Raw genomic sequence first — 55,337 nt, 5'->3', positions numbered from 1 at the left:
CCGCGACGTGGTCGGCGTGCACGCGATGGGCGGCGGGCTCGCGCGGACCTTCGGAGCCGTGCGGGACCGGGTGCCCGGCAGCTCGAAGGCCGTGACGCGCGGCGTGAAGGCCGAGGTCGGCGAGGTGCAGACGGCCCTCGACCTGGAGATCGTCGTCGACTACGGCGTCTCGATCGCCGATGTCGCCCGGGACGTACGGGAGAACGTCGTCACCGCCGTCGAGCGGATGACGGGCCTGGAGGTCGTCGAGGTGAACATCGCGGTGAGCGATGTGAAGCTGCCGGACGACGAGGACGACGAGCAGTCGTCACGGCTTCAATAGAGGCCACGGCTTGCATCATCCGGCGTCGGGCACCCGTGGATGAGCGGTCCCGCCGCGCGGCCTGGGTATGCGAGAAGCACGGGGCGGACGCGGCGGCGGGCGCGGACGCCGGGGAGTACGAGGCGCGCAGGAGCGAAGGAGCGCACGATGAGCTTTGCCGTGATCGGCATGATCGCCGGAATGGCACTCGGATTCGCCGGGTACTTCGGCGGGTTCGGGGCCTTCCTGCTGGTGGCCGCCCTGGGCGCCATCGGGTTCGTGGCCGGGCGGTTCCTGGAAGGGGACCTGGAGCCCGGGGACTTCTTCCGTACCCGCGGCGACCGGCGGCGCTGAGCGGTGGCCGCCGACGTCGTGGGGCAGGTACCGCCCGGCGAGCGCGGCGCGACCCGGATCGCCGACCGCGTCGTCGCGAAGATCGCCGCGCGCGCGGCACGCGAGGCGCTGCCCGCGCTGCCCGACGAGGCGGCGCCGCCGCACGCCACCGTGAGCGTGCGGCCCCCGGCCGGCGGCTCCGCCCGGGCGGGCGAGGCCCCGCACGGCAGCGCGCGCGTCCGCGTCAGCGTCGAACTGGACTACCCCAGCGACATCGGCCGCCAGTGCGGCGCGGTGCGTCACCGGGTCGCCGAACGGGTAAGGGCGTTGGCGGGCATGGAAGTGCCCGAGGTGGCGGTCCAGGTGGAGCGGCTGCACTCGGCGCAGGCGCGGGCCGCGGCGCAGGGGAGGACCCGATGAGCGAACCCCGGCAGACCGGCGGAACCGACCTGACCAAACCCGGCAAGGCCGTGCCCGTCATCGAGCGCGCCGAACCCGAACTCGACCAGTCCGCGTCCGCGGCCGCCTACCAGCCCCTTCCCACCCTCAGCGACGAGGACGGCTCCCCCCCGCTTCTGGTCGGCCCGGCGTGTGCCCGCCGGGCTGCTCGCCCTGCTGATCCTCGGCGGGGCCGGGCTGCTCCTGTACGACATCGTCGCCGTACGCGCCGACCACCCCGCGATGCGGTGGCGCCGCGACCTCGCCCGTGAACTGGCCGAACGGCCCCTCGACAGCACCGCGGTGCTCGCCGGGGCCGCCGTGGCCGTCGCCGTCGGCCTGTGGCTGTTCGTCCTCGCCGTGACGCCCGGCCTTCGCTCCCTGCTGCCGATGCGGCGCGGCCACGCCGACGTGCGGGCCGGGCTCGACCGGGGCGCCGCCGCGACGGCGCTGCGGGACCGGGCCATGGACGTGGCAGGCGTACGGTCGGTCCGTGTCCGCATGAGCCGCTCCAAGGTGGACGTGCGGGCCGTCTCGCACTTCCGTGAACTCGACGACGTACGCGGCGACTTGGACGCCGCCCTCGCCGACGCCATCCACGACCTCGGGCTCGGCAGGCCGCCCGCGCTGTCCGTGCGGGTGGCGCGGCCGGGCCGGAAGGGGTGACCGCGCCATGCTGCGGACCGTGAACCGTGTGCTGCTCGGCCTGCTCGGCCTCGCGCTCCTCCTGCTCGGCGGGTCCGTCCTCGCCGTCGGGCTCGGCGTCGAGCCGCCCTCGTGGTGGGTGCACGACTCCCGCCACGACGTGCTCGTCAGCGACGCCGACCGGGCGCGGTGGCGGGACGACGGCTGGTGGTGGCCCACCGTCATCGGCGTGCTCGCCGTCGTGGTGCTGCTCGCCCTGTGGTGGTTCACCGCCCAACTGCGGCGGCGGCGCCTCGCGGAGGTGCTGGTCGAGACCGGGGACGGGGAGGGGGCGTTGCTGCGGGGACGGGCCATGGAGGGCGTCCTCGAGACGGAGGCCGCGGCCCTCGACGGCGTCGAGCGGGCCCGGGTACGGCTCACCGGGCGGCGCAACGCCCCCGAGGCGCGGGTCGGACTCGTCCTCGGTGCCGACGCCGTGCCCGCCGAGGCGCTGCATCGCACCTGCGAGGAGGCGTTGGCCCATGCGCGGGACTCCGCGGGCCTCGGGCGGTTGCCGGCCACGGTCCTTCTGCGCGCCGTGAAACACCGCGCCGAACGCGTGAGCTGACGCGGGTCCTGCCCTGGCCGTGGGCGGCGGCCGCCCCGCCGCTGCGCGGCGGCCTCTCCCACCCGCCCGCCCGATGCTGTGGGCCCCGGGTGGCCCCAGCCGACCGGGTCGGCCGAGTTGGCCCCCGACCGGTCTTGCCCTGGCCGTGGGCGGCAGCCGCCCCGCCGCTGCGCGGCGGCTCCTCCCACCCGCCCGCCCGAATCTGTGGGGCCCGTCTTGCCCCTCACCGGCCCTTGCCGACCGGGCCCTTGCCGACCGGGCCCTTGCCGCCCGGGCTTGGCCTGCCGCACGAGCGTGCCCTGCCGACCGGGCCTGCCCTGCCGCCCGACCCTTCCCCGCCCACCAGTCCTGCCCCACACCCGCTCGCCCACCCTGCGGCCAGCAGCAGTTGGGCCACGCGGCTGCCACTCCGGGCACCCGAGCACCTGGGCACCCGAGCACCTGGGCACCCGAGCACCTGGGCACCCGAGCACGCGGGCCCGCGAGCCCAGGCCGTACACCTCACCCCCCGGGGGCTCGCCCCGCGTCCCGCAGCGAACGGGTGGGCGGGTGGGCGGGTGGGAGAAGACCCGCCGCGGTAGCGGCGGGCACCACCCGCCCAGTCGCGTGCTAGAAGCCGTGGCGGGCCCCGCCGTCCACGGGGAGCATCACGCCGGTGAGGTAGGACGCCGCGGGGGAGAGGAGGAACGCGGCGGTGCGGCCGAACTCCTGGGGGGTGCCGTAGCGGCGCAGGGGGATGCGGGACTCGTGGGCCGCGCGGGTCGCCTCGGGGTCGGCGGAGAAGCCGTCGAGTTCGCGGACGCGGTCGGTGTCGATGCGGGCCGGGAGGAGGCCGACCACACGGATGCCGCGCGGCCCCAACTCGTCGGCGAGGGACTTCGCGAAGCCCGCGAGGCCGGGGCGCAGGCCGTTGGAGACGGTCAGGCCGGGGATCGGCTCGTGCACGGACGCGGAGAGGACGAAGCCGATGACACCGCCCTCGCCCAGCTCCGCCGCGGCGGTACGCGCGAGGCGTACCGCACCGAGGAAGACGGAGTCGAACGCGGCCTGCCACTGCTCGTCGGTGTTGTCGGCGACGAAGCCGGGCGGCGGCCCGCCGACGCTGACGAGGATGCCGTCGAAGCCGCCGAAGTGCTCACGCGCCGCCGCCACGAGGCGGTCCGCGACGCCCGGATCGGCGTTGTCCGCGCCGATGCCCACCGCGTTCGGGCCGAGCTCCGCGGCCGCCGCGGCGGCCGTCTTCTCGTCGCGGCCGGTGAGGACGACCTTCGCGCCGTCCGCGACCAGCTCACGGGCGGCGGCGTTGCCGAGTCCACGGGTGGCGCCGGTGACGACGTACACACGGTTGTTCAGTCCAAGATCCATGGCCCTATCCTGCCGCGTCCGGGCCGAAGAGGGCGAGGGCGGTGCCCACGAGCCCGACGTGGCTGAAGGCCTGCGGGAAGTTGCCCAACTGGCGCGCGGCCACGGGGTCGTACTCCTCCGCGAGCAGCCCCACGTCGTTGCGGAGCGCGAGCAGCCGCTCGAAGAGGTCGCGGGCCTCCTTGGTGCGGCCGGTCAGGTGCAGCGCGTCGGCGAGCCAGAAGGAACAGACGATGAAGGTCCCCTCGCCGCCGGGCAGGCCGTCCACGTTGTCCGCGTCCACGGGGGCGGCGGCGACCGGGGTGGGGCTGTCCCCGGCGGTGCCTTCGGCGGCGGTGGCGTCCCCGGCAGTGCCCGCGGCGGCGGTGGCATACCCGGTCGTGCCCCCGGGGGCGGTGGCGTCCACAGCCGTCTCCGCGACCGAGTAGCGCCTCAGCAACCCCTCCCGCGTGCTCAGCTCCTCCCGCACCGCCTCGATCGTGCCGATCACCCGCGGGTCGTCCGGTGGCAGGAACCCCACGCGCGGGATCAGCAGCAGCGCGGCGTCCAGCTCGCGCGAGCCGTACGACTGCGTGAAGGTGCGGCGTTCCGTGTCGTATCCGCGGGCGCAGACCTCCGCGTGGATGTCGTCGCGCAGCCGCCGCCAGCGCGTCACGTCGCCGGGCAGCGCGGGGTCGTCCTCCATCGCGCGCACGGTGCGGTCCGCGGCGACCCACGCCATCACCTTGGAGTGCACGAAGTGCCGGCGCGGGCCGCGCACCTCCCACAGGCCCTCGTCCTTCTCGCGCCAGCGGTGCCGCAGGAACTCCATGAGCGCGAGTTGCAGCCGCCAGCCGTGCGGGCGGGTGGTCAGGCCCGAGCGGCGGGCCAGCGTCAGCGAGTCGACGACCTCTCCGTAGACGTCGAGCTGGCGCTGGCTGACCGCCTGGTTGCCGATGCGCACGGGCGCGGAGCCCCCGTACCCGGGCAGCCACTCCGCCTCGTACTCGGGCAGCCGCCGCTCGCCCGCGAGGCCGTACATGATCTGGAGGTCGGCGGGGTCGCCCGCCACCGCGCGCAGCAGCCAGTCGCGCCACGCCTCGGCCTCCTCCAGATAGCCCGCGGCGAGCAGCGCGCCGAGCGTGAGGGTGGCGTCGCGCAGCCAGCAGTAGCGGTAGTCCCAGTTGCGGACGCCGCCGATCTCCTCGGGCAGCGAGGTGGTGGGGGCGGCGACGATGCCGCCGGTCGGGGCGTAGGTGAGGGCCTTGAGCGTGATGAGGGAGCGGACGACCGCGTCGCGGTGCGGACCGTCATAGCGGCAGCGGGCCGCCCAGGCCTGCCAGTCCTTGACGCTGTCGCGCAGCGCCTGTTCGGTGTCGAGCGGTTTCGGGGCCGGTTCGTGCGAGGGGTGCCAGGTGAGGACGAACGTCACGCGTTCCCCCTCGGCCACGGTGAACTCGGAGTACGTGGCCAAGTCGCGGCCCTCGGTGCGGACCTCCGGATCGGTGCGCAGCCATACGGAGTCGGGGCCCGCGACCGCCACCCGGTGGCTGTCGGTGCGGCGCATCCACGGCACGATCGAGCCGTGGTCGAAGCGCAGCCTGAGCGTGCTGCGCACCGTCACCTCGCCCTGGAGGCCCTCGACGACGCGGACGAGGTCGGGGGCGCGGTCGCGCTGCGGCATGAAGTCGGTCACGCGGACCGAGCCGTCCGGGGTGTCCCACTCGGTGTCGAGGACGAGGGTGTCGGGGCGGTAGGCGCGGCGGGCGCAGACGTCGGCGTCCTTCGGCGCGACGCGCCAGTGGCCGTGCTCGTCGTCGCCCAGGAGCGCGGCGAAACAGGCTCCCGAGTCGAAGCGGGGCAGACACAGCCAGTCCACCGATCCGGCGCGGGAGACCAGGGCGGCCGTCTGGTGGTCGCCGATCAGGGCGTAGTCCTCGATGGGGCGGCGCGGGCGTTGTGACACGGGTGACGGCTTCCCGGTTCGGCGCCGCGTCAACCGGAACCTGGGCGGATCACCGCCGCGCCGGGCGCGCCGCGCGCGGTGGGATCGGCGCGGCGGTGATCAGGCCGTCGCCCGGAACCTCCTAGGCCGTCGCCGGGGAAGCCGTCTCGGCCTCCTCGCCCCGCTCGCCCTCCTCGGCCTGCTCCGCCGCGGACCGCGCGGCCGCCTCCGCCCGGTCCTTGCGCTCGCGCCGGACCAGGACGATCCAGCCCGCGGGCACCCCCGCGGCGAACAGCCACCACTGCACGGCGTACGCCATGTGCGTGCCGATCCCGCTGTGGTCGGGCTCGGCCAGGAGCTGGGGGGAGTCGCCGTGGCGCGGCGCGGTCAGCTCGATGTAGCCGCCGAGCACCTTCTTGCCCAGGGCGTGCGCCTGCTGTCCGCTGCTGATCAGCATGATCTGGCGGTCGGGCAGTCCGCGTACGTCCTTGATGCCGCTGGCCGCGGACGTCTCGTCGCCCATGAGGCGGCCGGTGACGGTGATCTCGCCGCGGGGCGGGGCGGGGATCTTGGGGAAGGCGGTCTGGGGGCCGTCCGCGGGGATCCAGCCGCGGTTGACGAGCAGCACCTTGCCGTTGTCGAGGACGAACGGGGTCAGGACGTGGAAGCCGACCTCGTCGTCGGAGTTGGTGCGGCGGCGCACGACGACCTCGTCCTCGGGGTCGAAGGTGCCCTTGGCCGTCACCCGGCGGTACACCGCGGAGTCCGGTACGTCACGGCCGGGCGCGGTCAGCCGCTCGGCGGGGACCGGCGCGGCGTCCAGCGCCCTGCCGATTCTCGCGTTGTGCGCCACGCGGTTCTCGTGGCGGTGCAGCTGCCAGAAGCCCAGCTCGATCATCACGGGGATGAGGACGAGGCCGACGAGGGTGAGGATCACCCATTGGCGGGTCAGGAGGAAGCGGTACACGGCTTCGACGTTACCCCGCGCGTGAAAGCCCCCGACGGGAGGGGCCCGCTCACACCCTGTCGACGATCCCCACCCGCCCCTCCGCGCGGGCGCAGTGCGCCCCGCAGTACCAGTGGCCCTCGACCTCGACGCCCTGCCCGATGATGCGGCACCGGCAGTGCTCGCAGATGGGCGCCATGCGGTGGATGGCGCAGGCGAAGCAGTCGAAGACGTGCACCGCGCCCTGCGCGTGCACCTCGAAGGACATGCCGTAGTCGTTTCCGCAGACCTCACAACGTGCCATGCGCCACAGAGTGGGACGCGGCGGCGGCGCGGGGCGAGTGGTGGGCGGGCGAGTCGCCCGGCAATCACCCGTCTGACGCGGACCGTGTGGCTGTCATCTTTCGCCGGGAGGGGGTACGGCGGCGGCGCGCGGTGCGCCGTCGGCCGGGGCCACGTCCTGGAGGAGCTGGCCGAAGGCCGCCTCGTCGATGACCGGTGTGCCGTACGCCCGGGCCTTCGTCGTCTTCGACGTGCCCGAGTCCGGGTCGTTCGTGACCAGCAGGCTCGTCAGCCGCGACACGCTCGTCGCGATGTGCAGGCCCGCCTCGAACGCCCGGTCCTCCAGGAGCTCGCGGTCCACGGAGGTGTCCCCGGAGAAGGCGACGCGCATGCCCTGCTTGAGGGGCTTGCCGTCCTCCCACCGCCCGGGGTTCGGGAACGGGCAGGCGGGGCGCTTGCGCGAGGGGCGCCAACTGCCGGACTGGTACGAGGAGTACGCCGAGAACGACGACGAGGGCGCGTCCGCGGCGCCGGGGGAGTGCCCGCCCTGGCGGCCGATGCGGGCGCCGCCGTCGGACCACTCGGTCAGCGGGCGGCACTCCAGGAGCGGCAGCCGCACGCCGTCGCTCGCCGCCGCGCGCAGGCTCGGCCGGAACGCCTCGGCCAGGACCCGGGCGTCGTCGAGGGCGTGGTGGGCGTGGCGCTGGACGACGCCGAAGTGGGCCGCCAGGGACTCCAGCTTGTGGTTGGGCAGCGGCAGGCCGAGCTCCTTGGAGAGCGCGATGGTGCACAGGCGCTGGCGGACGGGGGCGGTGCGCTCCGCGCGGGCGTACTCCCTGGCGATCATCGACCAGTCGAAGACGGCGTTGTGCGCGACGAGGACGCGGTCCGCGAGGCGGGTCGCGAACTCCTCGGCGATGTCCGCGAAGAGCGGGGCGTCGGCCAGCTTGTCGCTCGTCAGGCCGTGGATCCAGACCGGGCCCGGGTCGCGCTGCGGGTTCACCAGCGTGTACCAGTGGTCCTCGACCTCGCCGCGGGCGTCCAGGCGGTAGACCGCGGCCGAGATGATCCGGTCGTCTCTGGACAGGCCGGTGGTCTCGACGTCGACGACCGCGTACCCGGAGGGGTAGGTGGTCGGCCAGGGGGCCTCGGACCCCGGCGCGGTCGCGTCGGTCGTCGCCGGAGTCGCCGATGTCGCGGTCGGCGCCGTCGGCGGTGCGGTCGTGCGGTCTTCGAGCATGGTCCATGAGGATACGGGCCGCGACTGACAGTCAGGTCCCAGGGCCGGGGGCAGGCACCTTCCGGGGGCGGGACAGGCACCTTCCAGAGGTGGCGGCAGCGGCTTTCGGCGGTGGGACCGTCAGTCTCCGGAGAGGGGTTCGAGCAACCCCGCCACCAGCGCCCGCACGGACAGGGTGAACAGCCGCTCCGTGTCCGGCGACCGGGCGAGGGCGCGGGCGAGCGCCGGGTCCTGCTCGGCGGCCCGCGCGTCCCACAGCTCCTGTTCACCGGGGCGCTGCACGGGCGCGCGCTCGCGGTTGCGCTCGACCAGGACGTGGCCGACGACATGGACCTGGACGGCGCGCACGGCGTCGGCGGCCCGGGCGCCGCGCAGTCCCGCCGCGTGCACCTCGTGCACCAGGGCCCGCTGCGCGGGCAGGAACATCCGCTCCGTCAGGCCGCGTTCGTGGACCATCGCGATGAGGTGCGGGTGGTCGCGAAGCAGCCGGCGCAGGGCGCGCGCCACGGACGCGATGCGCCGGGCGGGCGTGCCCCCTCGGGGCCGGATCTCCCCGAGGTCGGCGACGGTCCGCTCGACGAGGGCGTCGAGGAGCTGCTCGCGGTTGCCGACGTGCCAGTAGATCGAGGTGACGGCCGTGCCGAGCTCGGCGGCGAGCTTGCGCATGGTCAGGGCGGCGGGGCCGTGCTGCTTGACGAGGCCCGCGGCGGCGGCGAGGACCTGTTCCCGGTCGAGATGGGCACGCGTCTCTTTACCCTTCACGGCTCCTGTTGTAACTGTGTTACAGAACCCCCGCAAGTATCTGACAGTCCGTCGGCGAAGGGTGGTACGGCATGGCACGCGTACGCTACGGCGCGCGCACCGAGGCCGAAATGGCCGCGACGCGCACCGCGAACACCAAGCTCCCCGACATCTGGTCCACGGGTGTGGTGGCCGTGTGGGAGAGCGACCCGGACACGGTGGCGGCCGTCCTGCCACCGCCCCTGAAGCCCACGGACCGCCCCCTGGTGCGGGCCAACATCAGCAGGGTCGAGCTCGCCGGCTATCCGCTGGGCGCCGGTTCGGTGGCCGTCGCCGCGGAGCACGGCGGGGTGGCGGGCTGGTATCCGCTGGTGATGCCGATGACCCACGAGCGCGCCCTGATCGGTGGCCGTGAGGTCTTCGGTGAGCCGAAGAAGCTGGGCGAGGTCACCGTCGAGCGCGACGGCCTGGTGGTGCGGGCCGCCATGGCCCGGCACGGCATCGCGTTCGTGGAGGTGCGCGGCGCGGTGAGCGGGAGCCTGCCGCTGCCGGAGCCCGCGCGGAAGACCGACTTCTACTTCAAGTTCCTGCCCGCGGTGGACGGTTCGGGCTTCGACGCGGACCCGGTGCTCGTGCACTGCGTACGCGAGGAGCGGGTCCGCAAGCTGGAGAGCGTCACCGGGGACGTGGTGCTGCGCGAGTCGATGTACGACCCGGTGGCGGACCTGCCCGTGCGCCGCCTGGTGGAGCTCACCATCGGGGAGAAGACCAGCGACCAGCGGGGCCGGGTGGTGGAGCGCGTCGACGCGCAGGCGCTGCTGCCCTACGTCCACCAGCGCTACGACGACCCGCGGCAGATCCTGGACGGCCCGCCCGAGGGGAGCGTCTGACATGGAGCTGCGCCGGGGGCGGGTCGCCGTCGTCACGGGCGCGGCGAGCGGCGTCGGGCTCGCCCTCGCACGGCGGTTCGCGGCGGACGGCCTCACCGTCGTGCTCGCCGACGTCGAGGCGGACGCCCTGGAGAAGGCCGCGGCCGGGCTGCGCGCGGACGGGGCGACCGTGCACGCGCGCGTGGTCGACGTCGGCGTGCGCGAGCAGGTCGTCGCGCTCGCCGACGACACGTACGACCGGTTCGGCGCCGTGCACGTCCTGTGCAACAACGCCGGGGTGGGCTCCGGCGCCGAGGGCCGGATGTGGGAGCACGAGCCGAACGACTGGAAGTGGGCCTTCGAAGTCAACGTGTGGGGTGTCTTCCACGGCATCCAGGCGTTCGTGCCGCGGATGCTCGCGGGCGGCGAGGAGGGCCACGTCGTCAACACCTCCTCCGGGGACGGCGGTATCGCGCCGCTGCCGACGGCGTCCGTGTACGCGGTCACCAAGGCGGCCGTCGTGACGATGACGGAGTCCCTGTACGCGCACCTGAAGGCGGAGCACGCGCGCGTGGGCGCCTCCGTGCTCTTCCCCGGACCGCACATGCTGCGCACCGGCCTGTGGGAGTCGCACCGCAACCGGCCCGAGCGGTACGCCAAGTCCCGCCCCCGCAAGGCGCCCTACCGCAGCCTCGGCCAGTGGGAGGCGGCCATGCGCGATGCCGGGCAGAAGGTCGAGTTCACGCCCGTGGAGGACGTCGCGGACCTGGTGGCCGAGGGCGTCGCGGCGGGCCGCTTCTGGCTGCTGCCCGCGAGCGAGCACAGCGACCGGCAGATCCGGGCCCGGGCGCAGTCGATGCTCGGCCGGACCGAACCGTCGTATCTGGAGAGCTTCATCCTGGACTGAGGGAGCCGCCATGACGGACCCGCACGACACCCGAGAACCCCGACAGGGCTTCGCGGAGCCCTACTTGATCGTGTCCTCCGACTGCCACGCCGGGCTGCCCACCGAGGAGTACCGGCCCTACCTGGACGCCCGGTTCCACCGGGACTTCGACGAGTTCCTCGGCGGGCGCGAGCGGCGCCGCGAGGAGATGACCTGGCTCGGCATCCGCAACGAGGCCTTCGCCGACCGCTGGTTCAGCGACAACGAGGAAGGCCTGAGGGGCGGCTGGGACCCCGCGCGGCGGCTCAAGGAGCTGGACGGCGACGGGGTGGCCGCGGAGGTCGTCTTCCCGGACGCCGACGCCGTGGACAGCCGGACCGCCGCGCCCTTCGGGGTGGGCCTCGGCCTGTCCGGGGACCAGGACCCCGAACTCGGCATGGCGGGCGCCCAGGCGCACAACCGCTGGCTCGCCGACTTCGTGTCGGGCCATCCCGAACGGCACTGCGGCGTCGCCCTGTTGCCCGTCACCGGAGAGGTCGACCGGGTCGTCGCCGAGATCCACCGTGCCAAGGAGTCGGGGCTCGGCGCCCTGATGATCCCGTCCATGTGGGTCGACAAGGCGCCCTACCACGACCGGCGTTACGACCCCGTATGGGCCGCGGCGGCCGAGTGCGCGATGCCCGTGCTCACCCACTCCGGGGCGGCGCCCCGCGACGAGTACGGCGACCACCTCGGCATCTACGTCTCCGAAGTGACCTGGTGGCCCGCCCGCCCCCTGTGGTTCCTGCTCTGGTCCGGGGTCTTCGAGCGGCACCCGGGGCTCAGGTTCGGGGTCGCGGAGTCGGGCTGCTGGTGGCTGCCGAACCTGCTGTGGTTCATGGACCGGCTCTACCTGGGCGCGCACGGCGGCAAGAAGCTGTCGCCGTTCGCCGAGCTGAAGCGCCCGCCGCACGAGTACCTGGACCGGCAGATCTTCGTCTGCGCCACCAACACCAAACGCCGCGAGCTGGCCCAGCGCTACGAGATCGGCGTCGACAACATCCTCTGGGGCAGCGACTTCCCGCACCCCGAGGGCACCTGGCCCGACACGCGCGCGTGGCTCGCGAAGACCTTCCACGACATCCCCGTCGCCGAGACCCGCCGCATGCTGGGCCTGGCCGCCGCCGAGGTCTTCGGCTTCGACACCGCGAAGCTAGCCCCGCTGGCCCGCCGCATCGGCCCGACCCCCGCCGCACTCGGCCAGGACCCCGACCAGCGCGCCGTCGAGGTCTCCTGGGCCCGCTCGCGCGACGCGGGCCGCCACTGGCTGACCGGCCACGACTTCCCGACGCTCGGGGTGACCCCATGACAGACACCAGGACGTACGCCGACACCGACCGCTACACCGTCATCTCCGCCGACTGCCACGCCGGCGCCGACCTCCTCGACTACAAGCCCTACCTGGCCGCCCGCCACCACGACGCCTTCGACGCCTGGGCGGCCACCTACGTCAATCCGTACGAGGACCTGCTCGCCGACACCGCCGACCGGAACTGGAACTCCGACCGCCGCGTCGCGGAGCTGGAGGCCGACGGCATCGTCGCCGAGGTGGTGTTCCCGAACACCATCCCGCCGTTCTTCCCGTCGGCGTCCCTCATGGCCCCGGCGCCGACCCGGCAGGAGTACGAGCAGCGCTGGGCGGGCCTGCGCGCCCACAACCGCTGGCTCGCGGACTTCTGCGCGGCGGCACCCGGGCGCAGGGCGGGCGTCTTCCAGATCCTGCTCAACGACGTCGAGGAGGCGGTGCGGGAGGTCCGCTGGGCCGTCGGCGCGGGCCTCACCGGCGGGGTCCTCGTCCCCGGCACGCCGCCGGGGTCGGGCCTGCCCGAGCTGTACTCGCAGACGTACGACCCGCTGTGGGCGGTCTGCGCGGAGCTCGGCGTGCCCGTGAACCACCACGCGGGCTCGGCGTCGCCGCCGCTCGGTGACGAGCCCGCCGCGCGCGCGGTGTTCATGGTGGAGACGACGTGGTTCTCCCACCGGGCGCTGTGGCACCTGATGTTCGGCGGCGCGTTCCGGCGCCACCCCGAGCTGAAGCTGGTCCTCACCGAGCAGGGCTCCGGCTGGATCCCGGGCGTGCTCGCCATGCTGGACTACTACCACGGGCGGCTGGTCGCGGCCGTCGCGCGGCGGGACACCGCCGAGTCCAAGTTCGGCGCCGGGCTCTTCGAGGCCATGGGCAAGGGGCCCTCCGAGGTGTGGCGGGACAACTGCTTCGTGGGCGCCAGCTTCATGCGTCCGCACGAGGCCGCGGTGCGCGACCGGGTCGGCCTCGACAAGATCATGTGGGGCAGCGACTACCCGCACGACGAGGGCACCCACCCCTTCTCGCGCGAGGGCCTGCGCGCCGCCTACGCGGGCCTGCCACCGGCCGAGGTCGCGGCGATGGCGGGCGGCAACGCGGCCCGCGTGTACGGCTTCGACCTGGGGCGGCTGGAGGCGATCGCGGCGCGGGTCGGGCCCACCGTCCAGGAGCTTTCCGAACCCCTGAAGGAGCCCCCGGCCGGGGCGACGAGCCCGGTGTTCGCGCCCGGCGGGCAGACCAGGGTCTGGTGAGCCTCCCGGTGCGCCGCTGCTGTGCGGGCGGCGCACCGGGTGAGACCCTCCCCAGATGAGCGATCAGGCGCCCGCCCCCGACCACGACGAGGCCCACAGCGGGGCGCTCGGCACCCGCCTCAACTGGCTGCGCGCCGCGGTGCTCGGCGCCAACGACGGCATCGTGTCCACCGCGGGCCTCGTCGTCGGCGTCGCCGGCGCCACCAGTGAACGCGCCACGATCCTGACGGCGGGCCTCGCCGGACTGCTCGCCGGGTCGATGTCGATGGCCGCGGGCGAGTACGTCTCCGTGTCCACCCAGCGCGACTCCGAGAAGGCCGCCCTGGCCCTGGAGAGGCGCGAACTGCGCGAGCGGCCTGAGGCCGAACTCGCCGAGCTGACCGACCTCCTCGAAGGGCGCGGGCTCAGCCGTGACGTGGCCCGCGAGGCCGCCGTGCAGCTCACCGAACGGGACGCGCTGAGCGCCCACGCGCGCGTGGAGCTCGGCATCGACCCCGACGAGCTGACCAACCCCTGGCACGCCGCGTGGGCGAGCTTCCTCGCGTTCACCGCGGGCGCGCTGCTCCCGCTGCTCGCCATGGTGCTCCCGCCCGCCGACTGGCGCCTCGGCGTCACGGTCCTCTCGGTGCTCGGCGCGCTCGTCCTCACGGGCTTCAGCAGCGCCCGGCTCGGCTCTGCGGCGGTGCGGCCCGCCGTCGTGCGGAACGTGGCGGGCGGGGCGCTCGCGATGGCGGTGACGTACGGGACGGGGGCGCTGCTCGGCGCGGCCGGGGTGTGAGGCGGTGGTCCGGACCTGCGCCCCGCAGGGGTGCCGCATTGGTGGAGATCGCCAAAAACCAGGGCCGTACCCGCGGTAATACTTAGCAGTAACAACCCCTAGCGGCAGCCCAGAGGCCGTTCTACCGTGCACGCATGTCCCCGAACCTGCCCGATGTCGTGCTGTGGTCCATCCCCGCCTTCGTGGTGCTCACGGTCGTCGAGATCATCAGCCACCGGGTCCACCCCGACGAGGACGCCGCCGGGTACGAGACCAAGGACGCCGCCACCAGCATCACCATGGGGCTCGGCAGCCTGGCCTTCGACTTCCTCTGGAAGATCCCGATCGTCGCCGTCTACTCCGGGGTGTACGCGCTGACGCCGCTGCGCGTGCCCGTCCTGTGGTGGACGATCCCGCTGATGCTGCTCGCGCAGGACTTCTTCTACTACTGGTCGCACCGCGGCCACCACGTGATCCGCGTCCTGTGGGCCTGCCACGTGGTGCACCACTCCAGCGAGAAGTTCAACCTCACCACCGCGCTCCGCCAGCCCTGGACGAGCCTGACGGTGTGGCCGTTCTACCTGCCCCTGATCGCGCTCGGCGTGCACCCGGCCGCGCTCGCCTTCTGCTCCGCGACGAACCTCGTGTACCAGTTCTGGATCCACACCGAACGCATCGGCAAGCTGCCACGGCCGATCGAGTACGTCTTCAACACGCCGTCCCACCACCGCGTCCACCACGCGTCCCAGGGCGGCTACCTGGACCGCAACTTCGGCGGCATCCTGATCGTCTGGGACCGCCTGTTCCGCTCCTGGGTCCCCGAGACCGACCGCCCGGTCTACGGCCTCACGAAGAACATCACGACGTACAACCCGCTGCGCGTGGCCACCCACGAGTACGCGGCGATCGCCAGAGACCTGAAGCAGGCATCCTCCTGGAGCGACCGAGCAGGCCACGTCTTCCGGGGGCCGGGCTGGCGACCGCCCCAGCAGCCCGTCGCGGCCCCGGCGCCGACACACGAACGCACGACGGAGCCGGCGGCGTGACGCGGGCGGAGCCGGGCAGCGGTGTGGCCCGCGGTGAGCCGACGCTGTCGTCCCCCGTTGTGGGCCATCGTGCCGCGGGGCGGATCCCGCCCTCAGAGCAACTCCCGGCGCCGGGCACCCATGCACCTACGTCCAGGAGCCACAGCTACGGCACAGCGGCCCTGGCGGCCTTCGCCCTGGCCGCGGTCGGCGACCTCCTGGCCCTGGCCTTCGGGGCCGACACGGGCCACACCGTACTGAAGCCCCTCCTGATGCCCCTGCTCGCCGCCTACGCAGCCCTCCGCCAGGGCCCGCGCCTCCTGACCGCGGCCCTCCTCTTCGGCTGGGGCGGCGACGTCCTGCTCCTCGGTGACGCCGACCCCCTCTTCCTCGCGGGCATGGGCTCCTTCGCCGTCGGCCACCTCTGCTACCTGGCCCTGTTCCGCAGACACGGCGAACACCACGCCCCGGCCCGGGGCACCTTCGTCGTGGCCACCTACGCCTGCGCCCTGATCGTCACCGTGGCGCTCCTGTGGCCCGACCTGCCGTCGGACATGCGGATCCCGGTGGCGGGCTACAGCCTGCTCCTGACCGCCATGGCCTTCGGCGCGACCACCCTCGGACTGACCGCGGCGGCGGGTGGCGGCCTCTTCCTGCTGTCGGACACCCTCATTGCCACGGACGTCGCCGACTGGCCCCAGGCGCCCCGCCCCGACTTCTGGATCATGCTGACCTACCTGGCCGCCCAGGCCCTCCTGACCCGGGGCGTGCTCACCGGCACCCTCACCAGCGGATCGGCACCGGAACGACGGTGAGCAGCGCCGACACCGCGACCACGGCCCCGAGCGCCATCACCTCGGCGCGCGCGGGCGCGTACGTGCTGAGCGTGCGCTGAGGGGACCGCTTCAGACGGCGCCGGGAGAGCAGCGCGAGGACGGCGACGACGGCCACGAGCAGCACCTTGGCGAGCAGGGTGCGGCCGTACGCCGTGTCCGTCAACTGGTCGGCCACGGTGTCCGGCGGCATGCGGCGCAGCGTGCTGACGATTCCGCTCGCGGTGATCGCGGCGAACAGGACGGCGGCCACGCGCGCGTAGCGGCCGAGCACGGCAACGCCCGCCTCCGGTGCGGTCCTTCGCCAGCTCCGCAGCGTACGCAGCGCGTACAGCAGGCCGCCCGCCCACAGTGCCGCACACGTCAGATGCACCAGCGTGAGCCCGGAGCCGACGAGCGCGGCCTCCTCCGTCGGCGGGTGCGCGCGCAGCGCCTCCGCCACGATCACGGCGGCCAGCGGCAGGACCGCGCTGTCCGGGCGGCGCGAGCGGGCGCAGAGGGCGGCCACGACGAAGGCGTTGACCTCAAGAAGGGCGAGGCGGCCGTCCCGTGACTGGTAGAGGCCGCCGACGTCCAGGTCGGACGGCTGGTGCGGCACCAGGTTGCCGCTGGCGACGACCGAGGCGAGGCCGAGCGCGGCGACACAGCCCGCGACGGCCGCCCACCGCCCCCACCCCGGCGGCGCCGAGGCGAGCGGCGCCCCCGGCACCCGGCGCGCGAGCCGCCGTACGAACACCTCGCCCAGCTGCACGCACAGCGCGGCGAACAGCACCGTCCGCAGGAACGTGATCCCCGGCGTGCCCGGCGCCTCGGCCTCACCGGTGCCGTCAAGGACGGCGGCGGGCCCGAACAGCGGGACGACCGCGGCGACGGCCACGAGGACGAGCAGGGCGACGGCCCGGCCGGAGGAGGGGCGGCGGGGCGCGGTGGCGTGGGGGGCCGTGGGTGCGGCGGGCGGCGCAGGGGGGTACTCCGTGCGCCGTACGGTGAGGTGCAACGTGTCGGCCGGGTTCGGATACGTCGTGTCGGGCGCGGTCGGATACGCCGTGCCGGGGGCCGGATACGTCGTGTCGGGCGGAGCCGCGTGCGCGTCGGCCGGGCCCGCCTGCCCCGGATGGTGCGGCGCGGCCGAATACCCCGTGGGCGACGAGGCGGCGGCCGTCCCGGCCGTGGCCTCGCCGCCCGGGTCCCCTGGCGGTCGTATGGAGCTCACCACAAGATCTTCACCAGTGGTCGCACTCCCGGGCAAGTCCGGGCAAACAACTGGCGGAACGTCATTCCGCCCATCCGGCCCCGCTCACCGCCACACAGGGGCGTCCCCGCCCCAACCGCCCGGCGGCCGCTCCCAGTTCACGGGCCCGGCGTCGAAGGACACCGGCGGCAGGGCGTGCCGCAGCCGCCCCAGGGGACCGTCCGTCCCGGTGAGCCACGGATCCGCCGTGTACGTCGGCCAACCCGTGAGCCACGCCGCCGTCCGCGCGAGGGCGAGCCGCACCACCGGCGTGCCGCCCGCGCCGTCGGCGGCGTCCGTCAGCCGCTCGGAGAGCGCCCGCAGGACCGCAGCGGCCAGCAGATAGCCCGTGCCGTGGTCCAGCGCCTGCGCGGGCAGCGCGCCGGGCGCCTCCGGCGCGCCCTCGACGGCCGCGATGCCCGTGGCCACCTGCACCAGGCTGTCGAAGCCGCGGCGGCCGGACCACGGGCCGCTCGTGCCCCACGCCGAGAGCTGCGCCACGACGAGCCCCGGCCGCCGCTCGGCCAGCGCCTCGGGGGCGAGCCCGAACCGGTCGAGCGTCCCGGGCCGGTAGCCGGTCACGACCACGTCGGCCCCGGCGAGCAGGTCGTCGAAGGCGCGCCGGTCCGCGTGGTCGCCGAGGTCGAGGGTGGTGGAGCGTTTGCCGAAGCCGGTGTCGGCGTGCTGGTCGGGGAGTTCGGGCAGGTGCGGCGGGTCGACGCGCAGGACGTCGGCGCCGAGCAGGGCGAGGGTGCGGGTGGCGACCGGTCCGGCGATGACGCGGGTGAGGTCGAGGACGCGGAGCCCGGCGGCGGGCAGGAGCGGGTGCGCGTCGCCCGGTCCGCCCAGGCGCGTCGGCGGCGGCACCTCGGACGGCCCCCCGAGCCGCTCCCGGCTCACCAGGGGCAGCCCGGCCACCGCGGCCCCTTGCGGATGCGCCGCCCACTCCCGCGGCGTGCGCAGGGCGACGGCCAGACCCCCGGCGGCGTACACCGCCTCCTCGGCCTCGGCGGCGGGCAGCTCCGCGAGCCGGGCGGCGACGCGCTCCACGGACGCGTCGCCGTCGCCGAGACCCAGCGCGGCGAGGAGCCGGGCCCGGTGGTGCGGGTAGTTGGCGTGCGTGCGCACCCAGCCGTCGGCGGTCCGCCAGAACCGCGACAGGGGCGCGAACGACTCCGGCGCGCGCCCGTTCACGAGCAGGTGTCGTTCACTGGTGAACGCGGCGGCCACCGCACCGTCGTCCACGCGCGCGTGCGGCACGTCCCGCCCCGTGCGCAGGGCCGCCAACTCGGCGGCGGCGAGCGCGCAGACGCCCACACAGGACCGCGCGAGCGCACGCACGGGGAGCCGGGCGGGCAGGGTGTCCTCCCGTACGACGGGGGAGAGCCGGGACAGGAGCGCGGGGTCGCCCCCGAGCGCGTCCCAGGCGACCACGGCTCCGTCCAACGGCCCCGGGACCACGGCATCGGGGCCCTGGGCCACGGCTCCGTCCAACGGTCCCGGGACCGCGGCATCGGGCCCCTGGGCCACGGCTCCGTCCAACGGCCCCGGGACCCCGGCCCCGTTCAACGGCCCCCGCTCCCCACCAGCGCCCGCCAAGGGTGATTGCGTCATACAGCCACTATGCCGTGCCCGCGGGCGGGTACCCCGTCGCCCCCGGCCCCACGGCGCCCGGCCCCGTGGCCCCCGGCGCCGAAGCCGCCGACCACCACAGCCGGATCTCCTCCGCCGGGTCGGAGGGGCGCAGCTCCCAGCCGCGTCGCGCCGCCGCCTCGACGACGTACGCGCCGCCGACGCCCCGGTACTTGCGCCACGGCACCTCGCACTCCGTCGGGGGCGCGGGCTTCTTCGGGGCCCTGGGCTTCGACGCCCGCTTCGTCCATGTGTCCAGGTACGCGTCGACCCGCGCGCGGTAGAAGACGGTGTCGCCCTCGTGGCGCAGCTCGGGCCAGGTCACCGACCAGCGCGGCCAGAGGGAGATCTTGCCGATGACGGCGTCCATGGCGCGCTCGGCACCGCGCTCGAAGCCCGGGATGACGGTCAGGATCTCGGCGAACATCGCGACCACGATCGTGACGAGCGCGACGACCAGGAGCAGCAGCCACCACACCGGAAGGATCAGCACGGTGAGCACGAACCGGAGCCACAACTGCCATCTGGGGCGGTCGGGTTCGGCTCGCCACTCCTGCTGGCCCTCGTAGACGAACGTCGAGTCCTGGTACGCGTACATGTGCGGCATCCTCTCGCGAAGGGCCGGACGGCACGTACACCGCCCGGCCCCTCACCGCCCCGCTCACCGCGAGGCGTCATTCCAGCGGGGCGCGGCTCGCGCCCCGCGCCTTACTTCCGCACGGCGTCCAGCGCGTCGGACATGCCCACGCCGTAGAAGCCGTTCTTGTTCTTCCCGCCCGCGCACACCGCGTCGACCTTGCCGTCGCCGTCGATGTCGTACGGGTCGGTGCACGCCATCGCGTCGGCCTGGCGGTACAGCAGGGCCTTCACCCGGGCCGCGGAGGCCTTGGGGTGTGTCGACTTGATGAGCGCGGCGACGCCCGCGGTGTGCGGCGAGGCCATCGACGTACCGGCCTTGTAGCCGAACTTGCCGCCCGGCAGCGTCGACAGGATGAGACCGCTGGTGGCGGGCGGCTGCGGCTTCTGGAAGGCGGTGGAGTCGCCACCCGGCGCCGCGATGTCGATGACACCCTTGCCGTAGTTCGAGAACGACGACTTGATGCCCTTCGCGCCCGTCGACGACACGGTCACCACGCCCGGCAGCTGCGACGGTATGTCGAAGCAGTCCGCGGTCTTGATGGTCCGCTTGACGGGCGTCGTGTCGTCCGGGCTCGACTCGTCGACGATCTCGTCCTGGGCGAGGTCCGTCTCCGCGTTGCCGGCCGCGGCGACGTTCACCGCGCCCTTGCGCTCCGCGTACCTGGTCGCCCGCCCGACCGCGTCGACCAGTGCCTTCTGGTCGGCGTCGGTACGGCAGTTGAACAGCCACGGGTCGGTGTAGTAGCTGCTGTTGGTGACGTCCACGCCGTGGTCGGCCGCCCACATGAAGCCGCAGACGACGGCCTCCGTGTAGTACATGCCGGTCGCCGGCTCGGCCACCTTCAGGCTCGCGACCTTCACGCCCGGCGCGACACCGGTGACGCCGGTGCCGTTCTTCGCGGCGGCGATGGTGCCCGCCACGTGCATGCCGTGGTCGCTCTCCTTGGCCACCGGGCGCCACGCGTTGTCCTTCTGCGTGGGCACGCCGCCCAGACAGCTCGCGGACGCGCGCTTGTCGAAGTTCGGCGCGATGTCCGGGTGGGTGTCGTCGACGCCGGAGTCGAGAACGCCGACCGTCACCTTCGGGCTGCCGAGGGAGACCTTGTGGGCCTGGTCCGCCTTCATGGCGGGCAGGTCCCACTGCAGCGGCTCCAGCTCGTCCTGGTCGCCGGCGGCCTTGCCCGCGGCGGCCTCGGCCTCCTTCGCGGACAGCGGCCGCGCGGCGTCGATGTCGTCGCTGGACTGCGCCTGCAACGGCGCCGTGCGCGTGGCACCGGCCGACTGCACGCCCTTGACCTTGCGGATCGTCTTCGCGAAGTCGGGGTTCGCGGAGTGGACGACGATCACACCGATCTTGTCGTACGAGATCACGACCTTGCCGTCGGCCTTGGCGATGGCCTTCTTGACGTACTTGGCCACCCAACCACCCTGCCCGGTACGGACGTTGACGACATAGCTCATCGTCGAACCGTCCGCGGGCGCGGCGGCGGCGAGGACGCCGACCCCCGGGGCCGCGGGCGCCGCCGGAGCGTCGCTCTGCGCGGACGCGGTGCCCGGCAGGAAGGCGAGCGCGGACACCACCGCGACCCCGAGGGGAAGGGCGACGGCGCGGCGTCCGGCCCGGCCGGTCCTGCTGGTCTGCTTGCTGCTCAAGGTGCCGTTCCCCTTACTTCTTCACGGCGTCGAGCGCGTCGACGATCCCGTGGCCGTAGAAGCCGTTCTTGTTCTTGTCGCCCTTGCAGACGGCGTCGACCTTGCCGTCGCCGTCGGGGTCGTACGGCTTCGTGGGGCAGCCCGGGTTGTCGGCCTGCCGCTTGAGCAGCCGCTGCAACTCGGCCGGGCCCGCCTTCGGGTGCGTGGACTTCAGCAGCGCCGCGACACCGGCCGCGTGCGGGGACGCCATCGACGTGCCCTGCAGCCACGCGTACTGGCCGCCCGGCATCGTGGAGAGGATGCCGCCGTCCTTGGAGGGGGTGTCGGTCGGCTTCTGGTAGCGCCGGTCGCCGCCGGGGGCCGCCACGTCGATGACGCCGTTGCCGTACGTCGAGTAGTACGACTTGGCCTTGTACACGCCCGTCGCGCTGACCGTGACGACGCCAGGGAGCTGGGTCGGGATGTCGAGGCACTCGTGCGGGTCGATGGTGCGGGGGACCGGCGTGGAGTCGTCGGGGCTGGAGTCGTCGACGATCGCGTCCGCGTCCAGGTCGTGGTTGGAGTTGCCCGCGGAGGCGAGGTTCAGGGTGCCCTTCTTCTTGGCGTACAGCTGGGCGCGGTTGACCGCGTCGAGGATGGCCCGCTGGTCCGGGTCGTCCTTGCAGTTGTACAGCCACGGGTCCACGTAGTAGCTGTTGTTGGTGATCTCGATGCCGTTGTCGGCGGCGAACACGAAGGCGCAGACCACGCTCTCCGGGAAGAACAGCTCGCTGACCGGGTCGGCCACCTTGATGCCCGCGACCTTCACGCCGGGCGCGACACCCGCGACGCCGACGTCGTTGCGCGCGGCGGCCACCTCGCCCGCCACGTGCGTGCCGTGGTAGTGCTCGGGCTTCGCCGGGCGCCAGGCGCCGGGGGAGGTGTCGGCCTTGCCGCCGACGCAGCTCGCGGACTGCGAGGCCGAGAAGTTGGGCGCGAGGTCGGGGTGGGTGTCGTCCACACCGGTGTCGATGACGCCGACGGTGACCTTCTTGCTGCCCGGGTTGATCTGCGCCGCCTTGTCGGCGCCGATGGCCCGCAGGTCCCACTGGTCGGCTTCCAGCGGCTCCTGGGCGGCGGCACCGCCCTTGCCCGCCGCGGCCCGCTGCTTGAGCGCCTTGGCCTGCTCCTTCGACACGAAGGACGGCGCGCCCTCCTGCGTGGTGGCGGCCGGGGTGAGCGGCGAGGTGCGGGTGGCGCCCGCGGAGTGCACACCGCGCACGTCGCGCAGCGTCCTGCCGAAGTCCGGATTGGCCGAGTGAGCGACGATCACGCCTATTTTCGCGTACGTGACGACGACCGTGCCGTCGGCCTTGGCTATCTCCTTCTTCACACGCGCCAGGGTCTTGGCGTCGGACCTGGTGTTGACGACGTACGCCAGCTTGCCGGCCGCGTCGGTGTCCGCGGCTCGCGCCGTGCTGGAGCCGGGGGCGTCGAGCGGGGCGGCGGTCGCGGCGCCGGGCGCGAAGCCGACCGCTGCGGCGAGCGCGACACCGAGCGGCAGCGCGAGCGCCAGGCGTCTGGAGCGCGACGTGCGTGACGAGCGCAGATGAGCCATGGGATCTCCACATCATCCGGATACGGAACTGCCCGAACACTGCTGGTGCTCGGGCAGGTGCATGACGAGTGGTGCAGGGTGAAGTTATCCCCCGAACTCCCAGGCCAGCAATGGCTTCCCGAAGAAAGCGGGAAAAGCGTGAGTTCGACCGCTTCGGGCGTGCCGCCGCGACGTTGAACAGTGGACAGAAGCAACATCAACCCCCTGTCGGATCACGTCCCCGGGGCTTAGCATCACCATCCGCGGCCACGTGATCCGTGTCACTATCCGCGTCACGCACGACGGCCCCGAGAGCAGAGAACGCAGATCCCCATGCACCGCACCGCCTCCGGCTCCCCCCACCTCCCCACCACCCCCGTCCCACGAGGAGACTCCGTGGCCACCGACGCACCGCCACCATCGAAGGGCGGCTCCGAACCCACCCCCGTCACGCCCTCCACGGAGGAGTTCGTCGCGGTGCAGCAGAGCGCGGAGTTCGGTGAACTGCGCACCGCCCACCGCTCGTTCGCGTTCCCGCTGACCCTCGCGTTCATCGCCTGGTACCTCGTGTACGTCCTGTTGTCGAACTACGCGGGCGACTTCATGGGCACCAAGGTCATCGGCAACATCAACGTGGCCCTCGTCCTCGGCCTCGCCCAGTTCCTGACCACGTTCCTCATCGCCTGGTGGTACTCCCGCCACGCCGCCACCAAGCTCGACCCCAAGGCAGAGGCCATCAAGTCCCGGATGGAGGGCGGCGCGTGAGCACCCTTCAGCTCCACTCGGCGCAGAGCACCGTGCTGGCCGCGAACGAGGCCAGCGAGCACCGGCCGCTGATCATCACACTGTTCGCGGTCTTCGTCGTCGCCACCCTCGTCATCACCGTGTGGGCGGGCCGGCAGACCAAGAGCGCCGCCGACTTCTACGCGGGCGGACGGCAGTTCACCGGCTTCCAGAACGGCCTCGCCGTCTCCGGCGACTACATGTCCGCCGCGTCCTTCCTCGGCATCGCGGGCGCCATCGCCCTGTTCGGCTACGACGGCTTCCTGTACTCCATCGGCTTCCTGGTCGCCTGGCTCGTGGCGCTGCTCCTGGTCGCCGAGCCGCTGCGCAACTCCGGCCGCTACACCATGGGGGACGTCCTCGCGTACCGCATGCGCCAGCGCCCCGTGCGCACCGCCGCGGGCACCTCCACCATCGTCGTCTCGATCTTCTACCTGCTCGCGCAGATGGCGGGCGCGGGCGTCCTGGTCTCGCTGCTCCTCGGCATCACCAGCGACGGCGGCAAGGTCGCCATCGTCGCGCTCGTCGGCGTCCTGATGATCGTGTACGTCACCATCGGCGGCATGAAGGGCACCACCTGGGTGCAGATGGTCAAGGCCGTCCTGCTGATCGCGGGCGCGCTCCTGCTGACCTTCCTGGTGCTGCTCAAGTTCGACTTCAACATCTCCGACCTGCTCGGCAGCGCCGCCGAGAACAGCGGCAAGGGCGCGCCGTTCCTGGAGCCCGGCCTGAAGTACGGCGCGACGGCGACGTCCAAGCTGGACTTCATCTCGCTCGGCATCGCCCTGGTGCTCGGCACCGCGGGCCTGCCGCACATCCTCATCCGCTTCTACACGGTGCCGACGGCCAAGGCCGCCCGGAAGTCCGTGAACTGGGCCATCGGCATCATCGGCGCCTTCTACCTGATGACGATCGCCCTCGGGTTCGGCGCCGCCGCGCTGATCAGCCCCAAGGAGATCACCGACTCCAACCCGGCGGGCAACACGGCGGCTCCCCTGCTCGCGCTCCATCTGGGGGGAGTGGACTCCAACTGGGGCGCCATCCTGCTCGCCACGATCTCCGCCGTCGCGTTCGCCACGATCCTCGCGGTCGTCGCGGGCCTCACCCTCGCCTCGTCCTCCTCGTTCGCGCACGACATCTACGCCAACGTCATCAAGAAGGGCCAGGCCAGCGAGAAGCAGGAGGTCAAGGCCGCACGCTGGGCGACCGTCTTCATCGGCCTCGTCTCCATCGGCCTCGGCGCCCTCGCCCGCGATCTGAACGTGGCGGGCCTGGTGGCCCTCGCCTTCGCCGTGGCCGCGTCCGCGAACCTGCCGACGATCCTCTACAGCCTCTTCTGGAAGCGGTTCACCACCCAGGGCGCGCTGTGGTCGATCTACGGCGGCCTCACCACCGCCGTCGTCCTGGTCCTTTTCTCACCCGTCGTCTCCGGGAACGAGAAGACGTCCATGTTCAAGGGCGTCGACTTCCACTGGTTCCCGCTGGAGAACCCGGGCCTGATCTCCATCCCGGTCGGCTTCCTGCTCGGCTGGCTCGGCACCGTCCTGTCGAAGGAGGAGCCCGACAAGGAGAAGTACGCGGAGCTGGAGGTCCGGTCCCTGACCGGCACCGGCGCCCACTGAGCCCCTTTCTTGAGGCACCACTTCGCGGCCGCGCCGTCGAGATCGTCGTAGGTCTCTACGACGCGGCCGCGCCGCTCCTGTTGGATCATGCCCCTCTTCGATGTCAGCACCGTCACGTAGGCTCGTGGCCAAAGGGCGTAGCAACGCCGCATGCCGATCCGGACCGGGGAGGGGGCCCACGTGCTCATCGACACGTATGGCCGAGTGGCCACCGATCTGCGGGTTTCGCTGACCGACCGTTGCAATCTGCGGTGCACGTACTGCATGCCGGAAGAGGGCCTGCAGTGGCTGGCCAAGCCGGACCTGCTCACGGACGACGAGATCGTCCGCCTCATCCGCATAGCCGTCACGCGCCTCGGCATCGAGGAAGTCCGCTTCACCGGCGGCGAGCCGCTGCTGCGCCCCGGTCTCGTCGGCATCGTCGAGCGCTGCGCCGCCCTGGAGCCGCGCCCCAGGATGTCCCTCACGACGAACGGCATCGGCCTCAAGCGCACCGCCAAGGCCCTGAAGGAAGCGGGCCTGGACCGGGTCAACGTCTCCCTGGACACCCTGCGCCCGGACGTCTTCAAGACCCTCACCCGCCGCGACCGCCACCGCGACGTCCTCGACGGCCTCGAAGCCGCCCGCGACGCGGGCCTGACCCCGGTCAAGGTCAACACGGTCCTGATGCCGGGCCTGAACGACGACGAGGCCCCCGACCTCCTTGCCTGGGCCGTGGAGAACGACTACGAACTGCGCTTCATCGAGCAGATGCCCCTGGACGCCCAGCACGGCTGGAAGCGCGACGGCATGATCACGGCCGGTGACATCCTGACCTCGCTGCGCACCCGCTTCACCCTCACCGAGGAGGGCTCCGCGAAGCGCGGCTCCGCCCCGGCCGAGCGCTGGGTCGTCGACGGCGGCCCGCACCGCGTCGGCGTGATCGCCTCCGTCACGCGCCCGTTCTGCTCCGCCTGCGACCGCACCCGGCTCACGGCCGACGGCCAGGTGCGCACCTGCCTGTTCGCCAGCGAGGAGACCGACCTGCGGGCGGCGCTGCGGGCGGCGCCCGAGGGCGCGGAGGGCGACGGCGCCGACGACGGCGCGGACGAGGAGATCGCCCGCATCTGGCGGCTCGCGATGTGGGGCAAGAAGGCGGGCTCCGGCCTCGACGACCCGTCGTTCCTCCAGCCCGACCGCCCGATGTCCGCGATCGGCGGCTAGGGTCCGTCCGGCGGGTCGGTCAGCCGGTGGAGCCCTCCGGCTGCTCCCACTCGGCGAGCGGGACGACGTCCTTCAAGAAGCCTCGTACGCCCAGGAATTGGGACAGGTGCTCGCGGTGTCCGTCGCACGCGAGCCAGGTCTTGCGACGCTCCGGAGTGTGGATCTTCGGGTTGTTCCAGGCGAGCACCCAGACCGCGGCGACGCGGCAGCCCTTGGCGGAACAGATCGGTGTTTCGTCGCTCACGTACTCATCCCAAACAAGGCGACGCCGAGCAGCCACGGGGGGAGCTGCCCGGCGTCGGTCTGTCGCTCCGACGGGGGATGCGGAGCGCGTACGAAGTATGTCACGGGGAACCGGCCGCCTGGCACTGGAACTACATGATTGATCTGAGGTTTTCTTGAGCTTGGCGTAAGGTCGACGGTCAACTTTGTTCGCCCGACCGTGCCTTCGCGTCCTCGGTCGTGACCCGGGTCACATCTTCCGGGACGGGTTCCGCGGCCCGTTCGCGGGTCGCCGTCGGCGGCAGCATCGGCCGCGACGGTGCCGGTACGAAGGTTGACGGCAGCGACGGAGTGTTCTCACGGCCGGCGTTGGCGATCACCACGGCGACGTACGGAAGGAGCACTCCGAGTACCAGCGCGACCAGAGCGACATGGCGCTCGACGTTCCAGAGCACCGCGGCGGCAATGACTGAAACAGTACGGACCGACATCGAGATCACATACCGTCGCTGCCGGCCCCGGATGTCGTCCGCGAGGCCCTGTCGGGCCCCTGTGATCCGGAAGACCTGGGCGCTGCTCTGCTTCCGCATCACGTTCCACCGCCTGCCCGTCATGCCAGGCTCTCCCCGGCCTGGACGCTCCACCACGTTACGCCGCACCTGCGCCGACGCGTAGACCGGGGGGCGGCCCGGCTCCCGGTGGGGGCTGCGTCGCGCCACGTATGGAGGTGCCCGACATGCGCCGTATGGCGGATGGGCCGACACTGAGCGTAATGCTCATGTCGAGCCGTCTGAGGAGGCAGCTATGGGCTGGTTGTGGGCGATCATCGTGGGATTCGTGCTGGGCCTGATCGCCAAGGCGATCCTGCCGGGCAAGCAGCACAGTCCGCTCTGGCTGACGACCATCTTCGGCATCATCGGCGCCGTACTCGGCAACTGGATGGCCGCCGGGTTCGGTATCGACGAGACCAAGGGCATCGACTGGGGGCGGCACGCGCTCCAGTTGGTCGCCGCACTCGTGGTGGTGGGCCTGGGCGACGCCGCGTACAAGATGATCAAGGGCGGCAAACAGACGACCTAGTGGCGGGGAGAAGAGAGGGGCCGGTCCGTGTGGACCGGCCCCTCTCCCTTGCTGTGCCCGGCGGTCAGCCCGTGACCGCGGCCCTGACCTGGGCGGTCAGGCCGTGACCTCGACCGCCGCCAGGTTCTTCTTGCCGCGCCGCAGCACCAGCCAGCGCCCGTGCAGCAGGTCCGCGCGGTCCGCCACGGCGTCCTCGGCGGCGACCTTCGCGTTGTTCACGTACGCCCCGCCCTCCTTGACCGTGCGGCGCGCGGCCGACTTGCTCGCCACCAGGCCGACCTCCGCGAACAGGTCCACGACCGGGCCAAGCTCGCCGACCTGGATGTGCGGCAGCTCCGACAGCGCCGCCGCGAGCGTCGCCTCGTCGAGGTCGACAAGGTCGCCCTGGCCGAACAGCGCCTTCGACGCGGCGATCACGGCCGCGCACTGGTCGGCGCCGTGCACCAGCGTGGTCAGCTCCTCGGCGAGCGCGCGCTGCGCGGCGCGCGCCTGCGGACGCTCCTCGGTCTGCTTCTCCAGCTCCTCCAGCTCCTCGCGGGACTTGAAGCTGAGGATGCGCAGGTACTTCGAGATGTCCCGGTCGTCCACGTTCAGCCAGAACTGGTAGAACGCGTACGGCGTCGTCATCTCCGGGTCGAGCCAGACGGCGCCGCCCTCGGTCTTGCCGAACTTGGTGCCGTCCGCCTTGGTCATCAGGGGCGTCGCGAGCGCGTGCACGGTCGCGTCCGGCTCCAGGCGGTGGATCAGGTCGATGCCCGCCGTGAGGTTGCCCCACTGGTCGCTGCCGCCCTGCTGCAGGGTGCAGCCGTGGCGGCGGTACAGCTCCAGGAAGTCCATGCCCTGGAGCAGCTGGTAGCTGAACTCCGTGTAGCTGATGCCCTCCTGGGACTCCAGGCGGCGGGCGACCGAGTCCTTGGTGAGCATCTTGTTCACGCGGAAGTGCTTGCCGATGTCCCGCAGGAACTCGATCGCGGACATGCCCGCGGTCCAGTCCAGGTTGTTGACCATGACCGCGGCGTTCTCGCCCTCGAAGGACAGGAACGGCTCGATCTGCGAGCGCAGCCGGGACACCCAGTTCGCGACCGTCTCCGGGTCGTTCAGGGTGCGCTCCGCGGTCGGCCGCGGGTCGCCGATCTGACCCGTGGCGCCGCCCACCAGGGCGAGCGGGCGGTGGCCCGCCTGCTGCAGCCGGCGCACGGTCAGGACCTGCACCAGATGCCCGACGTGCAGGCTCGCCGCCGTCGGGTCGAAGCCGCAATAGAACGTGACGGGACCGTCCGCGAGCGCCTTGCGCAGTGCTTCTTCGTCGGTGGACTGCGAGAACAGCCCCCGCCACTTCAGCTCGTCGACGATGTCCGTCACGGGTCTCGTGTCTCCTTGGGTGTGCTGGAACCGCGCACCTCGAGGTGCGGTGTCCGAGGTGCGTGCACCCCGGCGTACCTCGGGTGCAGTCTCCGAGGTTATACGCCCTGGCTGACAGAGCTCATATTGAAATCGGGGACCCGCAGCGCGGGCATCGCGGCCCGGGTGAACCAGTCGCCCCACTCGCGCGGCAGCGTCTTCTCCGTACGGCCCGCCTCACTGGCCCGCGACAGCAGGCCCACCGGCGACTCGTTGAAGCGGAAGTTGTTCACCTCGCCGACCACCTCGCCGTTCTCCACCAGGTACACGCCGTCCCGGGTCAGGCCGGTGAGCAGCAGCGTCGCCGGCTCCACCTCGCGGATGTACCACAGGCAGGTCAGCAGCAGGCCGCGCTCGGTGGCCGCGACCATGTCGTCGAGGGAGCGGTCCGAGCCGCCGTCGAGGATGAGGTTGTCGATCACCGGGGCCACCGGCAGGCCCGTCAGCGCGGCGCTGTGCCGGGTCGTCGTGAGCTGCGCGAGCTCGCCCCCGCGCAGCCACTCGGTGGGCCGCAGCGGCAGTCCGTTGTCGAACACCGACGCGTCGTCGCCGGAGGCGTGCGCGAGGACGAACGGCGCCGACTCCAGACCCGGCTCGTTCGGGTCGCTGCGCAGCGTCAGCGGCAGCTCCGAGATCCGGTCGCCGACCCGGGTGCCGCCGCCCGGCTTGGAGAACACCGTGCGGCCCTCCGCGGCGTCCCGCCCCGCCGACGACCACAGCTGGTAGATCAGCAGGTCCGCGACGGCGGTCGGCGGAAGCAGCGTCTCGTACCGCCCGGCGGGCAGCTCCACCCGTCGCTCCGCCCAGGCCAGGCGCCGCGCCAGCTCCTCGTCCAGGGCGCCGGGGTCGACGTCCTTGAAGTCCCGGGTGGCCCGGCCCGCCCACGCCGAGCGGGTGCGGTCCGGGGACTTCGCGTTCAGCTCCAGGGTGCCGCTCGGCTGGTCGTGGCGCAGCCGCAGCCCCGTCGACGTACCCAGATAGGTGGAGGTCAGCTCGTGGTTGGCGAATCCGTACAGCTCCCGGCCGCCCGCCCGGGCGCGGGCGAACGCCTCGCCGAGCGCGGGCGCGAAGTCCACGAAGACCGCAGAGGACGTCTCGGCGGGCGCGTCCGTGAAGTCCGGCGAAGCCGGGGCGTCGGCCACCAGCGGCTGCGCGTCCTCCGCGGGCCCTCCCGTGCGCGCCGCGGCCTCGGCGGCCCGCACCAGCGGCTCCAGGTCGGCGGCGGTCACCGCGGACCGCGAGACGACACCGGAGGCGGTGCCCTCCTTGCCGTCGACCGTGGCGATGATGGTGAGGGTGCGGCCGCGGGTGACGCCGTTGGTGGTGAGCGCGTTGCCCGCCCAGCGCAGGTTCGCCGTCGACTCCTCGTCGGCGATCACCACGCAGCCGTCGGCGGTGGACAGCTCCAGGGCGCGCTCGACGATCTCGTGCGGCTTGGCGGTGCGGCTCATCGACCGGCCTCCTGCGTGGTGTTGAGGATGTTGACGCCCGAGAAGAGGGCGGAGGGGCAGCCGTGCGACACGGCCGCGACCTGGCCCGGCTGGGCCTTGCCGCAGTTGAAGGCGCCGCCGAGGACATACGTCTGGGGGCCGCCGATCGCCGTCATCGAGCCCCAGAAGTCGGTGGTCGTCGCCTGGTAGGCGACATCGCGCAGCTGCCCGGTGAGCCGCCCGTTCTCGATCTTGTAGAAGCGCTGTCCGGTGAACTGGAAGTTGTACCGCTGCATGTCGATGGACCAGGAGCGGTCGCCGACCACGTAGATGCCCCGGTCGACGCCGCTGATCAGGTCCTCCGTGGAGAGCCCGCCGGGGTCGGGCTGCAGCGAGACGTTCGCCATGCGCTGCACCGGGACGTGCCCGGGGGAGTCGGCGTACGCGCAGCCGTTGGACCGCTCGAAGCCGGTGAGCTTCGCGATCCGCCGGTCAAGCTGGTAGCCGACGAGGGTGCCGTCCTTGACCAGGTCCCAGGACTGCGCGGCCACGCCCTCGTCGTCGTACCCGATGGTCGCGAGCCCGTGCTCGGCCGTGCGGTCGCCCGTGACGTTCATCAGCGACGAGCCGTACGCGAGCTTGCCGAGCTGGTCGAAGGTCGCGAACGAGGTGCCCGCGTACGCCGCCTCGTAGCCGAGCGCGCGGTCCAGCTCCGTGGCGTGGCCGATGGACTCGTGGATCGTCAGCCACAGGTTCGAGGGGTCGACGACGAGGTCGTAGCGGCCCGCCTCGACGCTCGGCGCCCGCATCTTCTCCGCCAATTGCTCCGGAATCCGTTCGAGTTCCCCCGCCCAGTCCCAGGTGTTCCCGGTGAGGTACTCCCAGCCGCGGCCGACCGGCGGCGCGATGGTGCGCATCGAGTCGAACTCGCCGGTGGACTCGTCGACGGCGACGGCGGTCAGTTGCGGATGCAGACGCACCCGCTGCTGGGTGGTCACCGTGCCCGCCGTGTCCGCGTAGAACTTGTTCTCGTGCACGGTGAGCAGCGAGGCGTCCACGTGCGCGACCCCGTCGGCCGCGAGCAGCCGCGCGCTCCACTCCGCGAGCAGCCCCGCCTTCTCCTCGGCCGGTACGGAGAACGGATCGATCTCGTACGAGGAGATCCAGGTCCGGTCCGCGTGCACCGGCTCGTCCGCGAGCTGCACCCTCCCCCACTGCCCGAAAGGCGTGGGAGGTGCCCCCACGTCGGACCCCGCGGCCTTGATCACCTGCGCCGAGAGCTTCGCCATCGCGACGGCCTGCGAGGCGACCCGGGCCGCCGCGTCCATCGTCAGATCGACGCCCGAGGCGAACCCCCACGCCCCGTCGTGCACCACCCGCACCGCGTATCCCAGATCCGTGGTGTCGGACGACCCGGCAGGCTTGGCGTCCCGCAGCCGCCAGGCCGCGCTGCGCACCCGCTCGAACCGGAAGTCCGCGTGCTCGGCGCCAAGCGCACGCGCGCGGGCGAGCGCCGCGTCGGCGAGCGCCCGCAACGGCAACGCCGTGAAGGCTTCATCGATGGAATGAGGCACGGAATGTCTCCCTGCTGTCGCCTGTGGTGGGCCTGCTCGCCCCGGCACGGTCACGGCCGCCCCCCCCGGCACCGGCCACGTCCGATCATGGCGTGCGAACCGGACGGTGGCCACACTTTTCTGTAGGGATCCAACAGCGACTCATCTGCGCCACTGTCGGTCGCCGATTCTCCGTATCGCGCACGGTACCGATAGGTTTTCGGAAGACCACACAGCCAAGGAAAGGGTGATCCGTTGAGCCGCTCGGTTCTCGTCACTGGAGGAAACCGGGGCATCGGCCTCGCCATCGCCCGCGCGTTCGCCGACGCCGGCGACAAGGTCGCGATCACCTACCGCTCGGGTGAGCCGCCCAAGGACCTCACCGCGGCCGGCGTCCTCGCCGTCAAGTGCGACATCACCGACGCCGAGACGGTGGAGCAGGCCTACAAGGAGATCGAGGAGAAGCACGGAGCCGTCGAGGTCCTGGTCGCCAACGCGGGCATCACCAAGGACCAGCTCCTGATGCGCATGTCCGAGGAGGACTTCACGTCCGTCCTCGACACCAACCTCACCGGCACCTTCCGCGTCGTGAAGCGGGCCAACCGCGGCATGCTGCGCGCCAAGAAGGGCCGCGTCGTGCTGATCTCCTCCGTCGTCGGTCTCTACGGCTCCCCGGGTCAGGCGAACTACGCCGCCTCCAAGGCGGGCCTGGTCGGCTTCGCGCGCTCGCTCGCCCGGGAGCTCGGGTCGCGCAACCTCACCTTCAACGTCGTCGCGCCCGGTTTTGTCGACACGGACATGACCCAGGTGCTGACGGACGAGCAGCGCGCGAACATCGTGTCGCAGGTGCCGCTCGGCCGTTACGCCAAGCCCGAGGAGATCGCCGCGACGGTGAAGTTCCTCGCGTCGGACGACGCCTCGTACATCACTGGAGCCGTCATCCCGGTTGACGGCGGATTGGGCATGGGTCACTGATCACCATGAGCGGAATTCTCGACGGCAAGCGCATCCTCGTCACGGGCGTCCTCACGGAGGGCTCCATCGCCTTCCACGCGGCCAAGGTCGCCCAGGAGCAGGGCGCCGAGGTCGTCCTCACCGGCTTCGGCCGGGTCACGCTCGTGGAGCGCATCGCCAAGCGGCTGCCCAAGCCCACCACGGTCATCGAGATGGACGTGACCGACCAGGAGCACCTGGACTCGCTGGCCGCCAAGGTCAACGAGTACTTCGGCGACGACGAGGGCATCGACGGCGTCGTCCACTCGATCGCCTTCGGCCCGCAGGGCGCCTTCAACTTCCTGGAGGCGGACTGGGCGGACGTCTCGACGGCCCTCCAGGTCTCGGCGTACTCCCTGAAGTCGCTCACCATGGCGCTGCTCCCGCTGATGGAGAAGCGCGGCGGCGGCTCGGTCGTCGGCATCACCTTCGACGGCTCCATCGCCTGGCCGAAGTACGACTGGATGGGCGTCGCCAAGGCCGCCCTGGAGTCCACCGGGCGCTACCTGGCGCGTGACCTCGGCGGCCGCAACGTCCGCGTCAACATGGTCTCGGCCGGCCCGATCAAGTCCATGGCCGCCAAGTCCATCCCGGGCTTCGAGGAACTCGCGGACGTCTGGAACCACCGCGCCCCCATCGGCTGGGACCTCACCGACCCGGAGCCCGCGGGCCGCGGTGTCGTCGGTCTCCTGTCTGACTTCTTCCCGAAGACGACGGGCGAGGTCGTGCACGTCGACGGCGGCGTCCACATGATGGGTGCCTGAGCAGGTCCTCGTACGTTCTCGTACGTGCCCTTGTACGTGGCCGACGCCCCGTCTCCCGCAGCGCGCGGGAGGCGGGGCGTCGCCCGTTCGGCCGCCTGACCGGGCGGGGGCGGGCCCGGACCGCGCACCCTGAAGTGTGCGCTGGTCACCTGGTGCGGTGCTCGCCGCCCTCGCCCTGCTGGTCGCCCTGCCCTACGACGCCGCGTCCCACGGGGCCGGGGGAGCGGTGACCCGCGCGGCCGACGGCGGCGACCGGGCCGGGGCCGCGCGACCGGCCCGCGAGGACCGGCCGTTCGGCGCGGAGTGCCGCAGCAGCGTCCAGGGGTCGACGGCCGTCGCGTACTGCCACAACCCCTACCCCGAGACCGACCGGGTCCGGCTGCACATCGAGTGCGACCGGTGGTGGGACGTCGACAGCGACAGCGCCCCGGTCGCCGCCGGACCGGCGGGGACGGTGCGGCTCACCGGGCGGTGCTGGAAGGAGATCCGCTCGGTGTGGGTCAGCCACCAGCGGTGAGGCCGGGGAGCGGCGGGGCGGGCGGACGTCAGGCGTCGGCCGCGAAGCGCTCCGGGCGGCACAGGTAGGGATAGCTGGCCGCCTCCGCCGCGGCGGCCTCCGCGTCGCCCGCGCGGATCGCCTCGACGAGCCGCCCGTGGTCCATGTACGCCTCCGGGGTCAGCTCCCGGCCGATGTCCTCGCGCAGCCAGTCCCGCAGCACCTCGCCCAGGTCCGCGTACATGGCCGTCATGACGTCGTTGTGCGACGCGGCCACCACCGCAAGATGCAGCGTCGAGTCGGCCGTCACGAACGCCTCGGCGTCGCCCGACGCCCAGGCCTCCTCGCGGCGCGCGAGCAGCGTGTCCAGCTGCCGCAGGTCCCGCTCGGTGCGCCGCTCGGCGGCCAGCTTCGCCGCGCTCGACTCCAGCGTGGCCCGCAGCTCCGCGATGTGCCGGGGGCTCGCGTCGGCGAACCTGCGCTGCATCACGCCCGCCAGCTCGCTGGTAGCGACCACATAGGTGCCCGAGCCCTGGCGGATGTCGAGCAGGCCGTTGTGGGCGAGGGCGCGGACCGCCTCGCGCACCGTGTTCCTGGCCACGCCCAACTGCTCGACCAACTCGGGCTCGGTGGGGATGCGGGAGCCCACCGGCCACTCGCCGGACGAGATCTGGTTGCGCAGCTCGGAGATGACCTGCTCGGAGAGCGCCGAGCGGCGAGGCGTGGTCAGGGGCATGGCGTTCCTTCGGGCGAGCGGTCGGACGGAGGGCCGTGCGGTGGCCGGGCGGGTGCCCGGTGGTGCTTGCATCGTGAAACGGATTGGACAGCCAATCATCCCATGATTCTATGATGGCTCTCATGGCGAGTGAGGAAGCGAAGGCGACGAGTCCAGCGACGGGTACGGCGACGGCGGCACCGGAGGCGCCCACCGGACGCACGGGCGGCACCGGTACCACGGGCACGACCGGCGGGTCCGGACCCGCGCGGGCCGCGGCGGCCGCCGCGAAACCGTCGCCCACGCGCGCGTGGACGACGCGTCTCGTCATCGTCGGCATCGTCCTCGCGGCCCTGAACCTGCGGCCCGCCATCACCAGCCTCGGCGCCCTCCTCGAAGAGGTGCGCGACGGGCTCGGCATGAGCGGCACCCTCGCCGGCCTCCTCACCTCCGTGCCGCCGCTGTGCTTCGCGGCCTTCGGCAGCCTCGCGCCCCGCTTCGCCCGGCGCTTCGGCGCGGGCGCGGTGGTGTGCGGCGGGATGGTGGCCATCGCCACGGGCCTGCTGATACGCCCCTTCCTGGGCGGCACCGTCGGCTTCCTGGCCGCGAGCGCGCTCGCGCTGATGGGCATCGCCGTCAGCAACGTCCTGATGCCGGTGATCGTCAAGCGCTGGTTCCCGGACCGCGTCGGCTCGATGACCGGCCTGTACTCGATGGCTCTCGCGCTCGGCACCTCGCTCGCCGCCGCCGTCACCGTGCCGGTGACCGACGCGCTCGGCGGCAACTGGCGCGCGGGCCTCGCCATCTGGGCCGCGGTCGCGGTCGTCGCCATCGTGCCCTGGATCCCGCTGGTGCGTGAGCGCGGCACCGACGCCGCCGGATCCGAGCGGGTGTCCGCGGCCGTGCGGCGGCAGGACGAGGAACTGCGCATCACCCACAGTCGCACCGCCTGGGCGCTGGCCTGCTTCTTCGGCCTCCAGGCCACCGCCGCGTACATCACGATGGGCTGGCTGCCGCAGATCTTCCGGGACGCGGGGGTGCCCGCCGGTGAGGCCGGTGTGCTGCTCGCCGTCACGATGGCCATGGGCGTGCCCCTCGCCTTCGTCATCCCGCGCGTGGCGACGCGGCTGTCCCACCAGGGTCCCGTGGTGGTCGCCCTCGGCACCTGCGGGCTCGCCGGGTACGCGGGCCTGTACTTCGCCCCGGCGGGCGGCGCCTGGGCCTGGGCGCTGCTGTGCGGCATCTCCAACTGCGCCTTCCCGCTGGCCCTCACCATGGTCGGCATGCGGGCCAGGAGCAGCGCGGGCGTGGCCAAGCTGTCCGCCTTCGCGCAGAGCACCGGCTATCTGATCTCGATCCCCGGACCGCTGCTCGTCGGCGTCCTCTACCAGCACAGCGGCGGCTGGGGCCTGCCGATCGCCCTCATGGCGGGCCTGATGGTGCCGCAGATCGTCGTCGGCGTCCTCGCGGGCCGCGACCGCACCATCGAGGACGAGGTGGCGCGGCGGGCGGCGGCCGCGCGGGCGGGAGGCTGACCCCCCGGGGGCGCGGTCCGCCCGCGGGGTGCGAGACTTGCCCCATGCCAGTGCTCGACCCGAACCCCCAGAACGGCCAGAAGAAGCTGCTCCTCGTGCTCGGCGCGATGCTGGCCATCACCGTGATCATCGGAATCGTCGCGACGGTGGCCTCCCCCTGACGACCCCTCAGCAGGCGACGCGGAGCCTCCGCGTCGCCGGATGGTGGGGCTAGCACCACCATCCCCTAGGGGGCCAGTGTCAGGGTTAACTGGGTGGATCACCGGATGGGTTGAGGGCGCCGGACTCCGTACCTTCGAGATGTGGCCGCGACGACGCGGCACGGAGCGCTCGAAGACCATGGAGGCGGCATGTCGGCCCGTTCGCACACTCGACGCGACCCGGCGGACCAGGCGAAGCCGGCCGGCATCGAGATCCAGCTGCCCTGGTGGGCCATCGCCCTGCCCGCGATCGCCTTCGCGGCGCTGCTCCTGCTGATACTGAACCCGGCGGACGCCCACGCGGCGAGCAGCGAGCCCGCGGTCACGGACATCCTGGAGCGCCTGCGGGAGATGCTGAGCATCGCGGCGTGACGCCTTCCGCGATCCGCTACCGCTCTCCGTCTCTCTGCCTGTCTCCACCTGGTCCTCTCCCGAACCCTCTCCCCGAACCCTCTCCCGATCCGCCCTTGATCCCCTCCGGGCCCGCCTCGAAGATCGTGAGCGATTGCCCCCCGGGTGCCGGGAGCGGCCCCGGCACCGCCCCTGACCTCGTGGGTCACCTGGTGAAAGCCCTGTCACCCGTGCTGACGGAGCCCGTCAACTCCCTGCGCCCGACGGCGTGTTTCATGCGAAGCTGGGACGCATGAGCGTCGCAGAACCCCGCAGGATTGTCCTCTTCCGGCATGCGAAGGCCGACTGGCCCCAGGTGTCCGACCACGAGCGCCCGCTCGCCGACCGCGGCCGCAGGGACGCCCCCGTGGCAGGGCGCAGACTGGCCGAGAGCGGCATCGCCTTCGACCTCGCCCTCTGCTCGACCGCCGCCAGGACCCGCGAGACCTGGAAGCTCGCCGTCCAGGAGCTCTCGCAGCGGCCCCGGACGGTGTACGAGGATCGGGTGTACGAGGCGTCCCCCGGCGAGCTGATCGCCGTGCTCAACGAAACCCCGGACGACGTCCGGGATGTGATCCTGATCGGCCACAACCCCGGCGTCCACGGTCTCGCCGACGTCCTCAGCGGTGAGGCGGAGGGCGACGCCCAGGTGCGGATGAACCGCCGCGGCTTCCCGACGTCGGCGTTCGCCGTCCTGACGTACACCGGATCGTGGAAGGGGCTTGAGCCGGGGACGGCGACCCTGGTGGACTACTGGGCGCCGTCCGAGTAGCGGCACCCCTCCCCCCACTCCGACCTGTTCCGACCCACGAGAAGGGCCCGGCGTCGAGGGACGCCGGGCCCGTCGGCTCAGACGTGGAGGTGCGCGGCGCGCAGGAGCCCTGACGCGCTGGGTGCGCCGGTTCGCTCAGTCCTGGTCCAGATGCATGTCCGCGGCCTCGACCTCTTCGCGGGTGATGCCCAGGAGATACAGGACGGTGTCGAGGAAGGGGACGTTCACCGCGGTGTGGGCGGCCTCGCGGACCATCGGCTTGGCGTTGAAGGCGACGCCCAGACCGGCTGCGTTGAGCATGTCCAGGTCGTTGGCGCCGTCGCCGATCGCCACGGTCTGCTCCAGCGGGACGCCCGCCTCGGCGGCGAAGCGGCGCAGCAGTCGGGCCTTGCCCGCGCGGTCCACGATCTCGCCGGTCACCTTGCCGGTGAGCCTGCCGTCGACGATCTCCAGGGTGTTGGCGTGCGCGAAGTCCAGGCCGAGGCGCTCCTTCAGGTCGTCGGTGACCTGGGTGAAGCCGCCCGAGACGACGCCGACCTGATAGCCGAGGCGCTTGAGGGTGCGGATGAGCGTACGGGCGCCGGGGGTCAGGCGGACCTCGGTCCTGACCTTGTCCACGGCGGACACGTCCAGGTCCTTGAGCAGGGCGACCCGGGCGTGCAGCGACTCCTCGAAGTCCAGTTCGCCGCGCATGGCCGCAGTGGTCACGGCGGCGACCTCCTCCTCGCAGCCCGCGTGCGCGGCGAAGAGCTCGATCACCTCGTCCTGGATGAGGGTCGAGTCGACGTCCATCACGACCAGGCGCTGGGCGCGGCGGTGCAGACCCGCCGCCACGACCGCGATGTCCACGCCGAGGGCGTGCGCCTGTGTCGCGAGGGCGGTGCGCAGCGGCTCGGTCTCCGTGCCGGAGACGGCGAACTCCACCGCGGTGACCGGGTACTTGGCGAGGCGGAAGACGCGGTCGATGTTGCCGCCCGTACCCGTGATGCAGGCGGCGATCGCGGCCGTCGACTCCGCGGTGAGGGGGTGACCGAGCACCGTCACCAGGGAGCGGCCGAGGCCGCGCGGGCGGTTGTCGCCGTGGCCCGAGATGATCTCGGCCTGGAGCTTCACGGACTCCGCCCAGCTGTGGACGGTGGCCCGCAGGTCGCCCTCCATGCCGGGCGGCGGGGCGGTGACCAGGGCGCACAGCACTATCCGGCCACGGGTCACGACCTGCTCGATGTCGACGACGTCGACGGAGTACGCGGCGAGGGTGTCGAAGAGTCCGGCGGTGATGCCTGGGCGGTCCTTGCCGAAGATCTTGACCAGAAGGGTGGGGAGGTCGGCGGGGGCGCCGGGACCTGCTGCGGTGGGATCGCCGGAGGCCGGCGGGGGCGTCGAGGCACTCATGGTGATCCCCACGGTAGCTGGCCGGGACGGCCTGGTGACGGGGCTGTCCGGTCCTCGGACGGCGGCACCCCGGAGGCCGGGGGTCCCTTTACCTGGGGGGCTTGGGCGGGCTGTCGCTTGTTCATCTGTGGGCGGGGAGGGGCGGGGCGGAGGGTGGTGGGGGCTTTCGGGCCCGTCGCTTCACGGCGGAGTGGGCCTGCGGCGCCCTACGTCGGCTCCCGCCCTGCGGCATGCGATGTCGGCCCTCGCCTCGCGGCACGCGACGGCAGCGTTCGCCTGGCGGCACGCGATGCCAGCCCTCAACCCCGCAGCCCCGCACGCCAGCCCTCACCCCCCGGCCCTACCGCTTCCTCGGCCCCCCACCCGACGGCGGAGGCGGTGGAGGCGGGGGTGGAGGCGGAGGCGGAGGCCACTCCTTCTCGTCCCGGCGGCCGCGCCGCGGCCCCTCACCCCGTGGGGGCACCACCGGCCCCGCCACCGTGGGCGCCCCGCTCACCTGCGGAGGCACCCCGCCGGCCCGGGGCGGAGGCCCCCCGGCCCGCGGCGGACGTCCACCCGCCGACGGCGACCTTCGGCCCGCCGAGGGAGGCACCCCGCCCCCGGCAGGAGCCCCGCCACCACCAGCGCCAGGACCCGGCCTCGGCCCGGAACCTGCCCCCCGGTCCCAGCCCGGCCCCCGGTCCCGCAACTCCTCCGGCACCTGCAAATACGGATTGGTCTCAGCCCGAGGCGGCCGGTAGGGCGTGCTCTCCCGGTAGGGCCCCGCCCCGTGGGCCCCGGGCACCAGCTGCTGCTCCCGCCCGGCCCCGGGCGGGAGCCCCTCCGCCTCGCCGCCGGCGAGCGCGAGCGGCGCCGCACGGCCCCCGGCCGCCCCGGTCGCCCGGGCGAGGAGCGCCCCGGCGGCCCCTGCGGCCACACCCCACACGGCCCCGAGGAGCAGCGCCATGCCCAGCCTGCCGTGCAGTTCGAGCCCGGCGCCGAAGCCGTCGAAGCCGAGCACCGACACCGAGGCGTCGGCGGACACGCCCGTCAGCCAGGCCATCAGGGGCAGCGCGACCGCGGTGACGAGCCCGAGCCACAGGGCGCAGCGGGCGGCGAAGCCGACGGCGCCGACGTCCCGTGCCGAGGTGACGCCGGGACCCAGCGGGGTGCGTACGGCAGTGAGGACCCCGGCGAACAGCATCATGACGATCGCCGCGACCGCGAGCAGCCACACCCGGTTGTCCAGCTCGGCGAGCCGCGCCACGGTCAGGGGCTTGTCCGTGTCGCCGCGCAGCAGGTCGTCCACCGGGTCCGGCAGGAACCGCGCCAGGGGGCCCTTCGCCTCGCCGTCGTAGGGGACGAAGAGCCCCACGGGCAGGCCGAGGAACACACCGTTCGGCGTGCCGAGCAGCGCGCCGCCGGCGACCCGCTTCGGGTGGTCGTCGCCGATCATCGCGTACGCCGCCGCCGTGAGCCCGGCGACCACTGCCATCAGGATCACGCTGACCAGCGCGGACGCGGCGGGCCGCAGCAGCCGGTGGAGGGCGCCGAGGCCGGGCGGCAGGGGAGTGCGGCGGGAGGCGAGGAGGGCGATGAGCAGCACGGCGACGACCCAGAGCCCACCGCCGAGCAGCGTGGCCCCGGTGTCGACCGTGAAGCCCACCGCGGCCTTCGCCTCGACGAGATCGCCGAGCCGGTCGGGCAGCAGCCCGCCGATGTCCCCGATGCCGCCGATGTCCTTGAGGCCGTCGGGAATCCGGTCGGCGATACCGTCGGGAAGATTGTCCAGACCTTTGTCGAGCCCTTTGTCGATTCCCTTGTCGATACCGAGCTGTTTGCCGTCGATCGTGATGACATCGTGTCCCGCCCAGGCGAGACCGCCGAGCATGCCGAGAAAAAGCACGATCACCGCGCCCGCGCGGGCCACGAGTTCGGCGGGCGAGATCACAACTCCCGCGCCGCGCAGGGAACGTAAGAAGAAGTAGGAGAGCAGCACCGCGCCCACAAGGCTCACTCCCAGCGGGGTGACCTCGATGGCCGTGGTCGCCTCCGCCCCCTTGAGGCCGAAGGCCGACACGTCACCGGACGGGGTGACGGAACCGCCGACGCCCAGGGCGATCGCCGCGGCCGTCATCGGCCCGAGCGACCCCGCGGAGTCCGCGCCGAGCAGATGCAGGCCGAGCGCCGCCGTGCCCGCCATGCCGATCAGCGCCCAACTGACCGCGGCGAGCGCGGAGAGCAGGACATCACCCCAGGGCACACCCCGCCGTACGTCCTTGTGTCCGCCGGTCTCCATGGGACCCCCCGAGCTCGCAGCGCGTCGCCCTCCTGGTGACGGAAGCGCGCCGGGGAACCCGTGAGGCGCATGACGGGCATGGCACGGACGGCAGTGGGCGCCGGGGGACGGGCATCGAGCGCATACCCGTCATTCCAGGCATCACTGACATGAGTGGCATGCGCGATATGCACGCGATCCGCACTCGCTGAGAGCCCTTACTACTTTCCGGGGCGGTATCTGCCCCGTCAACGGGGCAGTCATAGTGGCTCGTACGCAGTCTTCACAAGGCCCGACTTTCGGTCAGAGGCCTCCGCCTGAAATAGTTCCTCCCGATGTTCGACATCCCTAGACTCCCCATGATGGGGGCAACTCGGGGGACAACTCAGTGGGGCATGGAGTGCCGGAACTCGTACTGGAATTGAATGGCAGGACCTGGACGCTCGATTCGTCCAGGCCGTACACCCTTGGACGCGATCCACAGGGTGACATCGCGCTGGATGACGCCAGGGTCTCCTGGCGGCACGCGACGATCAGCTGGGGCGGCCGCAGTTGGGTCATTGAGGACCACGGCTCCACCAATGGCACATTCGTGCAGGGGCAGCGGATCCATCAGATGGAGATCGGCCCCGGTTCGGCCGTCCATCTGGGCAACGCGACCGACGGCCCGCAGCTGATCCTCTCCGGTGGCGCCGCGGGCGCCGCCGCTGCCGTGTCCGCGCCGGGAGCGCAGCAGGCGCAGTACGCGCCACCGCAGCACGGCGCGGGTCAGCCGGGGCAGCAGGAGGCACCTGGCTGGGCCGCACAGCAGCAACCGCAGCACCAGGCGCCGCAGCAGTATCAGGCGCCTCACCAGCAGCAGATGCAGCAGCAGGCCTGGCCGCAGCAGGGTCAGGCACCGGCGCAGCAGCAGGCGCCGCACCAGGTGCCGCAGCAGCAGGGCCCGGGCGCGGGCATCGGATCCGGCGGTGCGGCGGGGGCCCCACCGGTCTACGGCGACCGCAGCCCGACGACGTACCACCAGTTCTCGCTTGGCCGAAAGATGACCATCGGTCGTGCCCTGGAGAACGAGCTGGTGGTCTCCGACCTCCAGGTGTCACGGCAGCACGCGGAGTTCACGTCGACGCCCGACGGCCGCTTCGAGCTGCGCGACCTCGGCTCGCACAACGGCACGTACGTCAACGGCATGCCGATCGCGAAGTCGTCCACGGTCCTCATCGGCCCGAACGACATCGTCGGCGTCGGCCACTCGACGTTCCGTGTCGTCGGCGACCGCCTCGAGGAGTTCGTCGACACCGGTGACGTCTCCTTCTCCGCGCGCCACCTGACCGTCACGGTCGACGGCGGCAAGCAGATCCTCAAGGACGTCTCCTTCGGCGTCCCGGAGAAGTCGCTGATCGCGGTCATCGGCCCCTCGGGCTCCGGCAAGTCGACCCTCCTCAAGGCGCTCACCGGCTACCGGCCCGCCAACGAGGGCGACGTCCTCTACGACAACCGGAACCTGTACAAGCAGTTCGCCGAGCTGCGCCAGCGCATCGGTCTGGTCCCGCAGGACGACATCCTGCACAAGGAGCTGACCGTCAAGAAGGCGCTGAAGTACGCGGCCAAGCTCCGCTTCCCCGCCGACACCAGCGAGCAGGAGCGCGCGCAGCGCATAGACGAGGTGCTGCGCGAGCTGAAGCTGGACATCCACAAGGAGAAGAAGGTCACTTCTCTCTCCGGTGGCCAGCGCAAGCGCGTGTCGGTGGCCCTGGAGCTGCTCACCAAGCCGTCGCTGATCTTCCTGGACGAGCCGACCTCCGGCCTCGACCCGGGCATGGACCGCGACGTGATGCAGCTCCTGCGCGGCCTCGCCGACGACGGCCGCACGGTCCTCGTCGTCACGCACTCGGTGGCCGAGCTGGCCATCTGCGACAAGCTCCTGGTGATGGCGCCGGGCGGCTCGGTGGCGTACTTCGGCCCGCCCGAGGAGGCCCTGAACTTCTTCGGCTACAGCACCTGGGCCGACGTCTTCTCCGCCTTCGAGAACTACCGCGACTACGACTGGGCGGGCCGCTGGAAGGGCTCGCAGCACTACCAGATGTACGCCGCGGACATCGACGCCGTCGCCGCGCAGTCCGTACACATGCCGCCGCCGCAGGCGATCGCGCCGCCCAAGCCGCAGGGCTGGGGCTCGCAGCTGCTCACCCTGATCCGCCGCTATGTGTCCGTGATCGCCTCCGACCGGGGCTTCCTGGCGCTGATGGTGATCCTGCCCGCGGTGCTCGGCGCGGTGAGCCTGCTCATCGACCCGGACAAGGGCCTGCTGCCGGTCGTGAACCCGAGAACCGGCAAGATCATCCCGAACGGCACGGCCACCACGGTCCTGCTGATCCTCGCGGTCGGCGCCTGCTTCGCGGGCGCCGCCAACTCGGTCCGTGAGCTGATCAAGGAACGGGTGATCTACGAACGGGAGCGCGCGACCGGCCTGTCCCGGTCCGCGTACCTGATGTCCAAGGTCATCGTCCTCGGCGCGATCACCGTGCTGCAGGGCGGGCTCGTCGGCGTGATCGGCTTCTCCACCCGTGAGATCCCGGAGAAGGGCCTGGTCCTGGGCAGCCAGGTGCTCCTTGAGCTCTCCCTGCCGATCATGGCTCTCGGCTTCACCTCGATGATGTTCGGCCTGATCATCTCCGCCCTGGTGAAGACCGCGGAGAAGACCATGCCGCTGCTGGTCATGTTCGCGATCATCCAGGTCGTGTTCACCGGGTGCCTGTTCATCCTGCACGGCACGGTCGGCGTCAACCAGTTCTCGTTCCTGATGCCGTCGCGCTGGGCGGTCGCGGCCGCCGGTACCACGCTGGACTTCAACAGGATCAGCCCCAACCCGGACGACCCGGGCGCCACCGACCCGCTGTGGGACCACGAGGCGGGCGCCTACATGATGGACATGGCCGCCCTGCTCGCCCTCGGCGCGTTCTGTGGCTTCCTCGTGGCCCGCTTCCTGCGCCGCCACGAGCCGGAGGTCATGCGCAAGTAGTCACCCGGCGCGAGCCGGACGCGAAGAAGGGCGGCACCCCGTGCGGGGTGCCGCCCTTCGGCGTCTGCGAGCCTCGGCTGAAGAGGTCCGGGGGTATGACTCAGTAGGCGCCGTTCACGTTGTCGATCGAGCCGTAGCGGTCGGCGGCGTAGTTGGCCGCGGCCGTGATGTTGGCGACCGGGTCGTAGATGTTCGTCGAGGTGCCGTCCACGTGGTACGCGTTGAACGTCGGCTGGATGACCTGGAGCAGGCCGATCGACGGGGTGCCGTTCTGGGCGTTGATGTCCCAGCCGTTCTTGGCGTTCGGGTTGCCCGTGGACTCCCGCATGATGTTGCGGTGCAGGCCCTCGTACGAGCCGGGGATGCCCTTGGACTTCATGATGTCCAGGGACTGGCGGATCCAGCCGTCGAGGTTGTTGGCGTAGACGGGCTTGCGGGCAGCGGAGCGGCTCGCGGCCTGCTTGACCTTGCGCTCGTCCTCGGCCTTCTTCTTCGCCGCGGCCTCGTCGGCCGCCTTCTTGTCGGCCGCGGCCTTCGCGGCGGCGTCCTTGGCCCGCTTGCTGGCGTTGGCCTGCTGCTTGCTGACGCTCGCGTGGGCGTCGGCCGGCGCGGCCCAGGCGGCCGAGCGGGCACCGAGGGCCTCGGTCTGCGCGGAACGGGCGTCGTCGGAGCTGCCCGGCACGATCGAGAAGGCGAGGGCGGCGGCACCGAGGGTGGCGACACCGGCGATCGAGAACTTCTGGTTCTTGGTCAGAGTGGAGCGACTATGACCAGAGGGGGCGTGCTGGGACATGGCAGGTGGACCTCTTCGTAAATCGGGAGGCCGCTCTGAACCGGTGGGGACAGGTTGCTTCCGGCAAAACGCCGCGGTGCGAGGACCGCGGCGCCGAGCGACGGGAGCAATTCTTAGCGGGCGCAAAATTCTGTGGCAAAGGAGTGACGTACGAAGCCGGATAGTGGATCAGGGGGTGCGCCGACGGCCCCAATGTCCGCACTTAGCCCTCCTTTACGGGGCCCGGACGTCCACTAGGGGGCTTCGTACGTGATGTGCGTCCTATGCGCGGGCTCACATCGAGCACGTAACAGTCTCACCATCAGTTGCGAGAGCAATGCGGTCAGTGAGCAAACTCCTCCGCAGGTATGACGCCCGCGCCACGGCCCTCATGCCACAGGCAGAGAGGACATACGGCCCGGGCCCCCTCCCCATTCCCCCCACCCCCCACTCCCTCCCTCTCCTTATAACTCCCGCGTGCCCGCCCGCCCGCGCGCGTGTAATAACGCCTCCGCCCGGATCCCGCAGCTCGGGGCCCACCGGCCGCTGGGCCTAGGGCCCAGGTCCTAGAGCCCGGCCGCCACAGGTCGGATACGCACCGTCACACCCCGCCGGTACGGTTGTCCCATGAGTCAAGGACCCCGATCCGGGCTGTACGCGGTCAGCTCGGCGTTGCTCGCGATGAGCAGCCAGCTGGAGGTGCGCGACGTCCTCAAGACGATCGTCGCCTCCGCCCGCGAGCTGCTCGACGCGGAGTACGCGGCGCTCGGGGTCCCCGACGACCACGGCGGCTTCGCCCAGTTCGTCGTCGACGGAGTCAGCGACGAGCAGTGGAAGGCCATCGGCCCGCTCCCGCGCCAGCACGGAATCCTCGCCGCGATGCTCTGCAAGGCCGAGCCGGAGCGCCTCGCGGACGTGCGCGAGGACCCCCGCTTCGAGGGCTGGCCGCCCGCCCACCCGGACATGTCCGACTTCCTCGGCCTGCCGATCCGGTACGGCGACGAGACCCTCGGCGCCCTGTTCCTGGCGAACAAGAAGTGCCCCAAGCCCACCGGCGGCTGCGGCTTCGACGCGGACGACGAGGAACTCCTGTCGATCCTCGCCCAGCACGCCGCCATCGCCCTGACGAACGCCAGGCTGTACGAGCGCAGCCGCGAGCTGACCATCGCCGAGGAGCGCTCCCGCCTCGCCCACGAGCTGCACGACGCCGTCAGCCAGAAGCTGTTCTCCCTGCGCCTGACCGCCCAGGCCGCGGCCGCCCTGGTGGACCGCGACCCGACGCGCGCGAAGGACGAGCTCCAGCAGGTGGCCGCGCTCGCCGCGGAGGCCGCCGACGAGCTGCGCGCCGCCGTCGTCGAGCTGCGCCCCGCCGCCCTCGACGAGGACGGCCTGGTGGCGACCCTGCGGACCCACACCCAGGTCCTCGACCGCGCCCACTCCGCCACCGTCACCTTCGAGAGCGGCGGCGTGCGCGCCCTGCCCGCCTCCCAGGAGGAGGCCATGCTCCGGGTCGCCCAGGAGGCCCTGCACAACGCCCTGCGGCACGCGGAGGCGGAGCACGTGGCCGTCGCCCTGGAGAAGCGCGGCCCCGGCGCGGTGCTGCGGGTCACGGACGACGGCAAGGGATTCGACCCGCGAGCCATCCGGCGCGCCGGGCGGCACTTGGGTCTGGTCTCCATGCGGGACCGGGCGGGCGGGGTCGGCGGACGGCTGACCGTGGAGTCGGAGCCCGGCAAGGGCACGACGATCGAGATGGAGGTCCCCGGTGGCTGACGCCGCGCTCAACTCGAAGACAGGGATCCGGGTGCTGCTGGTCGACGACCACCAGGTGGTCCGCCGCGGTCTGCGCACGTTCCTGGAGATCCAGGAGGACATCGAGGTCGTCGGTGAGGCCTCCGACGGCGCCGAGGGCGTCGCGGCGGCGCAGGAGCTGAAACCGGACGTCGTCCTGATGGACGTCAAGATGCCCGGCATGGACGGCGTCGAGGCGCTCCGCAAGCTGCGCGAGCTGGACAACCCCGCGCGCGTCCTGATCGTCACGAGCTTCACCGAGCAGCGCACGGTCGTCCCGGCCCTGCGCGCGGGCGCGGCGGGCTATGTGTACAAGGACGTGGACCCAGACGCCCTCGCCGGAGCCATCCGCTCCGTGCACGCGGGACATGTGCTGCTGCAGCCGGAGGTCGCGGGCGCGCTGCTGTCCCAGGAAGAGGCGAACAACTCGCAGGGGAGGGGCGGCTCCCTCACCGAGCGGGAGCGGGAGGTGCTCGGACTGATCGCGGACGGCCGTTCGAACCGCGAGATCGCACGCGCGCTCGTCCTGTCCGAGAAGACCGTCAAGACACATGTCTCGAACATCCTCATGAAGCTGGACCTCGCCGACCGCACCCAGGCCGCCCTCTGGGCCGTGCGCCACGGCGTCGCGGGCTGATCTCCGCAGGTCCTCGGGACGGACGCCGAGTCAGCACGGATCGTCGCGTTCCGGACTGAGATTCATACCGTCGTGTGGATGTCCCCCGTTCGGCGCATCCCGATCGGCGCCCCGGCGTTCTCCAGTGCGTGCTGCGGCGGCTGGCCGCAGCTTCCGCTCAGGAGGAACGTAGAAGTGAAGAACCTGAAGAAGGCCGCCGCTGTCACGATGGTGGCCGGTGGCCTGCTCGCGGCCGGTGCCGGCATGGCCTCCGCCCACGGTGGCGCCGACGCCAACGGCGAGGCCAAGAACTCCCCGGGCATCGTCTCCGGCAACCTGGTCCAGGCCCCGGTCCACATCCCGGTGAACGCCTGCGGCAACAGCGTCTCCGTCGTCGGCATCCTGAACCCGACGTTCGGCAACGTCTGCGAGAACGTCTGATCGCACCCACGCGATCCGGCGACCGCCGTCAGGTGATCGCCGCCGCGGCCGACCGGCCCCGCACGCACCCCGCACGCAGGGCCGGTCGCGTTCTCGCCGTCCCGGCGCCCTTCGCGTCCCCGGGATCCCAGATCTCCACCGGATCCCCGGCACCCCCGCTGCCACGACGCACACCCTCCGACCCCACAGCCGGGGTCACCCTGCCACCAGAAGGAACACACCCATGAACATCGCCAAGAAGGCCGCCCTGGCCGTCGCCGTCGCCGGTATCGCCGCGGGCGCCTCCGCCGGAGCAGCCGTCGCCACCGACGCGCACGCGGACGGCAAGGCCACGAGCTCCCCGGGCATCGGCTCCGGCAACCTCGTCCAGGCCCCGGTCCACGTTCCGGTCAACGTCACCGGCAACAGCGTGAACGTCGTCGGCATCCTGAACCCGGCCTTCGCCAACGAGACGGTCAACAAGTGACACGCCGCCCCCTGGGCTAGCCGCCCCCGGGGCCGGGCGCACGCCACCCCACGGGCAGAGGGCCCCGCGGACCACCCGGTCCGCGGGGCCCTCCGCCACACCGGAGCCCAAGGCCAGGGCCTACCGCCCTTCGCCCCGCTCCCGCTCCTCCACATAGGCGTTGTACGCGGCCACCTGCGCCCGCCGCGCCACTCGCTCCACCGGCCGCAGCGCCTCGGCCCGCGCCCCCATCTGCGACGCGCTCACCGCGCCGCCGTGCCCGTTCTCGTACGCCACCGAAATCAGCAGCCCGACCCGCTGCGCCAGCTCCAACACCCGCACCGCACGCGGCGGATACCCCGGGGCCAGCGCCTCGCGCCCCCGCTCCGCCCGCGCCCGGTACGCGTCGATCGCGGCCTCGGCGACCGGCCCCGACGCCGCCACGTCAAGGCGCGCGAGCACCTCCGTGGCCTCCCGCAGCGCGTCCGCGAGCTCCCGCTCCGCCTCACCCAGCGACGGCACGTCCGCGGGCGGCGCCTCGCGCACCGGCAGACAGTGCCACACGACCTCCACATGGACGTCCGCGGCGCCGACGGCACCTTCCGGCCCCGCCTCGGACACCTCCGGCACCAAGCCGTACGGCGCGCCCGTCGCGATCACCGCCTCCTCGGCCTCCAGGGCACGCTCGTTGAAGGCGGGCGGCCCGCTCAGGCCGAGCGGATGTCCCGGCGCGGGCAGCGCCACCCGAAGCCCCGTCACACCGAGCGCGCGCAACCGGCCGAGCGCGAGCGTCCATCCGACCGGAGCCGACTCGCCGGGCAGGCCGTCGACCCGGTGCACCGCGTCGTCGCCCACGATCGCGTGCACCGCGTCATCGGGTGAAACAAGTCCGGCCAAAAGGGCGTTCCCCCATGCGGCCAAGCGTCCTGAGCGTGGTTCCGAGAGCATGCACACAGCCTAAGGACCGGCCTCGGCACGGGAACGGTCGGCCGGTGGCGTAGGTTTTATCCGGGGGCCGCGTCCACAGACGCGGGCACACGCGAGCGACACCGAGACTGCAATGGGAGACAACGCGCTCATGAGCGATGTACTGGAGCTTAAGGACGCATCTGTGGTCCGAGAGGGCCGGGCTCTGGTGGACCAGGTCTCCTGGTCGGTCAAGGAGGGGGAGCGCTGGGTCATCCTCGGCCCGAACGGCGCCGGCAAGACCACCCTCCTCAATGTCGCGTCCAGCTACCTCTTCCCGAGCAAGGGCACCGCCACCATCCTCGGCGAGCAGCTCGGCAAGGTCGACGTCTTCGAGCTGCGCCCGCGCATCGGCATGGCCGGCATCGCCATGGCCGACAAGCTCCCCAAGAGCCAGACCGTCCTGCAGACGGTCCTCACGGCGGCGTACGGCATGACGGCCGGCTGGCACGAGGACTACGAGGAGATCGACGAGCAGCGCGCCCGCGCCTTCCTCGACCGCCTCGGCATGAGCGACTACCTGGACCGCCGCTTCGGCACCCTCTCCGAGGGCGAGCGCAAGCGCACCCTGATCGCCCGCGCCCTGATGACCGACCCCGAGCTGCTGCTCCTCGACGAGCCCGCCGCGGGCCTCGACCTCGGCGGCCGCGAGGACCTCGTCCGCCGCCTCGGCCGCCTCGCCCGCGACCCCATCGCCCCCTCGATGATCATGGTCACGCACCACGTCGAGGAGATCGCCCCGGGCTTCACGCACGTCCTGATGATCCGCCAGGGCAAGGTCATGGCCGCGGGGCCGCTGGAGCTCGAGCTCACCTCGCGCAACCTCTCCCTCTGCTTCGGCCTGCCGCTGGTCGTCGAGCAGCGCGGCGACCGCTGGTCCGCCCAGGGCCTGCCGCTCAGCTGATCGCACATGCCCTGTCGGTAGGGGGACCCGCGGTCCTACCATGAACGTGTGGACATGGACGCATGGGTGTGGTGGCTGATCGGCGCGGTCGCCCTCGGAATCCCGCTGGTAATGACCGCGATGCCGGAGTTCGGCATGCTCGCCGTCGGCGCGGTCGCCGCCGCCGTGACCGCGGGCCTCGGCGGTGGCGTGGCGATGCAGGCGGTGGTCTTCGCCGTCGTGTCGGTCGCGCTCATCGCGGTGGTACGCCCGATCGCCGCCAGGCACCGGTCCCAGCGACCCGAACTCGTCAGCGGGGTCGAGGCGTTGAAGGGCAGATCGGCCGTCGTCATGGAGCGCGTCGACGCCTCCGGCGGGCGCATCAAGCTGGCGGGGGAGATCTGGTCGGCGCGGCCGCTCGACAACGACCAGAGCTTCGAGGCGGGCCAGGAGGTGGACGTGGTCGAGATCGACGGAGCGACGGCCGTGGTCATCTGACCACCGGTCAGCTGCGCGCGGTCGGAACGCCGGGCTCCGGGGCTCAACTGCCCTTGAGGTGGCGGCTCGTGACGGCAGGTGATCCGAACGACCCACGGGCCGCGCGCCGTTCTGACAGACTCGACCGGCGAGATCCCAAGATCTTCCGGGACACCGCAGCAATCCGCGAACACCGAAGCAAGAAGGGTACGGGGAACCACGATGGAACCAATCATCATCGTCCTGATCATTCTGGTGGTGCTGGTCTTCATCGCCCTGATCAAGACGATCCAGGTCATCCCGCAGGCCAGCGCCGCCATCGTGGAGCGCTTCGGCCGCTACACACGCACCCTGAACGCGGGCCTGAACATCGTCGTCCCGTTCATCGACTCCATCCGCAACCGCATCGACCTGCGTGAACAGGTCGTCCCCTTCCCGCCCCAGCCGGTGATCACCCAGGACAACCTGGTCGTGAACATCGACACGGTCATCTACTACCAGGTCACCGACGCCCGCGCCGCGACGTACGAGGTCGCCAGCTACATCCAGGCGATCGAGCAGCTCACCGTCACCACTCTGCGCAACATCATCGGTGGCATGGACCTGGAGCGGACCCTGACCTCCCGCGAGGAGATCAACGCGGCCCTGCGCGGCGTTCTCGACGAGGCCACGGGCAAGTGGGGCATCCGCGTCAACCGCGTCGAGCTGAAGGCGATCGAGCCGCCCACCTCCATCCAGGACTCGATGGAGAAGCAGATGCGCGCCGACCGTGACAAGCGCGCCGCGATCCTCCAGGCCGAGGGTGTCCGGCAGTCCGAGATCCTGCGCGCCGAGGGCGAGAAGCAGTCCGCGATCCTGCGCGCCGAAGGTGAGGCACGGGCCGCCGCCCTGCGCGCCGAGGGCGAGGCCCAGGCGATCCGCACGGTCTTCGAGTCCATCCACGCGGGCGACCCGGACCAGAAGCTCCTCTCCTACCAGTACCTCCAGATGCTCCCGAAGATCGCCGAGGGCGATGCCAACAAGCTCTGGATCGTGCCCAGCGAGATCGGCGACGCCCTCAAGGGCCTCGGCGGCGCGCTCGGCAACTTCGGCCCGCTCTCGGGCGGCGGCTCCGGCGGGGGAGCCGGGAAGAGCCCCGGTGGCGTGGAGCGCCGCGAACAGCCGCCGATCGACTGACAGCGACTGCGTATACGCGTACGACTGTGGGGCCACCCTCCCCCGGGGGAGGGTGGCCCCACAGTCGTACGTACGGGACACGTCAGCGGCGCACGCTCACGCGGCAGGCTGCGCCAGCCAGTCCGGCAGGGCCTCGTACCCGTCCCGCCCGAGGGCGAGCAGCATCGCGTCCGCCGGGGTCGGCTCGAAGGGCTGCCGGAGCAGCGGCATCCCGGCCTGCTCCGGGGTGCGGTCCGCCTTGCGGTGGTTGTCCACCGCGCACGACGCCACCGTGTTCATCCAGGAGTCCGCACCGCCCTGGGAACGCGGCACCACGTGGTCCACGGTCGTCGCGCGTCTGCCGCAGTACGCGCACCGGTGCTGGTCCCGCACCAGGACTCCGCGCCGCGACCAGGGAGCCCGTCTTCGGAAGGGCACCCGTACATACCTGCACAACCTGATCACCCGCGGCACCGGAAGCTCGACGGCGGCGGCACGCACGCGCAGCGCGGGGTGGGCCTGCTCGACAACGGCCTTGTCCTGCAGCACCAGCACGACGGCGCGGTTCAGCGTCACCGTCGACAGCGGTTCGAAGCTCGCGTTCAGCACCAGCGTGTCCCGCATCTCGCCCACCTCCCGTGTGCACCGGCCCACCCCCTGGCGGGCTTGGATCAACTCTGGCCGGGCACGCCGGGTAGGACAACGCAATAAAAGATGCCCGCCCCTGATCACTTCCAAGACCAGAGGCGGGCAAACGTTCAGTGAACGCTGAGCTGATGCGAGCGCGGACGGTTCACGCTGGGCAACGATTAACCATCGGCGACCGTCGGTGACTAACTGTCGGCGACCGCCGCGTACTCCGCGACGACAGAAGCGCGGGCCAGCGTGTGGAACCGCAGGTTGAAGCCGACGACCGCGGGGGACGCGTCCGAGTCCGGGCCGAGCTTCTCCTGGTCGACCGCGTACACGGTGAACACATAGCGGTGCGCCGGGTCACCGGGCGGCGGGGCGGCGCCACCGAAGTCCTTCGTCCCGTAGTCGTTGCGCACCTGCACCGCGCTCTGCGGGAGGCCCTCGAACTTGCCGCTGCCCGCGCCGACGGGCAGCTCCGTCACCGAGGCCGGGATGTCGAACACCGACCAGTGCCAGAACCCGCTCCCCGTCGGGGCGTCCGGGTCGAAGCAGGTGACGGCGAAGCTCTTCGTCTCCGGCGGGAAGCCCTCCCACCGCAGGTGCGGCGAGGTGTTCCCGGCGGCATACACCTGGTCGTCCTTGAGCACCGCGCCCGGCTCGAAGTCCGCGCTCACGACCGTGAACGACGGCACGGGCGGGTGGAAGTCATGGGGCAGCGGCGGCCTCTTGACCTCGGTCACGTAGGCACCTCCTGATCGGTTCCGGTTCGGCTCCAGTACGGCGATCACTCGCCTTCGACGAGCCTAGAACCAGTTGCGCTTGCTGCCGACGTGGGACAGCCACTCGTTGAGGTACGCCGCCCAGTCCGTGCCCTGGAAGTCGTGCAGGCCGACCTTGAACGACTTGTACGAGTCGCTGCCCTCGCTGAACAGGCCCGGCTTCTTGTCCATCTCCAGGACGACGTCCATCTCGCGGTCGTCCGAGACGAAGGTCAGCTCGACCTGGTTCAGGCCGTGGTACTTCTCCGGCGGGAAGAACTCGATCTCCTGGTAGAACGGCAGCTTCTGCCGGGTGCCGCGGATGTGGCCGCGCTCCATGTCGGCGCTCTTGAAGCGGAAGCCGAGCTGGCCGAAGGCGTCGAGGATCGCCTGCTGCGCCGGCAGCGGGTGCACGTTCACCGGGTCCAGGTCACCGGAGTCGACGGCGCGGGCGATCTCCAGCTCCGTGGTCACACCGATGTTCATGCCGTGCAGCTGGCGCCCCGCGAAGTGGGTGATGGGCGTCTCCCAGGGGATGTCGAGCCCGAACGGCACCGCGTGCACCGCGTTCGCCTTCAGCTCGAAGGCACCGCCCAGCCGCTGCTTGGTGAACTCGATGTCCTGCTTGACCTCCTGGTCGTTGCCCTCGACCTCGACGCGCGCCTGAAGGCCCACCGACAGCGCCTCGATCTGCTGGTCGACGTTCCCGCCCTGGATGCGCACCTCGCCCTGGACGACACCGCCCGGCACGACGTTGGCCTCGGTCAGCACCGTCTCGACGGAGGCCCCACCGGCACCCAGACTCGCCAGCAGCTTCTTGAACCCCATGACTCTCCTCCCCAGGCCCCGCCTGTGGTGTTGACTGGATCGATTGATCGCCGACCTTCTGATCGTCGACCTCCGACTACGTACCAACGCAAACGGCCCGCGCGCGGTTCCGCGCCGATGGCTCGCGCCACACCCTTCCTGCGCGACGGCTCCAGAGCCACCCTCCACGCCAAACCCGTACACGTTCGGTGCACTACGCTCCTACGGCATGATCGCGGCCCCCGACCGTACGCCCCTGCCCCGAGACTTCTTCGACCGCCCCGTCCTGGAGGTGGCGCCCGACCTGCTCGGCCGGGTCCTGGTGCGCGACACCCCGGACGGCCCGATCGAGCTGCGCCTCACGGAGGTGGAGGCCTACGCGGGCGAGGCGGACCCCGGCTCCCACGCCTATCGCGGCCGCACGGCCCGCAACGGCGTGATGTTCGGCCCGCCCGGGCATGCGTATGTCTACTTCACCTACGGCATGTGGCACTGCCTCAACCTGGTGTGCGGTCCGGAGGGGATGGCGAGCGGAGTCCTGCTGAGGGCCGGCGAGATCACCGAGGGCGCGGAACTTGCTCGTGTACGTCGACTCTCGGCCCGAAACGACAAGGAACTGGCCAAAGGCCCCGCCCGCCTGGCCACCGCCCTCGACGTGGACCGCCGCCTCGACGGCACCGACGTCTGCGCGGGCCCCGGCGCGCCCCTCGGCGTCCTCACCGGTACCCCTATAGACCCCGACCAGGTCAGGAACGGCCCGCGCACGGGAGTCGGCGGCGAGGGGAGCGTGCACCCCTGGCGCTTCTGGACGGCCAACGACCCTACGGTGAGCCCATATCGGGCGCATACACCTCGACACCCCAGAACTTGACGTGGCGTTGGTGGTTCCGTAACGTAGCCCGAGCCGCTTGACCCGGGTACGGCATTCAGCCTGCAGCCGGAAGCGGCCAACCACTACCTACGACTTCCCTTCAGCGGGGTCCTGTTTCGCATGTCCGCATGCCGAAATTCGAATCCGCGAAGCTCGATTATGAGTTACCAGGGAAATCCGCTAACGTAGTGAACACGCCGAAAGGCAAGGCCCTCCAACGGCCACCGGAAATGAAATCCGAACCGGGAACGGAACGGAAAGCGGATCTGGTAAGGTTGGAAACACGAAATACCGAAGGGAAGCGCCCGGAGGAAAGCCCCAGAGAATGTTCTGCGGGTGAGTACAAAGGAAGCGTCCGTTCCTTGAGAACTCAACAGCGT

General features: G+C 72.1%; 55 protein-coding genes and 2 pseudogenes (1 of these 57 running past the window's edge). 33 read left to right on the top strand and 24 right to left on the bottom strand.

The features are described 5' to 3' along the window. From ACZ6BG_RS00285 to amaP, 5 genes and pseudogenes are all read left to right on the top strand, one after another. Positions 1-322: the 3' portion of an Asp23/Gls24 family envelope stress response protein gene (locus ACZ6BG_RS00285; protein WP_468994589.1), read on the top strand. The gene continues 164 nt to the left of window position 1, outside the view; the window shows 322 of its 486 coding nt (coding positions 165-486); its start codon lies off the left edge, out of view; its stop codon occupies positions 320-322. A 147-nt stretch (positions 323-469) separates the two neighbouring features. Continuing rightward, positions 470-655 (top strand): hypothetical protein, encoded by a 186-nt coding sequence (locus ACZ6BG_RS00280; RefSeq protein WP_289952572.1) that lies wholly within the window; start codon positions 470-472, stop codon positions 653-655. Positions 656-658: 3 nt separating this feature from the next. Next, the gene (locus ACZ6BG_RS00275; RefSeq protein ID WP_468994587.1) at positions 659-1,054 is read left to right on the top strand and encodes an Asp23/Gls24 family envelope stress response protein; all 396 of its coding nucleotides are present in this window, start codon (positions 659-661) and stop codon (positions 1,052-1,054) included. Continuing rightward, a pseudogene (locus tag ACZ6BG_RS00270) lies at positions 1,051-1,738 on the top strand (DUF6286 domain-containing protein). The gene ACZ6BG_RS00275 and the pseudogene ACZ6BG_RS00270 overlap by 4 nt, the downstream one beginning before the upstream one ends. A 7-nt stretch (positions 1,739-1,745) precedes the next feature. Next, entirely contained in the window at positions 1,746-2,324 is a 579-nt protein-coding gene (gene amaP, locus ACZ6BG_RS00265; RefSeq protein ID WP_468994584.1) for an alkaline shock response membrane anchor protein AmaP, read from the top strand. A 609-nt stretch (positions 2,325-2,933) separates the two neighbouring features. Here the strand turns inward: amaP and ACZ6BG_RS00260 are convergent. From ACZ6BG_RS00260 to ACZ6BG_RS00235, 6 genes are all read right to left on the bottom strand, one after another. Then, a complete protein-coding gene (locus ACZ6BG_RS00260) occupies positions 2,934-3,689 on the bottom strand; it encodes an SDR family oxidoreductase (protein WP_030361345.1) in 756 nt (251 codons plus the stop codon). A 4-nt stretch (positions 3,690-3,693) separates the two neighbouring features. After that, positions 3,694-5,631, bottom strand: coding sequence for a glycoside hydrolase family 15 protein (locus ACZ6BG_RS00255; RefSeq protein WP_468994581.1), 1,938 nt, complete (start codon positions 5,629-5,631; stop codon positions 3,694-3,696). 121 nt (positions 5,632-5,752) lie between these two features. Continuing rightward, positions 5,753-6,577: an SURF1 family cytochrome oxidase biogenesis protein gene (locus tag ACZ6BG_RS00250; protein ID WP_468994578.1), complete on the bottom strand. Its 825-nt coding sequence runs from the start codon at positions 6,575-6,577 to the stop codon at positions 5,753-5,755. A gap of 49 nt (positions 6,578-6,626) precedes the next feature. After that, positions 6,627-6,860, bottom strand: a complete 234-nt coding sequence (locus ACZ6BG_RS00245; protein ID WP_087883543.1) for a hypothetical protein — start codon at positions 6,858-6,860, stop codon at positions 6,627-6,629. 93 nt (positions 6,861-6,953) lie between these two features. Then, positions 6,954-8,078 (bottom strand): DEDDh family exonuclease, encoded by a 1,125-nt coding sequence (locus ACZ6BG_RS00240; protein ID WP_468994574.1) that lies wholly within the window; start codon positions 8,076-8,078, stop codon positions 6,954-6,956. Positions 8,079-8,198: 120 nt separating this feature from the next. Continuing rightward, complete coding sequence (locus tag ACZ6BG_RS00235; RefSeq protein ID WP_468994571.1) at positions 8,199-8,840, bottom strand: TetR/AcrR family transcriptional regulator; 642 nt, start codon at positions 8,838-8,840, stop codon at positions 8,199-8,201. 71 nt (positions 8,841-8,911) lie between these two features. On the opposite strand from ACZ6BG_RS00235, the gene ACZ6BG_RS00230 reads away from it, so the two are divergent. The 7 genes from ACZ6BG_RS00230 to ACZ6BG_RS00200 all read left to right on the top strand — a co-directional run bounded on the left by ACZ6BG_RS00230 (position 8,912) and on the right by ACZ6BG_RS00200 (position 15,766). Beyond that, positions 8,912-9,709, top strand: coding sequence for an acetoacetate decarboxylase family protein (locus ACZ6BG_RS00230; RefSeq protein ID WP_468994568.1), 798 nt, complete (start codon positions 8,912-8,914; stop codon positions 9,707-9,709). A gap of 1 nt (position 9,710) precedes the next feature. Further along, positions 9,711-10,595: an SDR family NAD(P)-dependent oxidoreductase gene (locus ACZ6BG_RS00225; protein WP_468994565.1), complete on the top strand. Its 885-nt coding sequence runs from the start codon at positions 9,711-9,713 to the stop codon at positions 10,593-10,595. 10 nt (positions 10,596-10,605) lie between these two features. Then, on the top strand, positions 10,606-11,922 hold the full coding sequence (locus ACZ6BG_RS00220; RefSeq protein ID WP_468994563.1) for an amidohydrolase family protein: 1,317 nt from the start codon (positions 10,606-10,608) through the stop codon (positions 11,920-11,922). Next, positions 11,919-13,169 (top strand): amidohydrolase family protein, encoded by a 1,251-nt coding sequence (locus ACZ6BG_RS00215; RefSeq protein WP_468994560.1) that lies wholly within the window; start codon positions 11,919-11,921, stop codon positions 13,167-13,169. Before ACZ6BG_RS00220 ends, ACZ6BG_RS00215 begins: the two co-directional genes overlap by 4 nt. A 55-nt stretch (positions 13,170-13,224) precedes the next feature. Next, complete coding sequence (locus ACZ6BG_RS00210) at positions 13,225-13,947, top strand: VIT1/CCC1 transporter family protein (RefSeq protein WP_468994557.1); 723 nt, start codon at positions 13,225-13,227, stop codon at positions 13,945-13,947. Between the two features lie 134 nt (positions 13,948-14,081). Further along, positions 14,082-14,972 (top strand): sterol desaturase family protein, encoded by an 891-nt coding sequence (locus ACZ6BG_RS00205; RefSeq protein WP_468994554.1) that lies wholly within the window; start codon positions 14,082-14,084, stop codon positions 14,970-14,972. 161 nt (positions 14,973-15,133) lie between these two features. Next, positions 15,134-15,766: a lysoplasmalogenase gene (locus ACZ6BG_RS00200; protein WP_468997793.1), complete on the top strand. Its 633-nt coding sequence runs from the start codon at positions 15,134-15,136 to the stop codon at positions 15,764-15,766. Here the strand turns inward: ACZ6BG_RS00200 and ACZ6BG_RS00195 are convergent. The 5 genes from ACZ6BG_RS00195 to ACZ6BG_RS00175 all read right to left on the bottom strand — a co-directional run bounded on the left by ACZ6BG_RS00195 (position 15,735) and on the right by ACZ6BG_RS00175 (position 22,536). Beyond that, the gene (locus tag ACZ6BG_RS00195) at positions 15,735-16,781 is read right to left on the bottom strand and encodes a CopD family protein (protein ID WP_468997791.1); all 1,047 of its coding nucleotides are present in this window, start codon (positions 16,779-16,781) and stop codon (positions 15,735-15,737) included. The two genes, ACZ6BG_RS00200 and ACZ6BG_RS00195, sit on opposite strands and share 32 nt — an antisense overlap. Before the next feature lie 300 nt (positions 16,782-17,081). Continuing rightward, complete coding sequence (locus ACZ6BG_RS00190; protein ID WP_468997789.1) at positions 17,082-18,461, bottom strand: CoA transferase; 1,380 nt, start codon at positions 18,459-18,461, stop codon at positions 17,082-17,084. Between the two features lie 175 nt (positions 18,462-18,636). After that, positions 18,637-19,245, bottom strand: a complete 609-nt coding sequence (locus tag ACZ6BG_RS00185) for a hypothetical protein (RefSeq protein WP_468994552.1) — start codon at positions 19,243-19,245, stop codon at positions 18,637-18,639. Positions 19,246-19,355: 110 nt separating this feature from the next. Further along, entirely contained in the window at positions 19,356-20,939 is a 1,584-nt protein-coding gene (locus ACZ6BG_RS00180; protein ID WP_468994549.1) for a S8 family serine peptidase, read from the bottom strand. A gap of 13 nt (positions 20,940-20,952) precedes the next feature. Then, on the bottom strand, positions 20,953-22,536 hold the full coding sequence (locus ACZ6BG_RS00175; protein ID WP_468994547.1) for a S8 family peptidase: 1,584 nt from the start codon (positions 22,534-22,536) through the stop codon (positions 20,953-20,955). A gap of 375 nt (positions 22,537-22,911) precedes the next feature. On the opposite strand from ACZ6BG_RS00175, the gene ACZ6BG_RS00170 reads away from it, so the two are divergent. From ACZ6BG_RS00170 to moaA, 3 genes are all read left to right on the top strand, one after another. Beyond that, a complete protein-coding gene (locus tag ACZ6BG_RS00170; protein ID WP_468994544.1) occupies positions 22,912-23,280 on the top strand; it encodes a DUF485 domain-containing protein in 369 nt (122 codons plus the stop codon). After that, positions 23,277-24,920 carry a solute symporter family protein gene (locus ACZ6BG_RS00165; protein WP_468994541.1) on the top strand — a complete coding sequence of 548 codons (1,644 nt, stop codon included), beginning with the start codon at positions 23,277-23,279 and terminating at the stop codon, positions 24,918-24,920. Before ACZ6BG_RS00170 ends, ACZ6BG_RS00165 begins: the two co-directional genes overlap by 4 nt. A gap of 180 nt (positions 24,921-25,100) precedes the next feature. Beyond that, on the top strand, positions 25,101-26,123 hold the full coding sequence (moaA, locus tag ACZ6BG_RS00160; RefSeq protein WP_468997786.1) for a GTP 3',8-cyclase MoaA: 1,023 nt from the start codon (positions 25,101-25,103) through the stop codon (positions 26,121-26,123). Positions 26,124-26,142: 19 nt separating this feature from the next. Here the strand turns inward: moaA and ACZ6BG_RS00155 are convergent, their stop codons facing one another. Beyond that, complete coding sequence (locus tag ACZ6BG_RS00155) at positions 26,143-26,367, bottom strand: hypothetical protein (RefSeq protein WP_468994539.1); 225 nt, start codon at positions 26,365-26,367, stop codon at positions 26,143-26,145. Between the two features lie 178 nt (positions 26,368-26,545). Continuing rightward, positions 26,546-26,935, bottom strand: coding sequence for a DUF3099 domain-containing protein (locus tag ACZ6BG_RS00150; protein ID WP_468997784.1), 390 nt, complete (start codon positions 26,933-26,935; stop codon positions 26,546-26,548). Between the two features lie 214 nt (positions 26,936-27,149). On the opposite strand from ACZ6BG_RS00150, the gene ACZ6BG_RS00145 reads away from it, so the two are divergent. Beyond that, positions 27,150-27,425: a GlsB/YeaQ/YmgE family stress response membrane protein gene (locus ACZ6BG_RS00145; protein ID WP_468460346.1), complete on the top strand. Its 276-nt coding sequence runs from the start codon at positions 27,150-27,152 to the stop codon at positions 27,423-27,425. A gap of 96 nt (positions 27,426-27,521) precedes the next feature. Here ACZ6BG_RS00145 and tyrS read toward each other — a convergent pair whose 3' ends face one another. The 3 genes from tyrS to ACZ6BG_RS00130 all read right to left on the bottom strand — a co-directional run bounded on the left by tyrS (position 27,522) and on the right by ACZ6BG_RS00130 (position 31,830). Then, positions 27,522-28,787 (bottom strand): tyrosine--tRNA ligase, encoded by a 1,266-nt coding sequence (gene tyrS, locus ACZ6BG_RS00140; RefSeq protein WP_468994536.1) that lies wholly within the window; start codon positions 28,785-28,787, stop codon positions 27,522-27,524. A gap of 98 nt (positions 28,788-28,885) precedes the next feature. Beyond that, positions 28,886-30,277: a metallopeptidase TldD-related protein gene (locus ACZ6BG_RS00135; RefSeq protein ID WP_468994534.1), complete on the bottom strand. Its 1,392-nt coding sequence runs from the start codon at positions 30,275-30,277 to the stop codon at positions 28,886-28,888. Further along, positions 30,274-31,830: a TldD/PmbA family protein gene (locus ACZ6BG_RS00130; RefSeq protein ID WP_468994531.1), complete on the bottom strand. Its 1,557-nt coding sequence runs from the start codon at positions 31,828-31,830 to the stop codon at positions 30,274-30,276. Before ACZ6BG_RS00130 ends, ACZ6BG_RS00135 begins: the two co-directional genes overlap by 4 nt. 234 nt (positions 31,831-32,064) lie before the next feature. Here ACZ6BG_RS00130 and fabG point away from each other — a divergent pair, with 234 nt between their 5' ends. The 3 genes from fabG to ACZ6BG_RS00115 all read left to right on the top strand — a co-directional run bounded on the left by fabG (position 32,065) and on the right by ACZ6BG_RS00115 (position 34,083). Beyond that, positions 32,065-32,784: a 3-oxoacyl-[acyl-carrier-protein] reductase gene (gene fabG, locus ACZ6BG_RS00125; RefSeq protein WP_468994528.1), complete on the top strand. Its 720-nt coding sequence runs from the start codon at positions 32,065-32,067 to the stop codon at positions 32,782-32,784. A gap of 5 nt (positions 32,785-32,789) precedes the next feature. Next, positions 32,790-33,566 (top strand): enoyl-ACP reductase FabI, encoded by a 777-nt coding sequence (gene fabI / locus ACZ6BG_RS00120; RefSeq protein WP_030361373.1) that lies wholly within the window; start codon positions 32,790-32,792, stop codon positions 33,564-33,566. A 157-nt stretch (positions 33,567-33,723) separates the two neighbouring features. Beyond that, positions 33,724-34,083 carry a hypothetical protein gene (locus ACZ6BG_RS00115; protein ID WP_468994525.1) on the top strand — a complete coding sequence of 120 codons (360 nt, stop codon included), beginning with the start codon at positions 33,724-33,726 and terminating at the stop codon, positions 34,081-34,083. A 28-nt stretch (positions 34,084-34,111) separates the two neighbouring features. Here ACZ6BG_RS00115 and ACZ6BG_RS00110 read toward each other — a convergent pair whose 3' ends face one another. Beyond that, complete coding sequence (locus tag ACZ6BG_RS00110; RefSeq protein WP_468460333.1) at positions 34,112-34,798, bottom strand: FadR/GntR family transcriptional regulator; 687 nt, start codon at positions 34,796-34,798, stop codon at positions 34,112-34,114. Between the two features lie 122 nt (positions 34,799-34,920). Here ACZ6BG_RS00110 and ACZ6BG_RS00105 point away from each other — a divergent pair, with 122 nt between their 5' ends. The 4 genes from ACZ6BG_RS00105 to ACZ6BG_RS00090 all read left to right on the top strand — a co-directional run bounded on the left by ACZ6BG_RS00105 (position 34,921) and on the right by ACZ6BG_RS00090 (position 37,674). Further along, the gene (locus tag ACZ6BG_RS00105; RefSeq protein WP_468994523.1) at positions 34,921-36,312 is read left to right on the top strand and encodes a CynX/NimT family MFS transporter; all 1,392 of its coding nucleotides are present in this window, start codon (positions 34,921-34,923) and stop codon (positions 36,310-36,312) included. Between the two features lie 44 nt (positions 36,313-36,356). After that, positions 36,357-36,473 carry an SGM_5486 family transporter-associated protein gene (locus ACZ6BG_RS00100; RefSeq protein ID WP_087883525.1) on the top strand — a complete coding sequence of 39 codons (117 nt, stop codon included), beginning with the start codon at positions 36,357-36,359 and terminating at the stop codon, positions 36,471-36,473. 189 nt (positions 36,474-36,662) lie between these two features. Continuing rightward, complete coding sequence (locus ACZ6BG_RS00095; protein ID WP_468994521.1) at positions 36,663-36,884, top strand: hypothetical protein; 222 nt, start codon at positions 36,663-36,665, stop codon at positions 36,882-36,884. 271 nt (positions 36,885-37,155) lie between these two features. Next, a complete protein-coding gene (locus ACZ6BG_RS00090) occupies positions 37,156-37,674 on the top strand; it encodes a SixA phosphatase family protein (protein ID WP_468994519.1) in 519 nt (172 codons plus the stop codon). A 135-nt stretch (positions 37,675-37,809) separates the two neighbouring features. Here the strand turns inward: ACZ6BG_RS00090 and serB are convergent, their stop codons facing one another. Together serB and ACZ6BG_RS00080 are read right to left on the bottom strand one after the other, a co-directional pair. Continuing rightward, on the bottom strand, positions 37,810-39,066 hold the full coding sequence (serB, locus tag ACZ6BG_RS00085; RefSeq protein ID WP_468994516.1) for a phosphoserine phosphatase SerB: 1,257 nt from the start codon (positions 39,064-39,066) through the stop codon (positions 37,810-37,812). Positions 39,067-39,406: 340 nt separating this feature from the next. Continuing rightward, on the bottom strand, positions 39,407-41,344 hold the full coding sequence (locus ACZ6BG_RS00080; RefSeq protein ID WP_468994514.1) for a streptophobe family protein: 1,938 nt from the start codon (positions 41,342-41,344) through the stop codon (positions 39,407-39,409). 379 nt (positions 41,345-41,723) lie between these two features. On the opposite strand from ACZ6BG_RS00080, the gene ACZ6BG_RS00075 reads away from it, so the two are divergent. After that, entirely contained in the window at positions 41,724-44,342 is a 2,619-nt protein-coding gene (locus tag ACZ6BG_RS00075) for an ABC transporter ATP-binding protein/permease (RefSeq protein WP_468994512.1), read from the top strand. A 100-nt stretch (positions 44,343-44,442) separates the two neighbouring features. Here the strand turns inward: ACZ6BG_RS00075 and ACZ6BG_RS00070 are convergent, their stop codons facing one another. Continuing rightward, positions 44,443-45,135, bottom strand: a complete 693-nt coding sequence (locus tag ACZ6BG_RS00070) for a transglycosylase SLT domain-containing protein (RefSeq protein ID WP_468994507.1) — start codon at positions 45,133-45,135, stop codon at positions 44,443-44,445. Positions 45,136-45,741: 606 nt separating this feature from the next. On the opposite strand from ACZ6BG_RS00070, the gene ACZ6BG_RS00065 reads away from it, so the two are divergent. From ACZ6BG_RS00065 to ACZ6BG_RS00050, 4 genes are all read left to right on the top strand, one after another. Further along, positions 45,742-46,887, top strand: a complete 1,146-nt coding sequence (locus tag ACZ6BG_RS00065; protein ID WP_468460317.1) for a GAF domain-containing sensor histidine kinase — start codon at positions 45,742-45,744, stop codon at positions 46,885-46,887. Continuing rightward, the gene (locus ACZ6BG_RS00060) at positions 46,880-47,542 is read left to right on the top strand and encodes a response regulator (protein ID WP_468994498.1); all 663 of its coding nucleotides are present in this window, start codon (positions 46,880-46,882) and stop codon (positions 47,540-47,542) included. The genes ACZ6BG_RS00065 and ACZ6BG_RS00060 overlap by 8 nt, the downstream gene beginning before the upstream one ends. A 174-nt stretch (positions 47,543-47,716) precedes the next feature. Continuing rightward, positions 47,717-47,962, top strand: a complete 246-nt coding sequence (locus ACZ6BG_RS00055; protein WP_468997782.1) for a chaplin — start codon at positions 47,717-47,719, stop codon at positions 47,960-47,962. Positions 47,963-48,185: 223 nt separating this feature from the next. Then, positions 48,186-48,428: a chaplin gene (locus ACZ6BG_RS00050; protein WP_468484064.1), complete on the top strand. Its 243-nt coding sequence runs from the start codon at positions 48,186-48,188 to the stop codon at positions 48,426-48,428. 120 nt (positions 48,429-48,548) lie between these two features. On the opposite strand, the gene ACZ6BG_RS00045 is transcribed toward ACZ6BG_RS00050, so the two are convergent. Continuing rightward, positions 48,549-49,355, bottom strand: coding sequence for a hypothetical protein (locus ACZ6BG_RS00045; protein ID WP_468994488.1), 807 nt, complete (start codon positions 49,353-49,355; stop codon positions 48,549-48,551). A gap of 112 nt (positions 49,356-49,467) precedes the next feature. On the opposite strand from ACZ6BG_RS00045, the pseudogene ACZ6BG_RS00040 reads away from it, so the two are divergent. From ACZ6BG_RS00040 to ACZ6BG_RS00030, 3 genes and pseudogenes are all read left to right on the top strand, one after another. After that, positions 49,468-50,010, top strand: a pseudogene (locus ACZ6BG_RS00040) (ABC transporter ATP-binding protein); the annotation flags it as partial. 315 nt (positions 50,011-50,325) lie between these two features. Further along, entirely contained in the window at positions 50,326-50,754 is a 429-nt protein-coding gene (locus ACZ6BG_RS00035) for an NfeD family protein (RefSeq protein WP_468994482.1), read from the top strand. A gap of 201 nt (positions 50,755-50,955) precedes the next feature. After that, positions 50,956-51,909 (top strand): SPFH domain-containing protein, encoded by a 954-nt coding sequence (locus ACZ6BG_RS00030; protein WP_468994479.1) that lies wholly within the window; start codon positions 50,956-50,958, stop codon positions 51,907-51,909. A 96-nt stretch (positions 51,910-52,005) separates the two neighbouring features. Here ACZ6BG_RS00030 and ACZ6BG_RS00025 read toward each other — a convergent pair whose 3' ends face one another. From ACZ6BG_RS00025 to ACZ6BG_RS00015, 3 genes are all read right to left on the bottom strand, one after another. Further along, a complete protein-coding gene (locus tag ACZ6BG_RS00025) occupies positions 52,006-52,512 on the bottom strand; it encodes an HNH endonuclease (protein ID WP_289952677.1) in 507 nt (168 codons plus the stop codon). A gap of 209 nt (positions 52,513-52,721) precedes the next feature. Beyond that, complete coding sequence (locus ACZ6BG_RS00020; protein WP_468994471.1) at positions 52,722-53,261, bottom strand: YbhB/YbcL family Raf kinase inhibitor-like protein; 540 nt, start codon at positions 53,259-53,261, stop codon at positions 52,722-52,724. Between the two features lie 63 nt (positions 53,262-53,324). Then, positions 53,325-54,107: a sporulation protein gene (locus ACZ6BG_RS00015; RefSeq protein ID WP_468994466.1), complete on the bottom strand. Its 783-nt coding sequence runs from the start codon at positions 54,105-54,107 to the stop codon at positions 53,325-53,327. Between the two features lie 208 nt (positions 54,108-54,315). On the opposite strand from ACZ6BG_RS00015, the gene ACZ6BG_RS00010 reads away from it, so the two are divergent. Together ACZ6BG_RS00010 and ACZ6BG_RS00005 are read left to right on the top strand one after the other, a co-directional pair. Continuing rightward, entirely contained in the window at positions 54,316-54,957 is a 642-nt protein-coding gene (locus ACZ6BG_RS00010) for a DNA-3-methyladenine glycosylase (protein WP_468994462.1), read from the top strand. Between the two features lie 128 nt (positions 54,958-55,085). After that, positions 55,086-55,337, top strand: a 252-nt coding sequence (locus ACZ6BG_RS00005; protein WP_468994457.1) for a hypothetical protein, incomplete at its 3' end; no start/stop codon positions are given.

The organism is Streptomyces sp. NPDC041205 (genome assembly GCF_055591765.1).
Note: the sequence above shows the minus strand (reverse complement) of the source record. Positions and strands in the feature narration are given on the sequence as shown.

Excerpts from the sequence above, each read along its gene's own strand:
- ACZ6BG_RS00280 (WP_289952572.1), top strand. The coding sequence starts at position 470 with ATGAGCTTTGCCGTGATCGGCATGATCGCCGGAATGGCACTCGGATTC.
- amaP (WP_468994584.1), top strand. The coding sequence starts at position 1,746 with ATGCTGCGGACCGTGAACCGTGTGCTGCTCGGCCTGCTCGGCCTCGCG.
- ACZ6BG_RS00260 (WP_030361345.1), bottom strand. The coding sequence starts at position 3,689 with ATGGATCTTGGACTGAACAACCGTGTGTACGTCGTCACCGGCGCCACC.
- ACZ6BG_RS00245 (WP_087883543.1), bottom strand. The coding sequence starts at position 6,860 with ATGGCACGTTGTGAGGTCTGCGGAAACGACTACGGCATGTCCTTCGAG.
- ACZ6BG_RS00240 (WP_468994574.1), bottom strand. The coding sequence starts at position 8,078 with ATGCTCGAAGACCGCACGACCGCACCGCCGACGGCGCCGACCGCGACA.
- ACZ6BG_RS00230 (WP_468994568.1), top strand. The coding sequence starts at position 8,912 with ATGGCACGCGTACGCTACGGCGCGCGCACCGAGGCCGAAATGGCCGCG.
- ACZ6BG_RS00225 (WP_468994565.1), top strand. The coding sequence starts at position 9,711 with ATGGAGCTGCGCCGGGGGCGGGTCGCCGTCGTCACGGGCGCGGCGAGC.
- ACZ6BG_RS00220 (WP_468994563.1), top strand. The coding sequence starts at position 10,606 with ATGACGGACCCGCACGACACCCGAGAACCCCGACAGGGCTTCGCGGAG.
- ACZ6BG_RS00215 (WP_468994560.1), top strand. The coding sequence starts at position 11,919 with ATGACAGACACCAGGACGTACGCCGACACCGACCGCTACACCGTCATC.
- ACZ6BG_RS00210 (WP_468994557.1), top strand. The coding sequence starts at position 13,225 with ATGAGCGATCAGGCGCCCGCCCCCGACCACGACGAGGCCCACAGCGGG.
- ACZ6BG_RS00205 (WP_468994554.1), top strand. The coding sequence starts at position 14,082 with ATGTCCCCGAACCTGCCCGATGTCGTGCTGTGGTCCATCCCCGCCTTC.
- ACZ6BG_RS00185 (WP_468994552.1), bottom strand. The coding sequence starts at position 19,245 with ATGTACGCGTACCAGGACTCGACGTTCGTCTACGAGGGCCAGCAGGAG.
- ACZ6BG_RS00175 (WP_468994547.1), bottom strand. The coding sequence starts at position 22,536 with ATGGCTCATCTGCGCTCGTCACGCACGTCGCGCTCCAGACGCCTGGCG.
- ACZ6BG_RS00150 (WP_468997784.1), bottom strand. The coding sequence starts at position 26,935 with ATGCGGAAGCAGAGCAGCGCCCAGGTCTTCCGGATCACAGGGGCCCGA.
- ACZ6BG_RS00145 (WP_468460346.1), top strand. The coding sequence starts at position 27,150 with ATGGGCTGGTTGTGGGCGATCATCGTGGGATTCGTGCTGGGCCTGATC.
- ACZ6BG_RS00135 (WP_468994534.1), bottom strand. The coding sequence starts at position 30,277 with ATGAGCCGCACCGCCAAGCCGCACGAGATCGTCGAGCGCGCCCTGGAG.
- fabI (WP_030361373.1), top strand. The coding sequence starts at position 32,790 with ATGAGCGGAATTCTCGACGGCAAGCGCATCCTCGTCACGGGCGTCCTC.
- ACZ6BG_RS00110 (WP_468460333.1), bottom strand. The coding sequence starts at position 34,798 with ATGCCCCTGACCACGCCTCGCCGCTCGGCGCTCTCCGAGCAGGTCATC.
- ACZ6BG_RS00105 (WP_468994523.1), top strand. The coding sequence starts at position 34,921 with ATGGCGAGTGAGGAAGCGAAGGCGACGAGTCCAGCGACGGGTACGGCG.
- ACZ6BG_RS00100 (WP_087883525.1), top strand. The coding sequence starts at position 36,357 with ATGCCAGTGCTCGACCCGAACCCCCAGAACGGCCAGAAGAAGCTGCTC.
- ACZ6BG_RS00095 (WP_468994521.1), top strand. The coding sequence starts at position 36,663 with ATGTCGGCCCGTTCGCACACTCGACGCGACCCGGCGGACCAGGCGAAG.
- ACZ6BG_RS00090 (WP_468994519.1), top strand. The coding sequence starts at position 37,156 with ATGAGCGTCGCAGAACCCCGCAGGATTGTCCTCTTCCGGCATGCGAAG.
- serB (WP_468994516.1), bottom strand. The coding sequence starts at position 39,066 with ATGAGTGCCTCGACGCCCCCGCCGGCCTCCGGCGATCCCACCGCAGCA.
- ACZ6BG_RS00080 (WP_468994514.1), bottom strand. The coding sequence starts at position 41,344 with ATGGAGACCGGCGGACACAAGGACGTACGGCGGGGTGTGCCCTGGGGT.
- ACZ6BG_RS00070 (WP_468994507.1), bottom strand. The coding sequence starts at position 45,135 with ATGTCCCAGCACGCCCCCTCTGGTCATAGTCGCTCCACTCTGACCAAG.
- ACZ6BG_RS00065 (WP_468460317.1), top strand. The coding sequence starts at position 45,742 with ATGAGTCAAGGACCCCGATCCGGGCTGTACGCGGTCAGCTCGGCGTTG.
- ACZ6BG_RS00050 (WP_468484064.1), top strand. The coding sequence starts at position 48,186 with ATGAACATCGCCAAGAAGGCCGCCCTGGCCGTCGCCGTCGCCGGTATC.
- ACZ6BG_RS00045 (WP_468994488.1), bottom strand. The coding sequence starts at position 49,355 with ATGCTCTCGGAACCACGCTCAGGACGCTTGGCCGCATGGGGGAACGCC.
- ACZ6BG_RS00030 (WP_468994479.1), top strand. The coding sequence starts at position 50,956 with ATGGAACCAATCATCATCGTCCTGATCATTCTGGTGGTGCTGGTCTTC.
- ACZ6BG_RS00025 (WP_289952677.1), bottom strand. The coding sequence starts at position 52,512 with ATGCGGGACACGCTGGTGCTGAACGCGAGCTTCGAACCGCTGTCGACG.
- ACZ6BG_RS00015 (WP_468994466.1), bottom strand. The coding sequence starts at position 54,107 with ATGGGGTTCAAGAAGCTGCTGGCGAGTCTGGGTGCCGGTGGGGCCTCC.
- ACZ6BG_RS00010 (WP_468994462.1), top strand. The coding sequence starts at position 54,316 with ATGATCGCGGCCCCCGACCGTACGCCCCTGCCCCGAGACTTCTTCGAC.